Raw genomic sequence first — 57238 nt, 5'->3', positions numbered from 1 at the left:
CCTCGAATCAGTTTTGCCGACCGCTTCTGGATTTCACCGCCAATGACGTCGAACACCAGATCGACTTTGCCGACGTCCTCAAGGGCGTCGTTGTCGAGATCGACGAACTCCTGCGCGCCGAAGTCGAGCACAGTCTGACGGTCGGCGGACCGCCCGGAGCCGATCACATACGCGCCGGCCTCTCGCGCGAGTTGCGTCACCATCGACCCGACTGCGCCGGCCGCGCCGTGTGCGAGGACGCTCTGCCCCGCCTGGAGGCGGCCGTGCTGAAATAGTCCTTGCCATGCCGTCAGGCCCGAGACCGGAAGGCTTGCACCCATTGTGAAGTCGACGTCGCCCGGTAGCGGCGCGAGGTTGCGCGCCTCGATCGCCACATACTCGGCCAGCGTGCCGTCGCGATACCAGTCCGCTAGACCGAACACCCGCTGTCCCACCGATAGCCCTGTAGTGCCATATCCGAGAGCGGTGACCACTCCGGCCAGCTCGTGCCCCGGGATCGACGGTGTTCGGTCACGATCGAGGCGATCGGTCCAGGTCGAGGGCCACGCCAGCTCAGTCGGGACAAATCTCGACGCATAAACCTGAACGACGACGTCGTTTATCGCTGCCTGCGGCTCGGGCCTGTCCACCAGCTTCATCCCGGCCGTTCCCGCGGCTTGGTCCGTTACAACGATGGCCTTCATGGGAATACTCCTTGTCTCTTGGTGGAACTGCTGCAGAGCGCGCGGACGCGCCGACTATCCAAGAACTGCCAAGGCAGTTCGGTCGCTTAGTACGAACGAATAGATGCGCCGCGCCTGCTCATAAAACAGCACCAAGATTGCGAATTTTGGCTGTACCAAGCGCGACGGCTGCCCTCTGCGAGCTCAATGCGTTACCGCACCGCTGAAAAATCCGGGCAGTCGACAGAATCCATTTTGCACAGTCGGGGACAGAATTCAGATTGCGAGGGCCGCCAGTCGTCATGCCCACTGTTGGCCCAAAGCCGACATGCCATGATTACCCGGCGATGTCGTGTTTTAGGGAGCAGAGCCGACACAGCGGACTTATGAGTACGCGTCCTGGCTCAATCTGACGTCTTCGCGCTTCAGCGCGTCGTCGGCGGAGCGCCGAGATTGCCTGCCAAAATCGCCTTGCCGGCATCCTCGTACTGGGTGTCGCGGGCCTGGATCTGCTGCGCGATCGCGTGCATGTCGCGAAACCGCCGCTCGAACGGGTTCTTGGCGAACACCGCGGTTGCCCCCGCCATGTGATAGGCGATGTCGACCACCGCGGCCGACTGGTGGATGGTCCAGGTCGAGGCGATGCGGATCGCGACGCGATGCGCCTCGGTGATCGGATCGCCGCGGACGAGATCGCTCCAGACGTCGCGGGCCGTCGTGTACAGATAGGCGCGCGCGGCGCGCAGGCTCGCCTCGGTGCGGCCGATCTGGCCCTGCACGGCGTTGTTGTCGCGCATCGCCTTGAGGCCTTGCGGGGTCTTGCCGCGGGCAAGCTCGGTCGCTGCGTCCAGCATGGCGCGCGCGACGCCGAGCGAGGTGGCGGCAAAGCCCATGCTGAACACCATGTTGGTGGAGAGCTTGTAGAGCGGCCCCGGCTCGCGGCACGCGGCGGGATCGTCGCGCAGCGCGGCGAACTGCTCCGGAATGAAGAGGTTGTCGACCGAGTAGGAATCGGTGCCGGTGCCTTTCAGACCGATCACGTCCCAGACGTCATACATTGTCGCTGACGACATCGGGAACAGGATGGTGCGGATCTCCGGCGAACCGTCGGCCTTCTTGCGCGGTGAGCCGTCGGCCTCGACGACGCGGACATGGGCGCCGAGCCAACTCGCCTGCCGCGAGCCCGAGGCGAAATCCCAGCGCGCGCTGGCGCGATAGCCTCCGGGCTCCGCACGGACCTCATGGGCGATCGCGCCCCAGGCCAGGATGCCGGGCGCGGTGTTGAAGATCTCGTGGGCCGCGTCGGGCTCGAGATAGGCCGCGGTCATGGCGCAGACGCTGCACTGGCCGAGGCACCAGGCGGTCGATGCATCGGCCTTGGCGATCTCCTCCTGCATCTGCATGAAGGCGTCCAGTGTCGCCTCGGCGCCGCCAAAACGCTTCGGCAGCAGCGCGCGATACAGCCCGTTCTCGACCAGTGCCGCGGTGACGGATGGCGTCAGTCGCCGTGTCCGTTCGATCTCGTCGGCTTCACTCGTGATCAGCGGCGCCAGCGCGCGCGCCCGCTCGACAAGGTCGAATCCCTGCGGCTTGTTCATGCGTGTCCTCGGCGCCTTCTGTCATTCTTGTTGGGCAGGCCGGGCGATGGTGGCTCATCCGGCAGGAGAGGGCAAGGGAAGGCAAGGCGGGACGGCGCCGATGCAGATCAGCTATCCATCGGCTGTGTGTGCGAGAGTGCGACGAACGCATCCGCGCTCAGGCGGCGGCGCGGCCGAGATCGAGCGACGGCTGGCGCTTGGTGGAAAAGCTCAGCGCCACGGCCACCGCTGCAAGGCCGATCGCAAAGGAACCGGCGTGCAGCCACGTATAGCCGTGGAACGTGTCGAACACGTAACCGCCGGCCCACGGCCCGAGCGCCATGCCGAGGCTCGCGAAGGCCGACACCGCGCCGAACACCGTGCCCATGATGCGCGCGCCGAAGAACTCGCGCACCAGCACGGCGTAGAGCGGCATCACCCCGCCATAGGCGAGCCCGAACACGACAGACAGCGCGTAGAACTCGCCGAGCTGCGCCACCGCGAGATAGGTCGCGATCGACAGCGCCTGCACCAGGAGGCCGCCGACCAGCACCGGCTTGGCGCCGAGCCGGTCGGCGAGCACGCCGAGCAGCAGCCGGCCGCCGAGCCCGGAGAAGCCGGCGAGGCTGTAGACCGTGACCGCGGTGAGCGGCGCGATGCCGCACACCATGGCGTAGGACACCATGTGGAAGATCGGGCCCGAATGCGCCGCGCAGCAGGCGAAATGCGCCAGCGCCAGCGTGATGAATTGCGGCGTACGCAGCGCCTGCGCCGCGGTCCATTCGGTTTGCGGCGCGTTCGCGGCGGTCGGGATTGCGACGTCCGTTCCCTGCGGCGCCGGGCGCACCAGGAACGACGCGGGGATCAACAGCGCCCATGCGGCGATGCCGATCACGAGCATCGCGAAGCGCCAGTCATAGGCCGTGATCAGCCAGCTTGCCGACAGCGCGACGGTCAACGGCGACACGCCCATGCCGGCCGACACCAGCGCGACCGCGAGGCTGCGATGCTTGTCGATCCAGGCGCTGGCGAGCGCCATCATCGGCGCATAGAAGCTGCCGGCCGCGATTCCGATCAGCACGCCAAAGCAGAGCTGGAATTGCCACAGGCTTTGCGCCTGGCTCGCCGTCACTAAGCCAAGCCCTAGCAACAGGCTGCCCGCCAGCACCACGATGCGGGTACCGAAGCGGTCGGACAGCGCGCCCCAGGCGAACGCCGCAAAACCCATGCAGAGGAAATCCAGCGTCGCCGCCGCCGAGATGCCGGCGCGCGACCAGCCCATCGCATCCGAGATCGGCTGCAGGAACACCGCGAGCGACAGCATGGTGCCGAAGCCGACGCAGGTCATCAGCGCGCCCGCGCCGACGACGACCCAGCCATAATCCAACCGAGCGGCCTTGCTCATGCGTTTCCCCGGCGCTGTTGTTTGTTGTGGTGCGCGCAGGGAGGATGCTGGCCTATCTGAGGTCCAGGGGCAACATGACGGGCAACATGCCTCTCATTCCGGGATCAGCGGATTGGGCCTTGCATGCGCAAGATGTCGCAGCGACGCGCAGCTAGAGCCTTTTCCGTTCCGATAGAATCGGAACGGGGCTCTAGATTCTTGCTTTGACGCGTTTTCTTCACGCGAACCGGGAGCCACTTCGCTCGAAAACGCTCTAGCCGCACTGCCAGGCGCGTCCGATCGGCGTCCAGGTCCAGCACGGGCCAAAACTGCCGCCATTGTAGCGGCCGCGGTAGAATCCGGGGCGGCCGAAATAGTACCAGTCCCCGCCATACCAATATTGCGGCGAATAGTCCGGGTAGCCGCGGGCGGCGCCGCGCGGGCCGAACACCGGAATGGTTTGGTTCGGCGGCTGCCGGTAGCCGGGCAGGAAGCCATAGCCATGCCAGCGCGTGCTGCCGTGCCGCTTCTTCGAGGAGGCGGCGGAGCTCAGGTCCGGCTGCAGCAGTGCGAGGATGACGATAAGGAGGGACAGGATGCGCAACATGATCGCAGTCTAGTCGGAGCGCGATGCAGTGGCGATTCAAATCATGGTGCGTTTTGTTGCTGGGACAAGAATGGGCAACAGTCGCGCCGCTAGCGCCGCCTCAGCTGTCCACCTTGAGCGCGGCGATGAAGGCTTCCTGCGGGATGTCGACCTTGCCGAACTGCCGCATCTTCTTCTTGCCTTCCTTCTGCTTCTCCAGAAGCTTGCGCTTGCGCGTAATGTCGCCGCCGTAGCACTTCGCGGTGACGTCCTTGCGCAGCGCGCGGACGGTTTCGCGCGCGATCACCTTGCCGCCGATCGCCGCCTGGATCGGGATCTGGAACATGTGCGGCGGAATCAGCTCCTTCATCTTCTCGACCATGGCGCGGCCGCGGCCTTCGGCGCGGGTGCGATGCACCAGCATCGACAGCGCGTCGACGGGCTCGGCGTTGACCAGGATCTGCATCTTGACCAGGTCGGCCGGCTTGTAGTCGGTCAGATGATAGTCGAACGAGGCGTAGCCCTTGGAGACCGACTTCAGGCGGTCGTAGAAGTCGAACACCACCTCGTTGAGCGGCAGGTCGTATTTCACCATCGCGCGGGAGCCGACATAAGTGAGCTCCTTCTGCGAGCCGCGGCGGTCCTGGCACAGCTTCAAGACGCTGCCGAGATATTCGTCGGGCGTGAGGATCGTCGCCTCGATCCACGGCTCCTCGATCTCGGCGATCTTGACCACGTCGGGCATGTCGACCGGATTGTGGATCTCGAGCTCGGTGCCGTCGGTCAGCTTCATCTTGTAGATCACGCTCGGCGCGGTCGCGATCAGATTGAGGTCGAATTCGCGCGACAGCCGCTCCTGGATGATTTCCAGATGCAGCAGGCCGAGGAAGCCGCAGCGGAAGCCGAAGCCGAGCGCGGCGGAGGTTTCCATCTCGTAGGAGAAGCTTGCGTCGTTGAGCCGCAGCTTGCCCATCGCCGCACGCAGCGTTTCGAAGTCGTTGGCATCGACCGGGAACAGGCCGCAGAACACGACCGGAATCGCCGGCTTGAAGCCCGGCAGCATCTCGCTGATCGGCTTCTTGTCATCGGTGATGGTGTCGCCGACGCGGGTGTCGGCGACTTCCTTGATCGCCGCGGTGATGAAGCCGATCTCGCCGGGGCCGAGCTCCTCGACCTGCTCCATCTTCGGCGTGAAGAATCCGACGCGCTCGATGTCGTAGGCGGCGCCGGTGCCCATCATGCGGATGCGGCTCCCCTTCTTCATCACGCCGTCGACGACGCGGATCAGGACGACCACGCCGAGATAGACGTCGTACCAGCTGTCGACCAGCAGCGCCTTCAGGGTCGCGTCGCGGTCGCCCTTCGGCGGCGGCAGGCGGGTGACGATCGCCTCCAGCACGTCGGGCACGCCGACGCCGGTCTTGGCCGAGATCATCACCGCGTCGGACGCATCGATGCCGATCACGTCCTCGATCTGCTGCTTGACCTTCTCGGGCTCGGCCGCCGGCAGGTCGACCTTGTTGAGGACCGGCACGATCTCGTGATTGTTGTCGAGCGCCTGATAGACATTGGCGAGCGTCTGCGCCTCGACGCCCTGGCTGGCGTCGACCACGAGCAGGGAACCCTCGCAGGCCGCCAGCGACCGCGAGACCTCGTAGGCGAAGTCGACATGGCCGGGCGTGTCCATCAGGTTGAAGATGTAATCCTTGCCGTCCTTGGCGCGGTAGTTCAGCCGGACGGTCTGCGCCTTGATGGTGATGCCGCGCTCGCGCTCGATATCCATCGAATCGAGCACCTGCTCCTTGCCCGCCATTTCACGATCCGACAGGCCGCCCGTCATCTGGATCAGGCGGTCGGCAAGGGTCGATTTGCCATGGTCGATATGGGCGACGATGGAGAAGTTGCGGATGTTCGAAATCGGGGCAGTTGTCATGGGCGCGGGATAGCATCCGCACCCCCGCGCGGGCAACCAAATTGCGGTATTTTGCAGCGGTGTGACGGCGAATCACGGCGCCGTTTCCGGCAGGGTTGCCGTGACCGATTCCCCGGCATGTTCCTGCCAGGTCGGGCGGCCCGAAAATCGTCTTTCGCGTTGCCGACACCGGGCGGGCGAGCATGCACGGTTACGCCGCCGCCATCGACCTCAACCTGAAAGTCAGGGATGACCGGCTGTGGGCCGGCACGGCAAGACCATCCCCTACGAGAACCGGATGCTGCGCGAGATCGTCGACATCTTCGTGCGTCACGGCTTCATCTGGGGCGGCAAATGGTGTCACTACGATACCATGCATTTCGAGTACCGGCCGGACTTCCCGGAAAGTGAATCCGCTTGCTGGAGGCGTTCTCACGCCAAGCTGATTTCACTGGCCACAAAAACGCGCTAAAGCGCGCTGAAATGCGGATGAGCACTCATCGCGCTTCCGCTTCCATTCGGGCATGATCCTTCCGGGAAACCGCTTTCCACTTTTCCGGGGCATGCCTCAGGCACAGGCCATGTCGACCGCCTCCACGCTCCCCGCCGCCCGGCGCACCAACCGCAAGCTGACGATCCGGCGGATCGCCGCCTGGATCGCCTCGCGCGCCACCGATCCCAGCACCAGCCTGTGGTTCGTGATCGGCTTTGCGCTGGTTCATGCGGTGCTGTGGACGCTGATCCTGGTCAAGCTCAAGGCCGCACAGGACATCCATATGGATGTTGCGGAAGCCTATGCCTGGGGCCAGCGCTTCCTGCTTGGCTATGGCAAGCATCCGCCGCTGTCGGGCTGGATCGCCGGGGTCTGGTTCAGGATTTTTCCCGTCACCAACTGGTCGACCTATGCGCTTGCGATGACGACGGTCAGCTTCGCGCTGGTGGTGTGCTGGCTGATCGCGCTGCGCGTCGTCGATCGCCGCCGCGCGTTCTTCACGGTGGTGATGCTCGCGCTCTACCCGATCTTCAATTTCAAGGGCTTCAAATACAATGCCGATCTCGCGCAGCTGGTGCCGCTGCCGCTGCTGGTGCTGGCCTATCTGAACGCGTTCGAGAAGCGCAGCTTCAAATCGGGTCTCTGGCTCGGCTTTGCCGGCATGCTGGCGCTGATGACCAAGTACTGGGTGGTGACGATGATCGGCGCCGTCGGGCTGGCCGCGCTGATCCATCCGCAACGGACGCAATTCCTGCGCTCGCTGGCGCCATGGGTTGCGATCGGCACGATGGCGGTGGCGATGATCCCGCATCTGGTGTGGCTGGAGGAGGTGGACTTCGTGCCGTTCACCTATGCCGGTGACGTCTACGCACTGTCGAGCCGCGCACTCAATGTCCAGCTCGTGATCGGCTATGTCGTGCACAATGTCGGGCTGCTCGCGATTCCCGTCGTGCTGGGCCTTGTGGCGCTGCTGCTGGGCTCGGTGCCGTGGCGGCCGTCGGACGTGCTGGCGCGGATCTGGTCGCGCGGACCCAATCCCGCCGTCAACCTTCCGCAGGCGCTCAACGTCTGGATCATCCAGCTGATCGTCGCGATCGGGCCGCCGCTCGGCGCGCTGGCGTTCACCGTCTATATCAAGACCGATTGGGGCATCCCGCTGTTCTTCCTGGTGCCGCTTGCGCTGGTCGCGATTCCCTCGCTTCGCTTCCCGCGCATGGCGCTGTTCTCGATCACCGCGATCTGGTTCGTGGCCACGATCGTCACGCTGATCGCCGCGCCCAGCATCGCCACGCAGGAGATCGCGTCCAACCATATCGGCGGCTCGACCTACGCCGCGCGCTCCGAGCTCGCGCGCGAACTCACCCAGACCTGGCAGGACAGATTCCATTCACGCTGGGCCGTGGTCGTCGCGCGGTCCGATATCGGCGAGCCGATGACGTTCTACAGTCCGGATCATCCGGCATCGCTGGTGCCGGGCGAAGCCTGGTCGTCGGGGCTGACGTCGCTCGACGAAGCCAAGCGTCTCGGCTTCATCGGCGTCTGCGACACCACCGATCCGGTGTTCCTGAAGCCCTGCGAGGCGTGGATGGCGGAGCACGCCAAGGACGCCGAGCCGCTGGTGATGACCACCATGCGCTTCTTCAACGGCCATCCCGGTCCGTCGACGGTGTGGAAGGTCTATCTGGTGCCGCCGGCGAAGTAGCTGTCGCTCCCTCGCCCCGCGCTTGCGGGGAGAGGGTTGGGGTGAGGGGCTCTCGCCGCGATGGCGATCTATCGATAGGCCTGTACCCCCTCACCCGGATCGCATCGTTCGATGCGATCCGACCTCTCCCCGCAAGCGGGGCGAGGTGAGAGGTGACTGCCTTACGTGCCTTCCTCGTTGAACTTGCTGGCGACGAGCTCGGCGATGGCGTCGAGCGCCTGCTGCGCTTCGTCGCCCTTTGCCGAGACCACGACCGTGGTGCCTGGCCCGGCGGCGAGCATCATCAAGCCCATGATCGAGGTGCCGCCGACGGTCTCGGTGCCGCGGGTGACCCAGATCTCGGCGTTGAAGCGCTCGACCAGCTGGACGAACTTGGCCGATGCCCGCGCATGCAGGCCGCGCTTGTTGACGATCAGGAGTTCACGGGAAATGGCGCCCGCTGGCACGCCCGGGCCGACCTGATTTCCGCCCGGGGCCTCGTCGCTCATTTGCCTGCGAGAACGCGGCTGGCGATGGTGACGTATTTGCGGCCGGCTTCCTGGGCCATCGCGATCGCGTCGGGCAGCGAACGCTCCTCGCGAACCTTGGCAAGCTTGACCAGCATGGGAAGGTTGATGCCTGCGAGCACTTCCACCTTCGGGCGGCTCATGCAGGAGATCGCAAGGTTGGACGGTGTGCCGCCAAACATGTCGGTGAGGATCGCAACGCCGTCGCCGCTATCGACGCGGTTCACCGCCTCGATGATGTCGCTTCGACAGAGATCGGAATCGTCCTCGGCCCCGATCGTAATCGCTTCAATTTGTTTCTGCGGACCCATGACGTGTTCGAGCGCCGCTCTGAACTCGTCGGCAAGGCGCCCATGGGTCACCAGCACTAGACCAATCATCGGAAACTCCTCGCGGGCGCCCTTTGGTGCACCGCACGAACGCGCCACTTTGACCATCCAGAGGCCCTGCGCAAGAGGGCATCTTGGCTAGTCTCCCGGTTCCTGGCGGTAGAGAGGGGAGGCTGCGCCGGCAAAATCCGACGCGATAGTGGATGTGATATGGTTACCAATTTCCTTCCCACAATTGGCCGCAAGATTACGGGAACATGAACTTTCAGGTTGTCGTCAGCGCGGCGACAACCAGCGGCAGGGGTTGGAAGCCAGTGCCGACGGGAATTCGCGGTAACAAAACACCATTAAGGCGAATCGTGAGCGTCTCCGGCGGCGGCAGCCGCTCGGCGTCGTCAGCGGCGAGGTCGACGATCAAGCCGACCACGGCTTCACTTGCGAACGGACAATGGCGGATTCCGAGGCCTCGGATCTCGATCAGGCCAGCCAATTGCTGGACCGGACGAACCCACAATTGTTCGCCGGCTGTGTCGAGATGGACACGGTCATCCCCCACCAAAATGGCCGGCGGAAGCGCTCCGGTGCGCCCGGCGAGAATCAGGTCGAAGGCGAGACGCGACTTGCCGGCGCCCGACGGGCCGCGGATCAGCACCGCACGCTCGCCGACCAGAACGGCGGATGCGTGCACGCTTGAATTGTCGCTCATAGTGTCGGCAGCCTGACCACGAAGCGTGCGCCGGCGATGGTGGGTTTGCCGTCTGCGTCCGCAGGGCCAGCGCGGTTCTCAGCCCAGATGCGTCCGCCATGTGCTTCGATGATCTGCTTGGAGATCGAAAGCCCAAGGCCGGAGTTCTGGCCAAAGCCCTGGTGCGGCCGGTCGGTGTAGAAGCGCTCGAAGATCCGCTCCAGCGCGTCCTCGCCGATGCCGGGCCCGTCATCGTCGACCACGATCTCGACCTCGCCGCGGCTGCGGCGGCAGACGATGCGCACCTTGTCGCCCGGCTTGGAGAATGATTGCGCGTTCGACAGCAGGTTCGAGATCACCTGGCCGAGCCGTGAATCATGGCCGGGCACCGACAGCGTATCGGTCGGTCCGCGGCCCTCGAAGCGGGCTTCGACGGCGACGTCGTGGCCGAGCCTGGTCTCGTTGGCGACGCCGGTCAGCGTCGTCAGCAGCCGCCGCAGATCGACCGGCGCCATGTCCTGGCGCTGCAATTCGGCATCGAGCCGGCTGGCGTCGGAGATGTCGGAGATCAGGCGGTCGAGCCGCCTGACGTCATGCTCGATCACGGCGAGCAGCCGCGCGCGGCTGTTGTCGTTGCGCGCCAAAGGCAGCGTCTCGACCGCGGAGCGCAGCGAGGTCAGCGGATTCTTCAGCTCATGGGCGACGTCGGCGGCGAACATCTCGATCGCCTCGATGCGGCTGTACAGCGCGTTGGTCATGTCGCGCAGCGCGCCGGAGAGATGGCCGATCTCGTCGCGGCGCCCGGTGAAGTCGGGAATCTCGACGCGGGTCTGGATGCGGTGACGGACGCGCTCGGCGCCGTCGGCGAGCCGCCGCACCGGGCCCGCGATCGTGCTCGCCAGCAACAGCGACAGCATGATCATGACGGCGGAGGCGACGCCGCCGATCTTGAGGATGGCGAGGCGCTCGGACATCACCAGCTGGTCGATGTCGTCGCCCTGGGTGGTCAGCATCAACGCGCCGCGCACGGCGCGGAAATGCTGCACCGGGACGGCAACCGACACGATGATCGCGCCGCGCTCGGTGACGCGCACGGCGCTGCCCTTCATGCCCTCGAGCGATTGCGCGACTTCGGAATAACCCTTGCCGCCTTCGGGACCGAGTTCGCGATAGATCGGCAGGTCGCCGCGGTTGAGCCAGGTCTTGATTGTCGCCTTGGTCTTCTCGTAGAGCGACGGCTTCTCCGACGGCGGCGGCAGCTCCATGCGCAGCACGTCGCCGCGCGCGAACAGATTGCGGCTGTCGAGGATCAGGCCGCCATCGCGGTCGAAGATGCGGGCCCGCGTCTTGGTCGGCGCGATCAGGCGGCGCAGGACCGGCGCGACCCGCTCGGGATTGATCGGGAAATCCGCCGATTCATCCGGCTGGCCATAACTTTCGCCGGGCTTGAGGTCGAGCAGGCGATCGGGATCGATCGTGACGGTATTGCCTTCGACGGTGGCCGAGGCCGCGATCGCCTCCGAGATGATCTCGGCATAGACTAGGAGGCTCTGGGTGCGGGCCTCGATCAGCCCGGCACGGAATTGCGAGAGATAGAGGATGCTGGCGACCAGCGCGACGAGGCCGGCAAGGTTGAGCGAGACGATGCGGCGCGTCAGGCTCGAGAACGACAGCGCGAAGAAGAACTGACCGGCGCGGCGCAGCCAGCCGAGCGGACGGCGCCAGCCCTTGTCCTGCGCGACGTCTTCGGCAACGGCGTCCTGATCGAGGAGCTGTGACGCGTCCTCGGTATTCAGGCCTTGCTCGAGCTGCGTTCGATCAAGCACTGGCAAAGCTGCCGGTTGGTATGGATGTCGTCCCGCGAAGCAATCGTTCGCCCGAGCTTACCCCAGCCGTGCGGAGCCTGTCAGTTAACAAGCCGCCCGGGAAGCGCAGATCAGGCTTCCTTGAAGCGATAGCCGACGCCGTACAGCGTCTCGATCATCTCGAAGTCGTCGTCGACCACCTTGAACTTCTTGCGCAGCCGCTTGATGTGGCTGTCGATGGTGCGGTCGTCGACATAGACCTGGTCGTCATAGGCCGCGTCCATCAGCGCATTGCGGCTCTTCACGACGCCGGGGCGGGTGGCGAGCGCCTGCAGGATCAGGAATTCGGTCACGGTGAGGGTCACCGGCTCGTTCTTCCAGGTGCAGGTGTGGCGCTCCGGATCCATCCGCAGCAGGCCGCGGTCCAGCGCGCGGGCGTCCGGCTCCTTCGGCGCGGCGGTCGGATCCTTCGGCTGACCGCGGCGGAGTACGGCCTTGACCCGTTCGACCAGCAGGCGCTGCGAGAACGGCTTGCGGATGAAATCGTCGGCGCCCATTTTCAGGCCGAACAATTCGTCGATCTCCTCATCCTTCGAGGTGAGGAAGATCACCGGCAGGTCGGACTTCTGGCGCAGCCGGCGCAGCGTTTCCATGCCGTCCATGCGCGGCATCTTGATATCGAGGATCGCGAGATCGGGCGGCGACGTGCGAAACCCATCCAGCGCCGACGCACCGTCCGTGTAGGTCATGATGCGATAGCCTTCGGCTTCGAGCGCGATCGAAACCGAAGTGAGAATGTTGCGGTCGTCGTCGACCAGGGCGATTGTGGGCATGTGCTGCTTTCACAATGAGAGTGGCTTAGACGGCGGGCACTCTGGCGACGCGCCGTAGAATTGGGCTTCGAACGCGGTCAACGAGCAATGCAAGCTGGGCTGAAGTGTGACCGAGTTCCGCAAAAATCCGCTTCTGCGACCCACGCGATGGGTCCCCATATAGCACCCTTAGACCATGAGAAAAGGCCCTTTTTTCATAGGGAACCCGCCCGATTCGCCCATAAATTGACCCGATAGGCCCATGCAACCGACCGCCGACTTCGATCCTGCCCACCTTGCCCGCTCGCTGCTCCGCCGCAGCCGCCAGGGCGCCCTCGCCACGTTGATGGCCGGCACCGGCGATCCCTATTGCTCGCTGGTCAATCTGGCCAGCCATCCCGACGGCTCGCCGATCCTGCTGATTTCCCGGCTGGCGCTGCATACCAAGAACGTCCTGGCCGACAGCCGGGTGTCGCTGATGCTGGACGAGCGCGCCGAGGGCGATCCGCTGGAGGGCGCCCGGATCATGCTGGCGGGCAAGGCGGAAGAGGTCGGGGAGGCCGGGCGGGAGCTCGTCCGAAGGCGCTATCTCGCTGCCCATCCGTCAGCGGAAGCCTTTGTGGAATTTAAGGATTTCTCGTTCTTCCGGATCAAGCCAAGCGGTGCCCATCTGGTCGCCGGGTTCGGCCGCATCGTGGACCTCAAACCCGCGCAATTCCTGACCGATCTCGGCGGAGCCGAGGCGCTGCTCGAAGCCGAGCCCGGCGCGGTGGCGCATATGAACGAGGATCACCGCGAGGCCATGAACCTTTACGCGACGCGGCTGCTCGGCGCGGAAAGTGCCGACTGGCTCTGCACCGGCTGCGATCCTGACGGCATGGACATGCAGGCCGGCCGCGACACGTTGCGGCTGGATTTCCCCGAGCGCGTCACCACCGGCACCGAGTTGCGCAAGATGCTGGTGCGGCTCGCCGGCGAGGCGCGCGCCAACGGATAGCAAGGATAGGAGAAAGACCTGTCCGCACGGCGGCGCTGCGGCCGTGGCGAGGCATGGTGTCGCATGGCTGCGGCGGCGCGATTGCGCGGTCCGGATTTGACAGCGCGATCATTTCGCACGGGCGTGTCGTGTCATCGCCCGTTGGCTCGATCTGCATGCAAGAATGTCTGGCGCGGCTGCATCCGAAAATCAGCCGGATCGCGATGTCGACCGCGATGACGCGCGCGTGCGACCACGCTGATTGCGTTATCATCGATCGCGGGGTCATCGATCGCGGGGTCAGCGATCGCCTCGCCGCCGAACGCTACGCGTTGCGGAACGTTCACCGCAGTTGAGCGTTGTACCAATCGGGCTTCGACGAAGGCGTGTTGAGCGCAATCGAAACTGCTCATCAGCAGCTTCTCACTTGCAGCTCAATGCCGATCAGGTGGTGCCGCGTGCAACACGATGGTCATGCTCGGCTCTGCAGCGCTGCGTCAACGCGCGGCGGCTCATCTCAACGATACATCCTCAGCGCGAAATGCATACCCGGCATTCTCCGCGCCGTCCGCCTCGATCGGCGAACGCGCCGCCCGCCGGCTGGCACTTTTTGTGCATCGCAAAGCTCCGTGCGCGGCGGGAAAGGCGATGAAACGTCGCCCGACTGCCGGCAAAACAATGAGAAAACGAAAGCAAGACGAAAGGGTTTCGCGCTGCGGTATTTGCGCCAGATGATGGGCCTGCCTTGGAATCAGCCAAAAGCCGTTCGATTGGCTTGGCAAGCTTGGCGATCCCCACTATTAGGTCGCCGGACCGAAGCCGAGAGGCTATATTCTGATCACGGTCACCGCGGCGGGGCGCGATTGGCGACATTCGCGCGAACAAGGATACGCGGGTTCGAGGAGGTTCTTCGTGCAAGAGACGGGCGTACATAACGGTGCCTTCGGCGCCGACAAATTCGGCTTAAAAAATCTCAAGGGCGTGCATTGGAATTATGGCGCACCTCAGCTTTACGAGCATTCGCTGCGTAACGGCGAAGCGGTGCTGTCGGCCGATGGCGCGCTTTGCGCGGACACCGGTGTGTTCACCGGGCGCAGTCCGAAGGACAAGTTCACGGTCCGCGACGATCTCACCGACAAGAACATGTGGTGGGCCGGCAACCAGTCGATCACCTCGGAGCAGTTCGCCACGCTCCATGCCGACTTCCTCAAGCATGCCGAAGGCATGACGCTGTTCGCGCAGGATCTTTACGGCGGCGCCGATCCGAAGCATCGCATCAAGACCCGCGTCTTCACCGAGCTTGCCTGGCACTCGCTGTTCATCCGCACGCTGCTCATTCGTCCCGAAACATCTGAGCTCGCGAGCTTCGTGCCCGAACTGACGATCATCGACCTGCCGAGCTTCCGCGCCGATCCGAAGCGCCACGGCTGCAAGTCGGAGAACGTCGTCGCGATCGATTTCGCCCGCAAGATCGTCCTGATCGGCGGCTCGCAATATGCCGGCGAGATGAAGAAGAGCGTGTTCACCACGCTGAACTATTACCTGCCCGAGAAGGGCGTGATGCCGATGCACTGCTCGGCCAATGTCGGCTCCGACGGCGACACCGCGATCTTCTTCGGCCTGTCCGGCACCGGCAAGACCACGCTCTCGGCCGATCCCAAGCGCACGCTGATCGGCGATGACGAGCATGGCTGGAGCGAGGACGGCGTCTTCAATTTCGAAGGCGGCTGCTACGCCAAGTGCATCAAGCTGTCGGGCGAAGCCGAGCCGGAAATCTACGCCGCCAGCAAGCGCTTCGGCGCGGTGCTGGAAAACGTCGTGCTCGGCGCCAATGATCGCGTGCCCGATTTCGACGACGGCTCGAAGACCGAGAACACTCGCTCGGCCTATCCGCTCGATTTCATCCCGAACGCTTCGCGCACCGGCTGCGCGCCGCATCCGAAGAACGTCGTGATGCTCGCGGCCGACGCCTTCGGCGTGATGCCGCCGATCGCCAAGCTGACGCCGGCGCAGGCGATGTATCACTTCCTGTCCGGCTACACCGCGAAGGTCGCCGGCACCGAGCGCGGCCTCGGCAACGAGCCGCAGCCGGAATTCTCCACCTGCTTCGGTTCGCCGTTCCTGCCGCGCGATCCGTCGGTCTACGGCAACATGCTGCGCGAGCTGATCGCCAAGCACAATGTCGATTGCTGGCTGGTTAACACCGGCTGGACCGGCGGCAAGTACGGCACCGGCCGCCGCATGCCGATCAAGGTGACCCGCGCGCTGCTCACCGCGGCGCTGAACGGCTCGCTCCGCAACGCCGACTTCCGCACCGACAAGTATTTCGGCTTCGCGGTGCCGACCTCGCTGCCGGGCGTCGAGCCGCACATCCTCGATCCGATCAAGACCTGGGCCGACAAGGTCGAGTTCGACAAGACCGCGCGTGCGCTGGTCGGCATGTTCCAGAAGAACTTCGCCAAGTTCGAAGCGCAGGTCGACGCCGAAGTCCGCGCCGCCGCACCGGAAGTGAAGCTGGCGGCGGAGTAAGCCGCGCAAGCGATACGCGATTTGAAAAGGCGGCCCTCGTGGCCGCCTTTTTTGTTTTGATGTCTGGCGAGCGCGCGCGACTGCTAATTCCGTCACCCTGAGGAGCGCATCGCGCGCGTCTCGAAACGTCGACGGCCACGGCCGGGCCGTGCATCCTTCGAGGCTCGCTCCGCTCGCACCTCAGGATGACGGGACGGGGCGGAGCGCGCACTTTTCGATCCGTCACCCTGAGGAGGCCGCGCAGCGGCCGTCTCGAAGGGTCGACGGCCCGCCTGCGGCCGTCCATCCTTCGAGACGCGCTTCGCGCTCCTCAGGATGACGGGTTAGAGTAGAGCACGCTCCACTACTCCCCCATCTCCGGCAGCACCGCGTTGCTCGGCGTCTGCCGGTCGGTGATCTGCAGGCCGAACAGGCTGCCGATCAATTCGACCGCGACACGCGCGGTGCGGCCGCGCTCGTCGAGGAAGGGATTGAGCTCGACGATGTCGAGCGAGCGCACCAGCCCGGAATCGTGCAGAAGCTCCATGATGAGATGGGCTTCCCGATAGGTCGCGCCGCCGGGCACCGTGGTGCCGACGCCGGGCGCCACCGCCGGATCGAGGAAGTCGACATCGAACGAGACATGCAGCACGCCGTTCTTCGCCCTGACGCGTTCGATGACGCGGCGCGTGAGCACGGCGACGCCGAACTCGTCGATCTGGCGCATGTCCGCGATCGACACATTACGCTGCCGCAGCAGCTTGCGCTCCAGCGGATCGACCGAGCGCGTGCCGATCAGGTCGAGCTGATCAGGCGGGATCGAGGCGCGCGGCAGTCCGCCGAGCAGATCGTCGAGACCGGGCTCGCCGCACAGGAACGCGGCCGACATGCCGTGCATGTTGCCGGTGATGGTGGTGGCCGGCGTGTTGTAGTCAGCATGCGCGTCGACCCACAACGCAAACAGCGGCCGGCCCTTTTCCTGCCAGTAGCGCGCGACGCCGTTGATCGACCCCATCGACAGCGAGTGATCGCCGCCCATGAAGATCGGGATCGCGCCGGAATGCGCCAGCCAATAGGCGCGCTCGGAGAGCGCGCGGGTCCACGTCTTCACCTCGTCATAGAACCTGGTGTTGGCCGGCACCGGGCCGTCGGCGACAACGGCGGGGATCGCAAGGTTGCCGTGATCATCGACCTGGAAGTCGAGCTGCTCGAGCAGGCGCGCGATGCCCGCGGTGCGCAGCGCATCCGGTCCCATCAGCGGGCCGGCCTGCGATGCACCGATCTCGATGGGAACGCCAAGCAGGGCGATGCGCGAGGGCTTTGACGTGTCGGCTTCGGACATGCAGCAGTGCTCCCAAAGGTGTGGAACAGAAGCGACGTGCCAATGTTCCCTCAACCCTTGAAATAGGCAATGCGGTCGTAACAGACCAATGTGGATATTTGGCTACGCCTTGAAATAAGCGATCTGCGTCGTGGTCGCGAGCAGCCGGCCGGACGGCGACCACAATTCGCCGTGCTGGTCGCCGTAGCTCTTGTGGAAGCTCTTGGCGTCGGCGGTGGCGAGCACGCGGGTGGTATCCTCCGCATCCAGGTCGGCCGCGTCGGCGTGGAAATAGGTCGTCAGCGACACGGTGCCGAACGGCACCAGCTCGTGCCTTGCGTGGAAGACGCGGCCGAAGAACGCGTCCGACATCGACATCAGCGACAGCGCATCGAGCTTGCGCGGCACACGGTCGGCGATCCAGAGCTTTGAATACGGGCTCGACGGCTGTTTCGCGCCGCCGCCGCCGGCGAACTTCGGCTCGCCCTCGGCGAAACGGAAATCGTACTGGTTGGCCCAGGTCATCTTGAGTTTCGGAAAGGACCGCAGCTCGTCGAACGGCACGGCGCCCGGAAACCCGGCCGGTTGGTGCGACCAGGACGGGCGGCGCTCGGCGAACACGGCGGTTGCCAGCGTCGCGACCTCGCCGCCGCCCTGCGTCATCTCGACCGACCAGTGCTGGCTCGAGCGGTTGGCCTTGACCAGGCGGACATCGAGGTCGAACGCGCCCTCGGCGACCGGCGCGCAGTAGTTGACCGTCAGCGCCAGCGGATCGCCCGCGCGCTGCGGGTGCTGCATCAGCGCGCGCAGGATGGTCGCGGCGGTGCAGCCGCCGAACGGGCCGACGAACGCCCAGTAATCCGGGCTGGTCCGTCCCTGCCAGCGGCTGTCGCCGGCGGTCACGGCGGTGGCTTCATCGAAAAGGTGCGGGGTCTTGGTGAGCATGCAGGTCTTTCAATATCGACTGGCGCTTCCGTATCGCCATACGCAATGACGAGCAATGACGTTCGTCATGCAATATCGCGAGCATTGCGCTGATTTCAATGACGTCGGGCGTAATCGATTTCCGCGTCCCGGGATTATCCCTTCGCCTCGCGCTGGTTGCCGAGCTGCGGCGAGGCACCCGGATGCATCGGCACGTGCCAGATGTCCTCGGCATATTCGCGGATGGTGCGGTCGGAGGAGAACCAGGCCATGCGCGCCACATTGAGGATCGAGGCGCGGGTCCAGGCCGGCGCCACCATCCAGCGGGCGTCGATGCCGCGCTGCGCGTCGTAGTAGGAATCGAAATCGGCCGAGACCATGTAGTGGTCGAGGTAGCGCAGCGCGTGCCCGATCGAGGCGAAGCGTGCGGGATCGCCGGGCGAGAACTCGCCGCTCTCGATGGCGCGGATCGCGCGCTCCAGCCGTGGCGATTTGCGGATCGCGTCGCTGGCGTCCAATCCCTGCTTGCGGCGGACCATGACGTCGCCGGCCTCGAGGCCGAAGATCGCGATGTTCTCCTCGCCGACATTGTCGCGGATCTCGATATTGGCGCCGTCGAGCGTGCCGATCGTCAGTGCACCGTTCAGCGCGAGCTTCATGTTGCCGGTGCCGGACGCCTCCATGCCGGCGGTCGAGATCTGCTCGGAGAGATCGGCGGCCGGAATGATCACCTCGGCGAGGCTGACATTGTAGTCGGCGAGAAAGGCGACCTTCAGCCTGCCGCGGAGCGAAGCGTCGTTGTTGACGACCTCGGCGACGTCGTTGATCAGCTTGATGATCAGCTTGGCGTAGCGGTAGCTCGCCGCCGCCTTGCCGGCGAAGATTTTCACGCGCGGCACCCAGTCGCGCCGCGGATCGTCCTTCATCGCGTGATACAGCGCGATCGTCTCCAGGATGTTGAGCAGCTGCCGCTTGTATTCGTGGATGCGCTTGATCTGCACGTCGAACAGCGCCGAGGGATCGACCTGGATGCCGTTGCGCTCGCGGATCAACCGCGCCAGCGCCAGCTTGTTGTGATGCTTGACGTCGCGGAAGCGCTTCTGGAATTCCAGGTCGCTCGAATGGGTCTCGAGGCGCTCGAGCAGCGAGAAGTCGTCGAGCACGGCCTCGCCGCAGGTTTCGCGCAGCAGCGCGGTCAGCCGCGGGTTGGCCAGCATCAGCCAGCGGCGGAAGGTGATGCCGTTGGTCTTGTTGGTGATGCGTGACGGATAGAGATGATGCAGGTCGTGGAACACGGTCTCCTTCATCAGGTCGGAATGCATCGCGGAGACGCCGTTGATGCGGTGCGAGCCGACGAAGGCGAGCTGGCCCATCCGCACGCGGCGGCCGCTGCGCTCGTCGATCAGCGAGACCGAGGCGCGATATTCGATGTCGCCGGGGAAGCGTTCCTCGGCGAGCGCGAGATGGGCCACATTGATGCGGTAGATGATCTCGAGATGCCGCGGCAGCAGCCGCTCGAACAGTTCGACCGGCCAGGTCTCGAGCGCCTCCGGCAGCAGCGTGTGGTTGGTGTAGGACAGGGTCGCGACCGTGATCTTCCAGGCCTCGTCCCAGCGGAAATTGTGCAGGTCGACCAGGATGCGCATCAACTCGGTGACCGCAAGGCTCGGATGGGTATCGTTGAGCTGCACGGCCGCCTTCTGCGCAAGGTTGCGCAGGCCGCCGTCGGAGGCGAGATGCCGCTTGACGAGATCCTGCAACGAGGCCGAGACGAAGAAATATTCCTGGCGCAGCCGGAGCTCGCGGCCTGCCGCGCTCTCGTCGTTCGGATAGAGGAATTTGCAGATTGCTTCCGCGCGCGCCTGCTCGGCGCTGGCCGAGACGTAGTCGCCGGTGTTGAAGACGTCGAGCTCGAGCGGATCGGGTGCATGCGCCGACCACAGGCGAAGCGCGTTGACGTGCTGGCCGCGCCAGCCGACGATCGGCGTGTCGTAGGCCATGGCCTCGACGGTTTCCGCCGGATGCCAGGTGGCGCGGTCGCGGCCGCGCTCGTCGATGTGCTCGACGTGGCCGCCGAAGTGAACGTTGTAGACCACCTCCGGCCGCTGGAATTCCCAGGGGTTGCCGAAGGCGAGCCATTCATCGGGATATTCCTGCTGCCAGCCATGGTTCATGATCTGGCGGAACAGGCCGAAATCGTAGCGGATGCCGTAGCCGGTCGCGGGGATCGCCAGCGTCGCCATGCTCTCCATGAAGCAGGCCGCAAGCCGCCCGAGGCCGCCATTGCCGAGCGCCGCATCCGGCTCGCATTTGCGCAGGTCCGAGAGATCGACGCCGAGGTCGCCGAGCGCCGCCTCGAACAGCGGCAGCAGTCCCATATTGTTGAGCGCGTCGGTGAACAGGCGCCCGATCAGGAACTCGAGCGAGAGATAATAGACGCGCTTGGCGCCGGCGTCGTAGCTCTGCTTCTCGGCCGTCAGCCAGTGGTGCACGATGCGGTCGCGCAGCGTCAGCGCCGCGGCCTTGTACCAGTCGCGTCTGGTCGCAACGGTGGCGTCCTTGCCGATCGCAAGCCGGAGCTTGGCCAGGATCGCGCTCTTGATCTCGGTCAGCGCCAGCTCGTCGATCGGCTGGTTCAATGCCGGGTAGTTTGTCTGTTCCTGCAACGCGCCCAATCCCTGCCGTTCAAACCGGAACATGATGCGATGACCGGCATCATGACCCCATCTCATTGGTGGAGCATGGTTCCCCCGGGAAATCCCGGTTCCGCGGCCTTCCGATCACGCTCCAGCGCAATGATACCCGCCTTGCATGGCAATCGAAACCGTCAGGGACGATGCCATACACAGCGCTGCCGTGATTTTATGCAAGGACCGGGCCGCTTCGGGAACCTTCCGGACCAGCCGTCATGGGTGCTACGATGGCGCTGCAGAAGCCGGGATTTCGCGACAATTGACCGGAGGATGCGTGATGAGACTCTTGATCGAAATCGCGGCCGCGGCGTTGCTCGTGGTGTGCATCACGGCGACCAGCGCAGCCGATGCCGCGGGCAGACCGGCCCGCAGCGCCGACGGCCTGAGTTGCGGCTTCAGCGCGGCGCAGAACGCATCGCCCGCCGCGCGCTGCGCCGCCATCAAGCGGCAATGCGGCGGCAAGTTCTTCGCGAATGCCTGCGGCGACAAGCTGCTCTCGGCAGCGAATTGAGCGGCCGCGCAACGCGCTTTCACGCTCAATCGGGACACCGTGGTGATACGGATTTCCAAGCCTTAACGGAGCCTTTACAAACACAGCTGTCGCTCGTGGGGCGGGCACGTTTTTCAGCTCCGACGCATTTCATTCCGAAGCCATTTTCAACGGGCCGCTGACCTGGTCAGCGGCCCGAATTGCTTTTGGGGGCGCTGTGTCAGCTTTTTCATGAGGCGAGGGCAGTCACCGCAATTCGTCGCCCCGGCGAAGGCCGGGGCCCACAACCACAGCCGTCAGAGAAGATGCGACAGGTCGCCCCACTCCGGATTGTCTTTCTCGATCAGGCGAATCTTCCAGTCGCGGCGCCATTCCTTCAGCGCTTTTTCCCGTGCGATCGCTTCCTGCGGTGTGGCGTAGACCTCCACATAAACCAGTCGCGTGACGCCGTATTTCTTGACGAACTGTGAGCCGTGTCCAGAGCGGTGAAGCGTAAGCCGATTGCAAAGATCGTTGCTGACGCCGACGTAGAGTGTCCCATGGCGGCGGCTCGCGAGAATGTAGACGTAATAGACTGCGGCATTCATTTCGGGGCACCGATCACGTGAGATGTCCGATAGCGGTGGTTATGGGCCCCGGCCTTCGCCGGGGCGACGTCTACTGATGGCATCAGAACGAATTAAGAACACTTTAGCAAGTCTTTGATATATCATTGTGATTCGGCGGCTGCGCCGACACAATATCTATGGTCTTTCAGTCTCTGCGAGGACTACATGTCCACCATCGCCTTCGATCAATTCGCCCTGACCCGGATTGCCGATTTCGCGCGGTCGCTGTCGCGGCTGCACCAGGCCTCGCGCCGCCAGCCGATCGACGACGACCAGCTCGATCGCGAGTTCAACGCGGTCTGCATGTCAATCTGGGGCTACACCACGGATGATTTCAGCGACGAGCTGTTCTCGGACGAGGATCACGCCTGGCTCGACTCGCTCGATGAAGCGCATGCGCGGATCTTCGCCGGCGAGCAGGGTTATGATCTTGTCGACGATCACGGCATGCTGACGGACTGGTGGGGCTATTGCTGGATGATCCTCGCCGAGAAGCGCGGCATCCTCAATCCGGAGAACCGCGCGGCCGCGCGGGCCGCGATCGAGGAGAAATACATGGCCGCGCCGAACGTGATCGGCGTGATCGTGGCGCGCTGATAGTTGTCGCGATGTCATTCCGGGGCGATGCGACGCATCGAACCCGGAATCTCGAGATTCCGGGTCTGGTGCTTACGCACCATCCCGGAATGACGGGCTGACGCCCGTCAGTTCACTTCGGCGCGCCTTGCCGGCTTTGCGGCGTTGCCCTTCGGCGCAACAGACGACGGCGGCGACGGCGCGACATCGCTTCTGGTTTCCGGCGGCGGCGCGTCGCCGGCGATCTCGGCGCTGACAGGGGCGACCTTCATTTCGCCGAGCCGCGCGCGGACCGCCGAGGTCAATCCGGGATAGGAGGCGACCGGCGTGAAGTCGAACGACTGCTCGTTGCCGACGCGGATGCCGGTGTAGGCGACGAGGCCGTCGGTGGTCGCGATCACGTCGCCGGCGCGCAGCGAGGCATCGAGCGCGAGGTCGACCGGCGCGAGCCCCGCCGGGTCGCGGCCGTTGCAGGTGCAGTCGGCGCGCAACGCCTTGCGATAGGCGAAGGCGTTCTCGCTGTCCGCGTAGCGCTCGCCCGTGCTCGACGCGGAGCTGTCGATATGGCTGCCGTAATAGACCTTGGTCGCGCTCGCCGGACAGAACGCCTGGCAAAGCTGCGCCGGCGTGGCGTTGCCGCGCATCGTCAGCGGAAAATACTTGCCGTCGCAGCTGCGCACGCAATACGCCGGTCCGGAACCGGCCACCCGCGGCGCCGAGATGGGCGCAGACGGCTGCCGCTCAGCCTGCTGGTTGAGGCCGAACGGATCGGCGAAGAAATTGGCCTGCGGCGGCGCCTGCCGGCTCTGCTGCTTCTGGGAACCGCCGAAGAAGAAGTCGAACAGCCCTTCGGCCGATACAGGCGCGGGCACCACCAGGACGGAACCCGCAAAGGCTGCGGCGCCCAGCATCACGCGGCGCCGCATGCGCCGATCACTCAACTCTGTACGCAACGCCAACTCCACCCGACGCGCCACGGCGACAAGCTGCCCCGGCGGCTTCACCCTAGTGCGCGATGGTAAACGAGCGATTGATTTGGGGTGACGGCGTCACACGAAGGCGAGGTCGCGCGAACCGCCCCTTCCACCTCGCCCCGCTTGCGGGGAGAGGGAGGGAATAAACTCAGTCCTTCAGGAACTCGCCGGCCTTGTACAGCGCGCGGAATTGGAGCCCGGCTTCGGCGAACGTCTCGGTGGCGCCTTCCTCGCGGTCGACCATGGTGAAGACCAGGGCGATCTCGCCGCCGGCCTCGCGCACGGCTTCCACCGCCTTCAGCGCCGAGCCGCCCGTCGTGGTGACGTCCTCGACGATGACGATGCGCTTGCCCGCAAGGCTCTCGCCCTTCGCCAGCCCTTCGACGGACAGCTTCGCGCCGTGCTCCTTCGGCTTCTTGCGCACGAAGAACGCCGCGATCGGGTGGCCCTTCAGCCAGGACAGTTGCGCGATGGCGCCGGCGAGCGGCACCGCGCCCATCTCGAGCCCGCCGACGAAATCAAGCTTGTCGTCCTTCAGCGCTTCATAGGTGAGCTCGGCGAGCAGCGCCGCGCCCTCGGGATCGAGCATCGTCGGCTTCAGGTTGAAATAGAAGTCGCTCTTGCGGCCCGACGCCAGCGTGATCTCGCCGCGGCCGAACGAGCGCTTGCGGATGATCTCGGCGAGGCGGGCGCGGGAGGCTGATTTGGACAAAGACTTTTTCCCTTGAGGGTTTGAGGCGGGCGGCAATCTATCCACGCTTACCGGCACATTCCAGCGTGGAAATCGGGCCGTCAACAGTGCCCAAGCCGCGATTTCCGCGGGCGTGCTTTCCGGAAAGCGCGGTTGTGCGGCCGTTCCGTTCCCCGTAAGCAGGCGCCAAACACTCGGCCAAACACTTGCCCAAACACTTGCACGGGAAGCGGAAATGACCATCGAGCTGCACACCTGGAACACCCCCAACGGCCGCAAGATCTCCGTGGCGCTGGAGGAAATGGGGCTGCCCTACCAGGTGATCCCGGTGAACATCAGCAAGGGCGAACAGATGGCGCCCGCCTTCCTCGCGATCAGCCCGAACAACAAGATCCCGGCGATCGTCGATCCGGATGGGCCGGGCGGCAAGCCGGTCAGCATTTTCGAGTCCGGCGCGATCCTGCTCTATCTCGGCGAGAAGACCGGCAAGTTCCTGCCGAAGCCGCTCTCCGAGCGGATCCCGGTCTATGAGTGGCTGATGTGGCAGATGGGCGGCTTCGGCCCGATGCCGGGCCAGGTACACCATTTCATCGCGCTGGAGAACGAGCAGGACCGCGCCTACGGCCTGAAGCGCTACATGGCCGAGACGCGGCGGCTCTACGGCGTGCTCGACCGCCGGCTTCAGGGGCGCGAATTCGTCGCCGGCGATCTCTCGGTCGCCGATTTCGCCATCCTCGGCTGGGCCTGGCGCCATCCGCGCCACAAGGTCGAGCTGGCCGACTTCCCCAACGTCAAGCGCTGGTACGAGACGCTGATGGCCCGCCCGGCGACGAAGCGGGGAATGGAGGCAAAGCTGGATTGAGGGGCAGTCCGCGCCTTCTTCCTTCCCCCCTTGTGGGAGAAGGTGGCGCGAAGCGCCGGATGAGGGGTTGTCTCCGCGAGTGAATTCGTGGAGAGAGACCCCTCACCCGGCTTCGATGCGAAGCATCGAAGCCACCCTCTCCCACAGGGGGAGAGGGTACTCGCTAGGCCCGCCGCGCCTCGAGCGCCATCTTCATCGCCAGCCCTGCGAGCACCGTGCCCATCAGCCAGCGCTGCACCAGGAGCCAGGTCGGGCGGGTGCCGAGGAACACCGCGATCGAACCGGCGGCGAGCGCGATCATCGCGTTGACGCTGACGCTGATCACGATCTGGATCGAGCCGAGCGCGAGCGACTGCGTCAGCACGCTGCCGCCGGCGGGATCGATGAACTGCGGCAGCAGCGCCAGATAGAGCATCGCGATCTTCGGGTTGAGCAGATTGGTGACGAAGCCCATCGCGAACAGCTTGCGCGGGCCGTCGACCTTCAGCGCCTTGACCTGGAACGGCGAGCGGCCGCCGGGCCTCACGGCCTGCCATGCCAGCCACAGCAAATAGCCCGCGCCGGCAAAGCGCAGCGCGTCATAGGCGTAGGGAATCGCAAACAGCAGTGCGGTGATGCCGAACGCCGCGCACAGCATGTAGAACACGAAGCCGAGCGCCACGCCGCCGAGCGAGACGATGCCGGCCGCCGGCCCCTGCGTGATCGAACGCGAGATCAGGTAGATCATGTTCGGCCCCGGCGTCAGCACCATGCCAAGGCAGATGAGCGCAAAGCCGAGCAAAGCGGATGTGTGGGGCATGACGGGTCTCGCGAGGGATGCGCACGCTTCTAGCGTGCCGTCCGCCGCGCGGCCATCGCGGAATTGCTCTCGGAGCAATGTGGCGGGGCGGTGGTGCGCTCCCTCGCCCCGCTCTCTTGTCCGCCGAAGCCCGCCTTCGGGCGAAGGCGGATGCGAGGTCGAGACGAGCGAAGCTCGCTCTGAGAGGGTTGGGGTGAGGGGTTCTCTCAACGTGCAAGGACCGAGGTGAGACCTGTCCCCCCTCACCCGGATCGCAAGAGCGATCCGACCTCTCCCCGCAAGCGGGGCGAGGCGGATTCTAATGCGCCTCGTCCCAATTGTTCGCGGCGCGGGCGTCGACCTGCAGCGGCAGCGACAGGATCACCGCCGGGAAAGGCGCGTCCTGCATCACCTTCTGCACCACCGGCAGCGTCGCCGCGACCTCGTCGTCGGGCACCTCGAAGATCAGTTCGTCATGCACCTGGAGCAGCATCTGCGCCGAGAGTTTTTTCTCGGTGAGCGCGTCCTCGACGCGGATCATGGCGCGGCGGATGATGTCGGCCGCGGTGCCCTGCAAACGCGCATTGATCGCGGCGCGTTCGTTGAAGGCGCGCACCGAGGCGTTGGAGGCCTTGATGTCGGGGTAGTAGCACTTGCGCCCGAACAGCGTCGTCACATAGCCGTTGCGACGGCAGAAATCCTTGGTCTCGTCCATATAGGCGCGGATGCCCGGGAAGCGCTCGAAGTATTTCTTGATGTAGGCCGAGGCCTCCTCGCGGGCGATGCCGAGCTGGTTGGCGAGGCCGAACGCCGAGATGCCGTAGATGATGCCGAAATTGATCGCCTTGGCGCGGCGGCGCACCTCGCTCGGCATGTCCTTGATCGGCACGCCGAACATTTCGGAGGCGGTCATGGCGTGAATGTCGAGCCCGTCGCGGAATGCCTGACGCAGCACCGGCACGTCGGCGATCTCGGCGAGTAGCCGCAACTCGATCTGGGAATAGTCGGCCGACACCAGCTTGTGGCCCGGTGTCGCGATGAAGGCGCGGCGGATCTTGCGGCCGTCCTCGGTACGAACAGGGATGTTCTGCAGGTTCGGCTCGTTCGACGACAGCCGGCCCGTGGTGGTCGCGGCCAGCGCGTAGGTGGTGTGGACGCGATGGGTCTGCGGATTGACATAGGTCGGCAGCGCGTCGGTGTAGGTCGATTTCAGCTTCGAGACCTGGCGCCACTCCAGGATCTTCTTCGGGAATTCGTGGCCTTGCTCGGCGAGCTCGTCGAGCACCTGCGCGGTGGTCGACCACGCGCCGGTCTTGGTCTTGCTGCCGCCGGGCAATCCCATCTTGCCGAAGATGATGTCGCCGATCTGCTTCGGGCTGCCGACATTGACCGGCTCGCCGGCGATCTCCTGGATCTCGGCCTCGACGCGCGCAGCGGTCTGGGCGAAATCGCCCGACAGCCGCGACAGCACCTGGCGATCGATCGAGATGCCGCGGCGCTCCATCCGCGCCAGCACCGAGACCAGCGGCCGCTCCAGCGTCTCGTACACCGTCGTCATCCGCTCGGCGACGAGACGCGGCTTCAGCACCCGCCACAGCCGCAGGATCACGTCGGCACTTTCGGCCGCATATTCGCTGGCCTTGTCGATCGTGACCTGATCGAAGGTCAGCTTGCCCTTGCCGCTGCCGACGAGGCCGCCGTAATTGACGACGGCGTGGCCGAACCAGCGCTCGGCGAGCGCCTCCAGCGCATGCGAGCCGCGGCCGGCATCGAGCGCGTAGCTCATGAGCTGCGCATCGTCGATGTTGCGCAGGGTGATTCCGTGCTGCGCCAGCATCACCGAGGTGAACTTGACGTTGAAGCCGACCTTCTGGATTCCAACGGACTCCAGCAGCGGCCTCAGCGCCGCCAGCGCCTCGGCGGTCTTGATCTGGCCCGGTGCGAGGCCGGCATCGAACAGGCCCGCGCCACCGCCGGCCTGCCGGTGGCTGAGCGGGACGTAACACGCATCGTTTGGCGCCAGCGCCAGTGCAAGGCCCGCGAGCTCGCCCTGCATCGGGTCGATCGATTCCGACATCGCCTCGATCGCGACATAGCCGGTGTCGGGCACGCGGGCGATGAAGGCGTTGAGCTGATCGAGACTGCCGATCGCCTGATACGCCTTGCGGTCGAAGCCAATTTTCCGGATCGCCTCGCCGCGGGCCTCGGCCAGCGTTGCCGGCGTGCCCTTCAGGTTCGAATTCTTGTCGTCGCGCGCGCCGGTCGGCTTGGCTTTCGGCAGCGGCGCCGCGGCCGATGCCGGAGCGTCTCCGGGCACAGGCGTCACATCCGACGGCGGCAATGGCGAGAACACGCTCGCGCCGCTCTTGTTGCCGGGATCGGCATCGACATTGGCCGGGTCGATCTGCGCGTAGTCGGCGACGCGCCGGGTGAGGGTGGTGAACTCCATCGCCTTGAGGAAGGCGATCAGCCGGCGCGAGTCGGGCTCGTTCACGGCGAGGTCGTCGAGCGGCACTTCGAGCTCGACCTTGTCGTCGAGCAGCACGAGCTGGCGCGAGATCCGCGCCTTCTCGGCGTTCTCGAGCAGCGCCTCGCGCCGCTTCGGCTGCTTGATCTCGCCGGCACGGAACAGCAGCTGATCGAGATCGCCATATTCGATGATCAGCTGCGCGGCGGTCTTGATGCCGATGCCGGGCACGCCGGGCACGTTGTCGGTGGAGTCGCCGGCCAGCGCCTGCACCTCGACCACCTTCTCCGGCGGCACGCCGAACTTCTCGATCACCTCGTCGCGGCCGATGCGGCGATCCTTCATCGTGTCGTACATCACGACCTTGTCGTTGACGAGCTGCATCAGATCCTTGTCCGATGACACGATCGTCGTGGTCGCGCCGCGCTCGCTGGCGAGCCGCGCATAGGTCGCGATCAGATCGTCGGCCTCGAAGCCGACCTGCTCGAGGCAGGGCAGTTCGAAGGCGCGCACCGCCTCGCGGATCAGCGCGAATTGCGGGATCAGATCGTCGGGCGCCGGCGGCCGGTGCGCCTTGTAGTCGGGGTAGAGCTTGTTGCGGAACGTGATCTCCGACTTGTCGAATACGATCGCCAGATGCGTCGGCCGGTTGTCCTCGGGCATGTCGCGGAGCAGCTTCCACAGCATGTTGCAGAAGCCGAGCACGGCGTTGACCTGCAGCCCGTCGGATTTGCGGTTCAGCGGCGGCAGCGCGTGGTAGGCGCGGAAGATGTAGGACGAGCCGTCGACCAGGAAGACATGGTCGCCCTTCGCCGTGGCCTTGGCGGCAACGGGCTTGGGGTCGGTCTTCGATGCGGGCTTGGCGGGGGCTTTGGAGGCTGTTTTCGGCATGGCCGAAACTTAGGGATTTTTGCGCGGATTGACAGCCTTTGCTGTGTGGATTCTGGGTGTGTCGCACAGCCAAATCGATAAATTCGAGGATGATGCAGGGCGTAGTCCCGTCATCCTGAGGTGCGAGCGCAGCGAGCCTCGAAGGATCGACGGCCACCAGCCGGGGCCGTGCATCCTTCGAGACGCCGCTGCGCGGCTCCTCAGGATGACGGGGACGGCACCGGAATGACTACGCCTTGTCGCCGGTCGGCGAGAACAGGTAGCCGCCGCCGCGGATGGTCCGGATCACCGACGGCTTGGTCGGGTCGAACTCGATCTTGCGGCGGATGCGCATGATGCGCAGATCGACGGCGCGGTCGAAGGCCTCCGCGTCGCGCGCATTGGCGAGTTCCAAGAGCCGCTCGCGCGACAGCACCCGCTTCGGGTTGGCCGCGAACACCTTCAGCAGGCCGAATTCGGACGCCGTCAACGGATGCTCGTTGCCCTCGTCGTCGCGCAGCGCCTGGGCCTCGAGATCGAGCCATTTGGTGCCGAACCGCACCAGCTGCTCCTTTTCGGCCTTCGCGCTCGCCGGTTCCGGCGCTGCCGCTTTCGCCGGCCCGCTCCGCCGCAGCACCGAGCGGATGCGAGCCATCAGCTCGCGCAATTCGCAGGGCTTGGCCACGTAATCGTCGGCGCCGAGCTCCAGCCCGACCACCCGGTCGATCGGGCTGGCAGTAGCTGTCAGCATGATGACGGGGACGTTGATCTTGCTCTTGAGGTCGCGAATGATCGACAGCCCGTCTTCCTCGGGCATGTTGAGGTCCAGCACCACGAGATCGGGCGTGCAGCCCTCGATCTCCTTGCGCAGGCTCTTGCCGCCATCGCACAGCGTCACGCCGAAGCCGTGCATCTTGAGGTAATCGCCGACCATTTCGCGGGCCGGTGCCTCATCGTCCACGATGAAGATATGCGGGTTCTGGCTCATGATGTCTCTGTCGCCGGCAGTGTAACCGTAAAGGTCGACCCCTGTCCGGGGCCCGGGCTCTGCGCGGTCACATGGCCGCCATGCATGTCGATGATGCGCTTGACAATGGAAAGGCCGAGCCCGGTCGAGCTCTCGCCCGCGGTCGGCTTGGCCGACAGCCGCTGGAACCGGCCGAACAGCCGGCCGAGATCCTCGGGGCTGAGGCCGGGGCCCTGGTCGGCAATCCGGATCACGGTGTCGTCGCCCTCATGGCTGACCGTGACCGTGATCTTGCCGCCGATCGGCGAGTACTTGATGGCGTTGCTGACGAGGTTGTCGATCGCCTCGCGGATGCGGTCGGCGTCGCACATCGTGACGAATTGCTGCGGCCCCGAGACCGAGATGCTCTGCTGCTTGTTGACCGCCGAAGGCAAATTCGCCTCGGTGACCTCGTTGACGAGGGCCGCGACGTCGACCGGCTCGCGGCGGATGGTGATGTCGAACGCATCGGCCATCGCGTCCGAGATCAGATGGTCGACCATCGAGGTCAGCCGCTTGGTCGCGTCCCTGATGTGCTCGACCTGCGACGTGACGTTTTCCTTCGGCGAGCCGGCGCCGATCAGCTCGGTCAGCATCTCGGTGCGGCCGAGGATCACGCCGAGCGGATTCTTCAGATCGTGAGCGACGGTGCCGAGGATTTCGTTCTTGAAGCCGTTGGCGCGCTGCAGCCGCAGCCATTGCGCCGAGAGCCGCCGGTTGGCCTGCATCAGCGCGCGGGTGCGCTGCGCGACGCGGTCCTCGAGCTGGGTGTTGGCCTCGTGCAGCTGCTGGTAGAGGATCACATTGTCGAACGCGATCGACAGCCGGCTCGAGAATATCTCGACCAGCGCACGGTCGGTGTCGGAGAGCTGGCGCTCGGCCTGCAGCAGCACCACGACCTCGCGGCCGCTGCCGGTGCGCGAATAGAGCACGCTGCGGTGGTCGGCGAACTCGTTCTTGCGGCGCTGGAATGCTTCCTCCACCATGTGCCGCAGGTCCGGATCGAGTGCCTTTGACGAGGTGGTGCCGATGAAGCGGCTGTAGCAGCCTGAGCAGGCCAGCACCGAGAAATCGGCCGCCGCCGAATTGCCGTCGTCGCGAAGCACCAGAATGCCGGCGCAGTCGACGTTGAGCAGCGAGGCGAGCTGGGTCAGCACGCCCTCGGCCAGCCGCTGCATCGATTTGAAATCGTACAGCGTCGAGGCCGCGTCGATGATGATCTCGAGCCCGCGCCGCGTCTGCACCATGCGCTCGAGCTGCTGGTAGCTGCGCAGCGCGGCGGTCAGCGACGTGAACAGCTTGTCGGCGGTGAGCTCGGTCTTCGCCTTGTAGTCGTTGATGTCGTATTGCACGATGACGCGCCGCTCCGGCGCCTGGCCGGGCTGGCCGGTGCGCAGGATGATGCGCACGGTCTCGTTCTTGATCTCGTTGCGGATGAACTCGACGAGCTCGAGGCCGGCGACGTCGGTCTCCATGATAACGTCGAGCAGCACGGCCGCGATGTCGGGGTTGTCCCGCATCAGCGTGCGGCCTTCGGCCGCAGAGTAAGCCGAGAGGATCTCCAGCGTCGAACCGTTCAGGTTGTAATCGCTCAGCGCGAAACGGGTGCCTTCATGGACGGCGTGATCGTCGTCGATAACGGCGATCTTCCATTTGCGGGCCGACGAGTCCTCCGGCGGGCTCTCGGTATCGTCGATCAGTTGGAGGACATCGTCCTGTTCGGCCATTGACTGGTTCCGTCGGCTGCTGCGTCAGCGATCGTGGGCTCGCCCTTGGCAGCCCCCTTGGCGATCCTGGGCATGATAATGCGAAAAGTGGTGCCTTGTCCTACCCTTGACTCCAGCATCATGCGTCCACCGAGCTGCTGGGTGACGAGGTTATAGACGATGTGGAGGCCAAGGCCCGTACCACCTTCGTTGCGGCGCGTCGTAAAGAACGGGTCGAACGCCTGCCGCTGCACGTCCGGCGTCATGCCCGCCCCGTCGTCTGCGAAGATGATCTCCACATCGTCAGCGCCGCGCCCGCGCGCCGAGATGGTGATGGTGCCGGAGCGGCCATCGGCAAAGGCATGATTGACGGCGTTGAGGAAAAGATTGGTTAAGATCTGCCCATAGGCGCCGGGATAGCCGTCGATCAAGAGCCCCTCGGGCACATCGACCGAGAGCGCGATCGCGGCCTTCTTCAGCACCGGCCGCAGGCTCGCCACGATCTGGTCGGTGGATTCGCTCAAGGCGAACTGGCGGCGTTCGGCATGCGAGCGGTCGACGGCAACCTGCTTGAACGACTGGATCAGCTCGCCGGCGCGCGTCAGGTTCGAGACCAGTTGCTGCGATGCGTCACGCGAGGCGCGGACGAACTCGTCGAGCCTGGAGCGGCGCAGCGGCTCGGTCTTCAGATCGTTCTCGAACATCTCGCTGCGGCGGGCAAAGCTCGACGCCACCGTCAGGCTGATGCCGATCGGATTGTTGACTTCGTGGGCGACGCCGGCAACGAGGCCGCCGAGCGCGGCGAGGCGTTCGGCATCGATCAGGTTCTGCTGCGCGGTGTTGAGCTCGAGCAGCGCGCTTTCGGCCTCCTCCTTGGCGGTGCGCAGCTCGTCCTCGGTCTTGCGCTTGGCGATCGCGTTTTCGCGGAACACTTCGACCGCGCGCGCCATGGCGCCGACCTCGTCCTTGGCCGACGTGCCCTGCACCGGCCGGTCGAGGTCACCCGAGGTGATGGTGCGCATCGCGGCCATGATCTGCGCCAGCGGCAGCCGGATCGACAGCGCGATCATGACGCCGGCCGACATGATGACGCCGAGGAAGATCACGGCAATCGACAGCACCCGGCGCGAGATCGAGGTCAGCGTCTTGTCGAACGTCTCCTGCGCCTTCTGCTCGCGCTGGCGCATCTTCACCGAGAGATCGTCGATCGCGCCGATCGCATCGGCCTGGCTGGCGTCGATCGAGTTGCGCAGCAGATCGGTGCGGTTGGTGAGCTGCTCGCTGAGCTTGCCGAGCCCGTCGCGCAGCTCGGCGGTCTTGACCTTGAGCCGCGCCAGCGCCATGCGCTGCAGATCGTTCTCGGCCAGATCGGTCATGACGGGAATCGTCCGCTCGATCGTATCGATGTTGCGGCGGGCTTCCTCGGCCGACGAGGAGGCAAGCGAGAGGTAGTAGGCGTTGGCGGCGACCAGCAGCGAGGTGAACGCCTCGCGCGACTTGCCGAGCGCGGGCCAGATCAGCGCATCGCGATGGCCGGTCGCGCCCTCGATGATCGAATAGAGCCCGGCCATGTCCTTGGTCGGCGACAGCACCTGCTCGTCATAGGTCTTGGCGATCCTGGTCTGCACGGTGCGCAGTTCGCCGAAGCCGTCGAGGAAACGGCTGGTGACCCGCTCCAGCTGCTCGACCGAGCCTGACAGCATCGGGTCGGTCGAGGCCCGGTTGGTCAGCGTGCCGAGCACGGCCTCGCGGAGCAGCAGGATTTCCGCGAACAGGTCCGGGCTCGGCTGATTGATGTAGCGATGGATCAGGTTCTGCAGACGGCTGGTCTCGCTTTCGAGCTTGGCCAGGATCTTGTCGGATTCCCGCACCTGGCGGACATCCTCCCAGGCCGAGCCGAGCACCTTCGAGCCGTTCCAGATCAGCACCGCCAGCACGATCACGACCGCCGAGTTGAGCAGGGCGATCGAAAGGATGCGCCAGCGGATCGGGACCGCACGCAGCAACTGGACGATGCGGAAACGGCCCTGCGGCCCGAAGGCCGCCCGCCGTCTCACAGTCCCGTCCTGCTCTGGTGCGTCCAAGATCCGGTTACTCCATGTTGCGGATGCGTTCGATCAGCGCTGATATCGCAGGATCGCGCTCGGCCCTGGCGTAGATGCCGGCCATTGCGGCTTCGAACGGCTTGCGGTCGATGTCGGTCACGATCTTGACGCCGGCCAGCTCCGCCTGCTTGCGCGAACGCTCCTCGAGCTCGCGCCATCTCTCGCGCATGTAGGCGCTGGAGCGTTGCGCGGCCTCGCGGAAGATCGTCTGCTCCTCCGGCGAAAGGCTGGCCCAGGCCTTTTGCGACATCAGCAGCACGTCCGGACTGAAAGTGTGCCGGGTCAGCGTGTAGTAGCCGGCATATTTGTAGTGACCGGTGGTGACGAAGGACGCCCAGTTGTTCTCGGCGCCGTCGATCAGCCCGGTGGCGAATCCGGTCAGCACCTGGCCGTAGGGCATCTGGACCGGCTGGGCGCCGAGCGCGCGCACCATGTCCGACATCCGTTCGGATTGCTGCACGCGCACCCGCAGTCCCTTGAGGTCGTCGAGCGAACGCACCGGGCGCACGCTGTTATAGATCGAGCGGGCGCCGGAATCGTAGAAGGCCAGCCCGACGAAGCCGTGATCCCCGAGACTGTTCAGGATCTCGCTGCCGATCGGTCCATCCAGCACGGTTTGCAGGTGTTCGGGCGATCGAAACAGGAACGGCATTGCCAGCACGTTGACCGACGGCACCATTGTCCCGATCAGCGCGACATTGGTCCGGTTCAAATCGATGGCGCCGGCCCGGGTCTGCTCCAGCGTCTCCTTCTCCTCACCGAGCTGGCGGGAATGGAAGACCACGATGCGGTGCCGGCCGGCGGTGCGTTCAGCGATCAGGCGGTCCATGTAATTCAGCGCCTGGACGGTCGGATAGTCCTCATTCTGGGTATCGGCGGTCCGGAATTCGCGCGCGAAAGCGCTCGCCGGGACCGCTGCCCATGACAGCGCGACGGCAAGCATCGTTATCCGCGAAAGGCCGGCGCGGCGGTACACAGGCTACTATTCCCCTTGTGAATTGTGTCCTGGGCGGGAAGAAAAGGTTCAACGCATTTTTAGCAGAATGGCGCTGGTTCGCCATCGGCCAAACGTTAAATCCGCGGTGCAACCTGCGGTGTCGGTTGAATCTGCGGTTGTAGCGCCTTATGAGGGCGTGTTGGCATCCGGGAACGGCTCGTCGTGAAGTTCGCTTTGAAGCTCCTGTACCTCGTCGTCGCGGCTCTTCTGCTTGTGTCGCCGGCGCGGGCGGCCACCGAGATCATGTGGTGGCACGCGATGTCGGGCGAGCTCGGCAAGCAGCTCGAGAAGCTTGCCGCCGATTTCAACGCCTCGCAATCCGACTACCGGATCGTGCCCGCCTACAAGGGCAACTATACCGAGACCGTCACCGCGGCGATCTTCGCCTTCCGATCGCGCAGCCAGCCGGCGATCGTTCAGGTCAACGAGATCGCGACCGCAACCATGATGGCGGCCCGCGGCGCGATTTATCCGGTGTTCGAGCTGATGCGCGATCAATCCGAGGCATTCGCGCCGTCGGCCTATCTGCCCGCGGTGGCCGGCTACTATGCCGATGTCGACGGCAACATGCTGTCGTTCCCGTTCAATGCCTCGACGCCGATCCTCTACTACAATAAGGATATGTTCCGGTCCGCCGGGCTCGATCCGAGTGTGCCGCCGAGGACCTGGCCGGAGCTCGGCGTCGCGGCCAAGCGGCTGCGCGCGGCGGGCGCGATGTGCGGCCTGACCACGTCGTGGCCGTCCTGGATCAATGTCGAGAATTTCTCCGCCTTCCACAATCTGCCGATCGCGACCAAGGCCAACGGGTTTTCCGGGCTCGACGCCCAGCTGATCTTCAACAATCCGCTGGTGGTTCGCCACATCGCGCAGCTCGCGCAGTGGCAGGCCGACAAGACCTTCGACTACAGCGGCCGCGGGCAGGCGGCCGAGCCGCGCTTCCAGAAAGGGGAGTGCGGCATCTTCATCGGCTCGTCGGGCACGCGCGCCGACATCAAGGCCAATTCCAAATTCGAGGTCGGCTACGGCATGATGCCGTACGAACCCGACGTGCAGGGCGCGCCGCAGAACTCGATCATCGGCGGCGCGACGCTGTGGGTGCTGCGCGACCGGCCGCGCTCCGAATATGCCGGCGTGGCGAAGTTCTTCGCCTATCTGTCGCGGCCGGAGGTGCAGGCCACCTGGCACCAGAACACGGGCTACCTGCCGATCACCCGCGCCGCATTCGATCTGACTCGCGCGCAGGGTTTCTACGATCGCAATCCCGGCGCCTCGATCTCGATCGAGGAGGTGACGCTGAAGCCGCCGACCGACAATTCGAAGGGCATCCGCCTCGGCTCGTTCGTCCTGATCCGCGACGTGATCGAGGAGGAGCTCGAGCAGGTGTTCGCCGGCAAGCGATCGGCGCAAGCCGCGATGGACAACGCCGTCGAGCGCGGCAACCGCCTCTTGCGCCAGTTCGAGCGCGCCAATCCGGATAGGTGAGGGGCATCCAAGCTGCTCAAACTGTTTCTCCGTCATCCTGAGAGTCTGACTCATAAGTCACCCAACCTTACCAGCAGCGGCAAGTCTGCGGGTCAGGAGCCTGATGTGTGCAATCAGCAGCCAGGCAGCTTCGGTTGCCACCGTCGCCTCGAAGTCCTTGGCGAGGCGGCGGCATCTGCCGAACCAAGCGAATGTGCGTTCAACCACCCACCGCCTCGGCAGAAGCTGGAAGCCTTTGACGCCTTGAGGCCGCTCGACGATCTCGACAGTCCATGGACCGCAGTCTGAGAGCGCGTCGAGGAGTTGATTTCCGCGGTAGATCCGGTCGGCAAAGACGTGGCGCAGCCGGGGGAAGTTCATCCGCACGTTCTTCAGCAGCGGTACGGCGCCATGGCAGTCCTGAACGTTGGCCGGATGAACATGAACCCCGAGGAGGAGGCCATTGGTATCCGTCACGATATGCCGCTTGCGGCCGTAGATGCGCTTGCCTGCATCGTAGCCGCGCGGTCCGCCAGCTTGGGTGGTCGGCGCACTTTGACTGTCGATCACGGCTGCCGTCGGCTTCGGTGTCCGTCCAAGCTTTTTTCGCGCCCGTCGGACAAGCACGCTGACAATCCTCTGCCACCGGCCTGTATCCCGCCATCTATAAAAATAGCCCTGCACCGTCGAATAGGGCGGGAACTCCTGCGGCAACGCCCGCCACTGGCAGCCGGTCGAAACGATATAGAGGATCGCTTCGATCACACGACGCAGCTCCGTCTTACGCGGCCGGCCGCGCCGGTTCGCTCGCGGCAACAGGCGTCTGATCAGCGCCCACTCCGCATCGGTCATATCGCTTGCATAACGCAGATCGTCCCGCCGATATTGCTCCCGAGTGATCTTGGTCCAGGGCATCGTGCTCTCCCTCGAATCTCTGCAAATCCGATGGAATCACACCCCACTGAGATCACTCACTCATTTTTCAGTCAGGCTCTGAGGAGCCGCGAAGCGGCGTCTCGAAGGATCGACGGCCACCAGTCGGGCCGATTCATCCTTCGAGGCTCGCTCCGCTCGCACCTCAGGATGACGGGGATAGATTCCGCTAAGAGATTCCTTGAAATGATATCCCTTCCTCTCCTCACCGACTACGACAGCTACCGTGCCTGGCGCAGCGACACGTCGCGCTGGCTGCCGGTCGCGCGCGATATTGCTGATGGCCACGGGCTGTCGTGCGTCGCGCCGCATGTGTTCTCGACCGGCACCAATCTGGTTGTCGGGCTGGACGATGGCCTGATCCTCAAACTCTTCCCGCCGTTTCTGCGTCCGCAATTCGTGTCCGAGCGCGGCGCGCTTGCCGAGTTGCGCGGACGGCTCGGCATTCCGATTCCCGATCTTGTCGTGCAGGGCGAGCGTGACGGCTGGCCCTATCTCGTCATCACCCGCCTGTCCGGCACCGTCGGCTCGGAAGTGTGGCCATCGCTGTCGGAAGCCGAGCGCGAGCGCGTGCTCGCCGAGATCGGGGCCGTGATCGCCGAGGTGCAGCGCGTGCCGCCCGGCAGCCTGCGCGCGATCGAGCCGCACTGGGAGGCCTTCATGCGCGGGCAGATCGCGCAGTGCCGGGCGCGGCATGAGCGGCTCGGCCTGCCGGCGAAATTGCTCGCCTCGCTCGATGATCTGCTGCGTGACGCCACTGAGTTGATCCCGATGAACGCGCCGCCGGTGATCCTGACCGGCGAATACATCCCGGAGAACTTTCTGCTCGGGCGCCGGGCCGACGGCTGGCACGTCGCCGGCCTGTTCGACTTCGGCGACGTCCGGACCGGATGGGGCGAGTACGACCTGCTCGGCCCCAGCGCCTTCATGGCCGCCGGGCATCCGCGCCGGGTGCGCAGCCTGTTCGATGGTTTCGGCATCTCGCGCACTGATGTGACGTTCACCCTGAAGCGGCGGCTGATGGCACTCTTGATGCTGCACTCTGCCAGCGATCCGCTCCGGCACATCTGCATCGACGGCTGGCCGGACCGGGTCGACGACTTCGTGCAATTGCAGGAACTGATCTGGCCGGATTAGCGCTCTTCAGCGCGCGACATCCATTGCGGCCACAAAGCGAGCAGGAGTCATTTCATGCTCATTTATTGAGCATATAGCCCGTCTTTGTATGCAATGGGCGATCTGAGAGCTTGCCCGACCGGGATACCGGCCGACGTTTTACCTCGCTTCGGCAAGGCATTAGCAGGACATAAGGTTTCGTTAAGGGTTGGCACAATCCTTGCGATCTGAGTTCCAAGGCCGTTTCCCAAGGGCGTTGGAGCATCACATGAAGCGTCGCGAATTCCTCAAATCGGTGTCCGGGCTGGCCGCGGGGGCGCTGGCGCCGACCGCGCCCGCGATCTGGTCGCCGGCCAAGGCCGATGCGCGCTCGGAGACGCTGCTCATCGTCTCCGAAGGCGGCCCCAACAATCTCGATATCCACGGCGTCGGCACCAACGTGCCGGGCTACGAGGTGTCATGGAATTGCTACGACCGGCTGATCAGCCACGAGATGAAGAGCGGTCCGGGCGGCGTGCCCTATTACGACCGCGACAAGTTCAAGCCCGAGCTCGCCGAGGACTTCAACATCGGCGACATGTCGGTCACCTTCAAGCTGCGCAAGAACGCCAAATTCCACGACGGCACGCCTGTCACGGCGAAGGACGTCAAATGGTCGCTCGACCGTGCGGTCAGCGTCGGCGGCTTTCCGACCTTCCAGATGAGCGCGGGCTCGCTGACCAAGCCCGAGCAGTTCGTGGTCGTCGATGACACCACGGTGCGCGTCGACTTCCTGAAGAAGGACAAGCTGACGATCCCCGACCTCGCTGTCATCGTGCCCTGCGTGGTCAACTCCGAGCTGGTGAAGAAGAACGCCAGCGAGAAGGATCCGTGGGGCCTCGAATTCACCAAGCAGCAGACCGCGGGCTCCGGCGCCTACAAGGTGACAAAATGGACCGCCGGCACCGAAGTCGTCATGGAACGCAACGACGACTGGGTCTGCGGCCCGCTGCCGAAGATCAAGCGCGTGATCTGGCGCATGGTGCCTCAGGCCGGCAACCGTCGTGCGCTGCTCGAGCGCGGCGATGCCGACATCTCCTACGAGCTGCCGTTCAAGGACTTCCAGGAGATGAAGGCGAACGGCAAGCTCAACGTGGTCTCGCTGCCGTTCTCCAACGGCATCCAGTATATCGGCATGAACGTGACCAAGCCGCCGTTCGACAATCCCAAGGTACGGCAGGCGATGGCCTACGCGATGCCGTACCAGAAGATCATGGATGCGGTGCTGTTCGGTCTCGCCAACCCGATGTTCGGCGCGGCAAAGGACAAGCCGACCGAGGTCGCCTGGCCGCAGCCGACCAAGTATTTCACTGACATGGAGAAGGCCAAGGCGCTGCTCACTGAAGCCGGCTACGCCAACGGTTTCGAGACCACGATCTCGTTCGACCTGAATTTCGCCGGGGTCAACGAGCCGCTCTGCGTGCTGGTGCAGGAGAGTCTGGCGCAGCTCGGCATCAAGACCACGATCAACAAGGTGCCCGGCGCCAATTGGCGCACCGAGCTCACCAAGAAGGAAATGCCGCTGTTCACCAACGTGTTCTCGGGCTGGCTCGATTATCCCGAGTACTTCTTCTACTGGTGCTATCACGGCAACAATTCGATCTTCAACACGATGAGCTACAAGTCATCAGAGATGGACAAGCTCATCGACGGCGCGCGCATCGCCGCCGCGAATGGCGACGCCGCGGCCTACGATGCCGACGTCAAGGGTTTCGTCGATCTCGCCTTCTCCGACATCCCGCACATCCCGCTCTATCAGCCCTTCGTCAACGTCGCGATGCAGAAGAACGTGACGGGCTACCAATACTGGTTCCACCGCCGCCTCGACTATCGCGCGATGGCGAAGGGGTGAGGCGCTCATGCTTGCGATGATCGGCAAGCGGCTGCTGTTCGCGATCCCGTCGCTGATCGGGGTCGTGATTGTGACGTTCCTTTTGACGCGCGCGCTGCCGGGCGATCCCGCGGCGTATTTTGCCGGCCCCGCGGCCACCAAGGAGGCGGTCGACCAGATCCGGAAGAAGCTCGGCTTCGACAAGCCGCTGATCGAGCAGTTCGTGCGCTACACCACCGATCTCGCCCACGGCGATCTCGGCTCATCGCTGACCACGGGCCAGCCGGTGGCAGCCGAACTGCGCAGCCGCCTGCCGGCGTCGGCCGAGCTCACTCTGCTCGGCCTTGTCGTCTCCATCGTGATCGCGATCCCGCTCGGCGTGCTGGCGGCGACGCGGCCGGGCTCCTGGATCGACCATCTCTGCCGCGTCACCACCACGGCCGGCGTGTCGCTGCCGGTGTTCTTCACCGGGCTCGTGCTGGTCTATCTGTTCTATTTCCGGCTCGGCTGGTCGCCGGCGCCGCTCGGGCGGCTCGACGTGTTCACTAGCGCGCCGCCGACGGTCACCGGCTTCTATCTCATCGACGGGCTGATCGCGCGAGACTTCGAGGCGTTTCGTTCCGCGCTCAGCCAATTGATCCTGCCGGCGGTGACGCTCGCGATCTTCTCGCTGGCGCCGATCGCGCGGATGACGCGCGCCTCGATGCTGGCGGTGCTGGCGTCCGACTTCGTCCGCACCGCGCGCGCCAGCGGCCTGTCGCCCGGCAAGGTGATCGTCACCTACGCCTTCCGCAACGCGATGCTGCCGGTCATCACCACGCTCAGCATGGTGTTCTCGTTCCTGCTGGGCGCCAATGTGCTGGTGGAAAAGGTGTTCGCCTGGCCCGGCATCGGCTCCTACGCGGTCGAGGCGCTGATCGCGTCCGACTTCGCGCCGGTGCAGGGCTTCGTGCTGACCATGGCGGTCATGTACGTGCTGCTCAATCTGGTGATCGACATCCTCTACGGCGTGATCGATCCCCGCGTCAGGCTGGAGGGCTAGTGTTGTGTTTTCGACAGTCCATTCCGTCATTCCGGGGCGCGACGAAGTCGCGAACCGGGAATCCAGAGATTGTGGATCGAGATTCCGGGTTCTCGCTTCGCGAGCCCCGGAATGACACTTGGTGAATCATATGTCAGAGACACAACACTAGCGCCATGAGCACCGTAGCTCCAACCGTCGAACCCGCAGGGCCCGCCCGCACGTCGGGGCTTGCCGCGGCGTTGGAACAGACCCGCTACGTCTTGAGCGAAAACAAGGTCACCGGCTTCGCCTTCGCGCTGCTGGTGCTGATCCTGTTTGCCGCGTTGTTCGGGCCCTACGTGGTGCCGTACGACCCGCTCGCCTCCGACACCGCGGCAGCATTGAAGCCGCCGTCCGCCGCGCACTGGTTCGGCACCGACCAGCTCGGCCGCGACATCTTCAGCCGCGTCATCGTGGCGACACGGCTCGACACCTTCATCGCGGTCGCCTCCGTGGTGCTGGTGTTCCTGATGGGCGGGCTGGCCGGCATCGCCGCCGGCTATTTCGGCGGCTGGACAGACCGCATCGTCGGCCGCATCGCCGACACCATCATGGCGTTTCCGCTGTTCGTGCTGGCGATGGGCATCGTCGCGGCGCTCGGCAACACCGTGCAGAACATCATCATCGCGACCGCGATCGTGAACTTCCCGCTCTACGCCCGCGTCGCACGCGCGGAGGCCAACGTCCGCCGCAATGCCGGCTTCGTGCAGGCGGCGCGGCTGTCCGGCAACGGCGAGTACCGCATTCTGCTCGGGCACATCCTGCCCAACATCATGCCGATCATGATCGTGCAGATGTCGCTGACCATGGGCTATGCGATCCTCAACGCCGCGGGCCTGTCCTTCATCGGGCTCGGCGTCCGGCCGCCGACCGCGGAGTGGGGCATCATGGTCGCCGAGGGCGCAGGCTTCATGGTGTCGGGCGAGTGGTGGATCGCGCTGTTCCCGGGCCTGGCGCTGATGATCGCGGTGTTCTGCTTCAACCTGCTCGGCGACGGCCTGCGCGACATCGTCGACCCGCAGCGGAGGACGTGATGATGTGGACCTGGCTAACGCATGCGCGCTTTCTTCGCCTCTCCCCGCGTGCGGGGAGAGGCCGGGCCGCGTTAGCGGACCGGGTGAGGGGGGCTCTCCGCGCACTCCTCAGCCAGTTGTACGTGCCGATAGATGCCCCTCACCCCAACCCTCTCCCCGCAAGAGCGGGGCGAGGGGGCGCACTGGACAGGCGGAGAACATGATGCCTGTCCCGGTCCGGTGCCGTGCTACCGCTCCGCTCCTTTGCATGGGGTTGTTTTGCGGATTTTTGGATGACGCACCCTGTGAGGAGAGGTGCGCATGACCGCCCAGCCGCTGCTCGACGTCAGCGACCTCACGGTCGAGTTCACCACCCGCCGCGGCATCGTCAAGGCGGTGCAGCACGTCAACATATCGGTCGGCAAGGGTGAGACTGTCGGCATCGTCGGCGAGTCCGGCTCCGGCAAGTCGGTAACCTCCTATGCCGTGATGCGCATCCTCGATCGCGCCGGCCGGATCGCCGAGGGCTCGGTGATGTTCTCCGGCATCGACGTCAAGTCTGCCTCGGAGAGCCAGATGCGCGATCTGCGCGGCCGCGAAGTCTCGATGATCTTCCAGAATCCGCGCGCGGCGCTCAATCCGATCCGCAAGGTCGGGCACCAGATCGAGGACGTGCTGCGCCAGCATGTGCAGCAGGCGCAGGTCACTGATCGCGGCGAGAAGGCGATCGAGGCGCTGGAGCAGGTCAAGATCGCGCGCGCACGCGAGCGCTATCATGCCTATCCGTTCGAGCTGTCCGGCGGCATGTGCCAGCGCGTCGTCATCGCGCTGGCGCTGGCCTGCAATCCGCAGCTTCTGATCGCCGACGAGCCGACCACCGGGCTCGACGTCACCACCCAGAAGGCAGTGATGGACCTGATCGTCGAGCTGACCCGGCGCCGGGCGATGTCGACGATCCTGATCACGCATGATCTCGGCCTCGCCGCCGCCTATTGCGACCGCGTCGTGGTGATGGAGAAGGGCCGCGTGGTCGAGACCGCCGTCTCGGCCGACATTTTCGCCGCGCCCCGGCATGCCTACACCCGGAAGCTGATGCGCGCGACGCCGCGGCTCGGGGTGTCGCTCCGGGATCTGTTGCCGGAGGAGGATTCGCTTGCCTCTCCCCGCGTGCGGGGAGAGGCCGACACGCTCGGGAGCGCACTCGCGCGCCAGAGCGTGGCGGGTGAGGGGGACCCTCCACGGGCCGTGCCTGCGGATGCGGCCCCTCACCCCGACCCTCTCCCCGTAAAGAACGGGGAGAGGGGGCGGATGGAGCCCCTCCTATCAGTCGAAAAGCTCGTCAAGGAATACCCGCGCCAGGGCGCGGGCGGGATGCTGGCAAAGTTGTTCGGGCGCAAGCCGCCGGTCGAGGAGGACATCTTCCGCGCGGTCGACGGCATCAGTTTCTCGATCGACCATGGCGAGAGCGTCGGGCTGGTCGGCGAATCCGGCTGCGGCAAGTCGACGACGTCGATGATGGTGATGCGGCTGCTGGACCAGACCTCCGGCCGCATCATGTTCGATGGCCAGGACATCGGCGGCATCGCGCCGCAGTCCTTCGCGCGGCTGCCTCGGCGTAGCCAGATCCAGATGGTGTTCCAGGATCCGACCGACAGCCTCAATCCGCGCTTCACCGCGGCGCGCGCCATCGCGGATCCGATCATGCAGCTCGGCGACATCCGCGGGCGCGACGCGCTCCGCACCCGCTGCGAGGAGCTCGCGCGGCTGGTCGGCCTGCCGGTCAATCTGTTGGACCGCTTCCCGCACCAGCTCTCCGGCGGCCAGAAGGCCCGCGTCGGCATCGCACGCGCCATCGCGCTGCACCCGAAGCTCGTCATCCTCGACGAGCCGACCGCGGCACTTGATGTCTCGGTGCAGGCGGTGGTGCTCAATTTGCTGCAGGACCTCAAGCAGTCGATGGGCATGAGCTATTTGTTCGTGTCGCACGACCTCAATGTCGTGCGCCTGCTGTGCGATCGCGTCATCGTGATGCGCGCCGGTCGCATCGTGGAGCAGGGCACATCCGAACACGTCTTGGGCAATCCGCAGGATGCCTATACAAGGGAGCTGCTGACGGCGATCCCGCATCCGCCGCTGCCGGTGTCTTGACGCATGATCCGGAAAAGTGGGGGCCGGTTTTCCTCGCGACAAACGCGGAATGCGTTTGCGCGGAGATCATGCGCAAAATCGTTATTGGAGCGAAATGACCGATCATCTCGACGACTATATGAACGCCGTCGCCCGCGCGATGGCGTTGCCGCTGGAGGACGCCTGGCGTCCGGCGGTGCGCGCCAATCTCGACGTCTCGCTGCGGCTGGCGCGGCTGGTCGATGACTTCCCGCTGCCGGACGACGTCGTGTCGGCCGCCGTCTATTCGACTTGAGATCAGCGATGTCCGAAACTCCCGCTTCCATGTCGGCCGCCGAGATCGCGCAGGCGGTATCGAGCCGCAAGATCACGGCTCTTGCCGCGACCGAGGCTGCGCTGGCGCGGATCGCAGCGCATGACAAGGTCCTCAATGCCTTCACCGACGTCACCGCCGATCGCGCGCGTGCCGGGGCCAGCGCGGTCGATGCCGCGATCGCCGCCGGTCAACCGGTCGGCCCGCTCGCCGGCGTCCCCTTCGCGGTCAAGAACCTCTTCGACGTGCAGGGTCTTCCGACCCGCGCCGGCTCGAAGATCAACCGCGACCTGCCGCCGTCGTCGCGCGACGCGACGCTGATCGAGCGGATGGAGGCGGCTGGTGCGGTGCTGGTCGGCGCGCTCAACATGGGCGAATACGCCTACGACTTCACCGGCGAGAATGTGCATGACGGCCCGTCGCGCAACCCGCATGATCCGGCGCGGATGACCGGCGGCTCCTCCGGCGGCTCGGGCAGCGCCGTCGGCGGCGCGCTGGTGCCGATCGCGCTCGGCTCCGATACCAACGGCTCGATCCGCGTGCCGTCGTCATTCTGCGGCACGTTCGGTTTGAAGCCGACCTACGGCCGGCTGTCGCGCGCGCGGTCCTATCCGTTCGTCGCCAGCCTCGATCATCTCGGCCCGCTGGCGCGCAGCGTGAAGGACCTCGCGCTCGCCTACGACGCCATGCAGGGACCAGACGCCGATGATCCGGCCTGCATCGTGCAGTCGGTCGAGCCGACCGTGCCGTTGCTTGCCAACGATATTGGCGGGCTGCGGGTTGCGATCGCCGGCGGCTATTTCCAGCGGAACCTGTTTCCGGAGGCGGCAGAGGCGGTCGCGCGCGTCGCGAAGGCGCTCGGTGCCGCGCGGATCGTGGAGCTTCCCGAAGCTGCGCGCGCTCGCGCCGCGGCCTACATCATCACCACGACCGAGGGTGCCGCGCTGCATCTCGATCGCCTGCGCAAGCGTCCCAACGATTTCGATCCGGCGGTGCGCGACCGTCTCATTGCGGGCGCGATGATCCCGGCGGTCTATGTCGACAAGGCGCAGAAATTCCGCCGCTGGTACCGCGCGAGGGTGCTGGAGCTGTTCCAGTCGGTCGACGTGATCCTGGCGCCGGCGACGCCGTGCACCGCGCCGAAGATCGGTCAGGCCAGTTTCACGCTCGACGGCGTCGAGCTTCCGGTGCGCGCCAATATCGGCATCCACACCCAGCCGATCTCCTTCATCGGCCTGCCGGTGGTCGCCGTGCCGGTGCCGCTTGAACCGATGCCGATCGGCGTGCAGATCATCGCGGCGCCCTGGCGCGAGGACGTCGCGCTGCGGGTCGCCTACGCGCTGGAACAGATGGGCGTTGTGGCCGCGCCGGCGCCGAGAGGACTCTGATATGGAAATCGATCTTCCTGATGTGGTCGCCGAGGTCACGGCGCAGTTTGAGCGCTACGAGAAGGCGCTGGTCTCGAACGACGTCGCGGTGCTCGACGAGCTGTTCCGCGACGACCGCCGCACGCTGCGTTACGGCATTGGCGAGAACCTCTATGGTTATGCCGAGATCATGGCGTTTCGCGCCGGGCGCTCGCCGGTCGGGCTGATGCGCAAGATCGAGCGGACCGTGATCACGACCTATGGCCGTGACACCGCGATCGCCTCGACGCTGTTCTACCGGGACAGCGCGCCGGGTAGAGTGGGGCGGCAGATGCAGACGTGGATTCGTTTCCCCGAGGGCTGGAGAATCGTCGCCGCCCATGTCAGCGTCATCGACGAACCCAAGGGTGCTTGAAGGGCGCTTCAGGATGAGCCTGGAAGATCTGCCGCAGGGCGCAGAATCCGAGATGACGGTGCGCCGCATCGATCGGCCGTCGTCGCTGGTCGACAAGGTCACCCGTGCCGAAGAGCTGCGGCTGCAACTCGCCGACGAGATCGTGCGCGGCACGCTGCCGCCGGGCGCTGGGCTCGATGAGACCGACCTTGCGCGGCGCTTCAACGTCTCGCGCACCCCGGTGCGCGAAGCGCTGCGGCAGCTTGCCGCCAGCGGCCTGATCGATGCCCGCGCGCATCGCGGCGCCGTGGTGGCGCGGCCCTCGCTTGAACGGCTCACCGGCATGTTCGAGGCGATGGCCGAGCTGGAAGCGATCTGCGCCGGCCTTGCCGCCGAGCGGATGACGGCGGCGGAGCGCCATGCGCTGGAAGCGATCCACGAGGAATTGCGGGTGCTGAGCTATACCGGCAATCCCGAGCGCTTCCACGAGGTCAATGAGCGCTTCCACAACTCGATCTATGCCGGGTCGCAGAACGCCTATATCGCCGAGATCACCTTGGCGACGCGGGTGCGCGTGCAGCCGTTCCGCCGCGCCCAGTTCCGCAACCTGGGGCGTTTGGCAAAGTCCCACGCCGAGCACGACCGCGTCGTCGTCGCCATCATGCGCGGCGACAAGACAGGCGCCGCCGCGGCGATGCGCGCCCATATCGAGCAGGTGCGCGGGGAATACGAGACCTACGCGGTGTCGGTGTAGCTTCTTCTTACCTCGTCCCCAGAGAGCGGGCGAGGGAGCGCACTTCCGCTGCAGCTACGCTTTCGCTCTCTCCGCCATGAACGCGCGCCAGCCGCCATAGGATGAAATATCCTTCGCGCCCTGGATCGCGGCGGGTTCGACGATGAAGCCCTTGGCCTGCCGGCCGTCGGCGAGCCTGATCGTACCGATCGACAGCGGCGGCGGGATCGCGGCGACGAATGTTCCGAACGCTGCCGGTGACATCGCCCACAGTTCGAGCTTGATCGATGCGCCGGCACCGGCCTCGATGCGCAGCATGCCGGGCTTCGGCGGCGTGGTGTCGAGTGCGTAGAGCCTGTAGTCCGGTGCGGTGACCGCCTCTTCCAGCAGGTGCGCATCGAGCGTCGTCAGCTCGTGGTTCAGTGCCATGCCGGAGAGGTGTGCGCCGACCACCGCGATCGTGATGTCGTCGGAGCCGGCCTGCGTCGGTGTGGCGGTGAGCGGCGGCTGCGGAAGTGAATTGGCGCCGAGGGTAAGTCCGGTGTCGGCGTGAAACACGCGGCCGATGCCGGCAAGCTCGGCGTCGCGGCCGGCGGGGGCGAGCAGCGTGATGCCGAACGGCGCGCCGTCGGGCCGCATCGCGGCCGGCAGCGCCAGGCCGCACATATCGAGCAGGTTGACGAAATTGGTGTAGGTGCCGAGCCGCGAGTTCAGCTCGATCGGATTGGCGAGCACGTCAGCGGTGGAATAGACGGTCGGGGCGGTCGGCAGCACGATAGCATCGAGTTGCGCAAGGCTGCGCTCGGCGACGCGGCGCAACGCCTCGAGGCGATACAGCGCAGAAAAAGTGTCCGCGGCAGTTGGACGCGATCCGCCGACGGTGATCTCGCGCGTCACCGGATGGACCGCCTCGGGCGACGACGCCAGCAGGTCGCGGATCACGAGATAGCGTTCCGCCACCCACGGGCCCTCATAGAGCAGCCGCGCGGTCTCGTAGAACGGTGCGAGGTCGAACGCGACGAGATCGGCGCCAAGCGCCTGCCAGCGCTTGCACGCCTCGCCATAGGCCTTCTCGGCCTCATGATCGCCGAAGAATTTCAGCTGGCCGGTTTGGGGAATGCCGAGCTTCAGCTTCGCCGGAAAGCTTGCCAGCGGGGCCAGCGGTCGGTCGCGCGAGTACGGATCGGCGTCATCCGGCCCGGACATGACGGCGAGCGCGGCCAGCGCGTCGTCGACGGTGAGCGAGAAGATCGAGACGCAGTCGAGCGTGCGGCAGGCCGGCACGACGCCGGTGGTCGAGATCAGCCCGAGGCTCGGCTTGAGCCCGACGATGTTGTTGAGCATCGCCGGGACGCGGCCGCTGCCCGCGGTGTCGGTGCCAAGCGACAGCGGCACCAGGCCAGCGGATACCGCGACGGCGGAGCCCGAGCTCGATCCGCCCGGCACCAGATCGCCGCGCACCGGGTTCCTGGGAATGCCGTAGGGGCGAGCGCAGGCCGACCAGGCCGGTGGCGAACTGGTCGAGATTGGTCTTGCCGATGATGACGGCGCCGGCCGCGCGCAGTTTCGCGACCACGGTGGAATCCTGCTCAGGCAGATAGGAGAACGCCGGGCAGGCGGCGGTGGTCGGCAGGCCCGCGACGTCGATATTGTCCTTCACCGCGACCGGCACGCCGTAAAGCGGCAACGTCGGATCGGCGAGCCGCTCGGCCTCGGCAAGCGCATCCTTCTCGTCGCGCAGGCTGATGAAGATGGCGGGGTCGTTGTGCTCGCGGATGCGCTGGTAGCTGCGCGCCACGGTTTGGGCCGGCGTCATGGTCCCGGCGCGGTGCGCGGCGACGATCGCGGCGACAGTTTCAGTCACGTGCTTGGCCTCATCTCGTGAGCGGGAGGCGTCGGATGCCATCCGCAAGGGAATTGCAGCCTGGTCGAAGCAAGCAATGTGCCATTGTGTACAATTCACCCGCGTCCGTTGCGAGGCGGATTATTGCACAATATCAGTTGCTTGAAACGCTCGTCGGGAGCGAGCGCAGGCTGGCCTGAGAGCCTGTCTGCCCAATTTAGAGGCAAATCTGGTCAGGCCGAAGTCTCGTCGCGAGGTCAGGTGAAGCAGGCAAGGATCTGCAGCAGCTGTTCGCGATTTTCCTTGCCGATCTTCTCGGCGACATGCCGCTCATGCTCGGCGGCGAGCCGCTTGAACTGCGCCAGCGCGGTCTTGCCGCGCGCGGTCAGATGCAGCGCATGGGAGCGGCGGTCGGTCGCGGAGGGGACGCGGCTGACGAATTCGCGGTCTTCCAGGCTGTCGAGCAGATGCACCAGCCGCGCGCGCTCGATCCCGAGCCGCTTTGCCACCGCCATCTGGCTGAGGCCAGGATTGGCCCCGATCACGGTCATCACCGAATACTGGGTTGGACGGATATCGACCGTCGCCAGCGTCTTGATGAAGTCCTGAAAGATCCAGAGCTGGAAGCGCCGCACCGCATAGCCGGCGTGACCGACCAGCGCGTCGAGGCCGATGTCGTCGCCGGCCGCCCCGCCATTTGCTCCATGCGACCGGGGGCGGCGGATTGCCGCTGCCGTTCCTGCCGCCTTGCGCGATGTCTTTTGCTGGCCTGCCATGAGCCCAGGCTAGCGTGCCCAAGGCGAGAGGGAAAGATTGTTGTTGACGACAACAATTGATGTCCGCAACATTATGACCAAAGAGCCCGGCCGGGACCGCGGCGCCGCACCATGTTGCGGCGCGATCCCGATAAGACACGGGTGACAAGACTTGGGTGACAAGACTTGGGCGAGGAGGAAACCATGACGATGGCCGCCGCCGGCGGAGACAATCCGAGCAGCCTGTTCGCGACGCCCGCGATCGTTGCGGTCAGCCGCAACGACGGCAGCATCCTGGTCCGCTCCACCACGCCGCTGAAGCAGGGCGCCCGCTGTGTCGGCGACTGGCTGGAGCATTGGGCGCGGCAGGCGCCGGATCGCATCTTTCTCGGCGAGCGCGCCAATGCCGATGCGCCCTGGAGCACCGTCAGCTATCGCGACGCGCTCGGCATCGTGCGGCGGGCCGCATCGTGGGTGCTAGCGCAAGGGCTGAGCACGGAACGTCCGCTCGTCATCCTCTCCGACAACGGCATCGATCACGCGTTGTTCGCGCTCGCCGCGCAGCATGTCGGCGTGCCCTCGGCCGCGATCTCGCCGGCCTATTCCTTGATGTCGAAAGACTTCGACAAGCTGAAGAGCATGATCGAGCTGCTCGACCCCGGCGCGATCTACGTAGCAAGCACAAGGCCGTTCGCGGCGGCGCTTGCCGCAATCAAGCCGCTGCATCGCGCAACCATCGTCAGCGGCAATCCGGACGACGCCGACGCATTGTCGTTCCGTACCGTCGCTGCCACGCCGGAAGCGCCCGGGGTCGCCAAGGCGTTCGCGGCGGTGACGGCGGACACGATCGCAAAATTCCTGTTCACCTCGGGCTCGACGGGCACGCCGAAGGCCGTGATCAACACCCAGCGCATGCTGACCTCGAGCCAGCAAGCCAAGGCGCAGACCTGGACGTTCCTGGAGCAAGCGGGCGAGGAACTGGTGATCCTGGACTGGCTGCCGTGGAGCCACACGTTCGGCGCCAACCACAACTTCAACCTGGTGCTGCGCAACGGCGGCACGCTCTATATCGACGGCGGCAAGCCGGCGCCCGGGCTGTTCGCGACCTCGCTGGCCAACCTGCGCAGCGTGGTGCCGACGGTCTATTTCAACGTGCCGCGCGGCTTCGACATGCTGATCGCGGCGCTGCGCACCGACGACGAACTGCGCAGAAAATTCTTCGAGGGCACCAAATTCGCCTTCTATGCCGGCGCGGCGCTGCCGCAGAATCTGTGGGACGCGTTGGAGGAATTGTCGCTGCGGACGGTCGGTCGCCGGCTGCCGATGGTGTCGGCCTGGGGCTCGACCGAGACCTCGCCGCTGGCGACCGATTGCCACTTCCTGGCCAAACGCTCCGGCAATATCGGCGTGCCGATCCCCGGCACCGAACTCAAGCTGGTGCCGTCGGGCGACAAGCTGGAGGTGCGCGTGCGCGGGCCCAACGTCACGCCGGGCTACTGGAAGGCGCCCGAGCTCACCGCTGAGGCCTTCGATGACGAGGGCTTCTACAAGATCGGCGACGCCGTCACCTTCGCCGATTCCGCACGGCCCGATCTCGGCCTGTTCTTCGACGGCCGCGTGGCGGAGGATTTCAAGCTCAATTCCGGCACCTGGGTCAGCGTCGGCACCTTGCGCGTCGCCGGCATCGCGGCGCTGGCGCCGCTCGCGCAGGACATCGTCGTCACCGGCCACGGCCGCGACGAGGTGCGCTTCCTGGTGTTTCCGAACCTCGCCGCCTGCCGTTCGTTGGCAGGGCTGCCCGAGAGCACCGATGCGCGGGAGGTGATCGGCCATCCGGCGGTCCGTTCCGCGATCGGGCGGGGGCTGGCGACGCTGAAGGCGCAAGGCGGCCATTCCTCCGGCCATGCCACCCGCGCGCTGCTGCTGGCCGAGCCTGCCTCGGTCGACGGCGGGGAGATCACCGACAAGGGCTACATCAACCAGCGCGCCGTGCTGACGCGCCGCGCCGCAGCAGTGGCGGTATTGGAGGACGATGCGTCGGGTGAGGCGATCGTCTGCGCGGGCTTGTGAGCGATTTGTGCTTCTGACGCGCGAGCAGCGCGCCGCGTACACTGCCGTCGTCCCTGCGGAAGCATGGACCCATATTCCGCTGCCGATATTGTGAACAAAGTTCGTCGTTCCGCCGACATGCGATAATCAGCATTTGTGGTTATGGGTCCCGGCTCGGAGGCCGGGACGACACCGCGTTTGTGGCACGGATCATCCAAGTTTCAGCCGTCCAACCCGCCAGGTCCCCGCTGCTTCCACTTGCCGCGCTGCACGTGGCTGCCTTTTTAGTTGCCAGAGCAACTAAGCTGTGCGAGTTTCCGCACCCATAGGGACAGGGCCCGGTCAACGGCCACGCGTTTGGGAGGAGAATGTTGCGCAGCACGGCGCGAACGGCACGCATGGAAGATCGGGCGAATACCGTGGGGGCGCAGCGCGCCGCCCGTGGCCTGGCTTCGCCTTCAGGTCGTGCTTTGCCCGGTCACGGCGCCGAGATTCTCGTGCAGCCGGCGCAGCAGCTCGATCAGCACCTCGCGCTCGTCCTTCTTCAGGCAGGCCAGCAGCCGCCGCTCGCGCTCCAGCGCCGCGACGATGACCTTGTCGTGGACGGCGCGGCCGCGCGCGGTCAGCGTGATCGAATGGGTGCGGCCGTCGTCCGGCGCGGTACGGATGGTCAGCAGGCCGCGCTTCTGCAGTGCCGCGAGGTTGCGGCTGACCGGCCCCTTGTCGAAGCCGATCACCTGGCATATCCGGGAGGCGGGAATGCCGGGCTCGATCGCCAGTTGCGAAATAATCCGCCACTCGGTGACGTTGACGCCGAAATTCTTCTGGTAAAACGCGGTGGCGCTGTTCGACAGCTTGTTGCCGATGAAGGTGATGAACGCCGGCACATAGCGATCAAGGTCCAGCAGCGGGCCGTCACTGGCGTCTGCGGGATCGGCCGGTCTCGGCCGGCGGGGCTTTCGGGGGAGGGGCTGGCTGCTCATCTCTCAAATCATCGCTGCGAAACTGTCCGGGAGCAATAGATATGCGGCCCGTGTTGACAAGATCAAACCTCGGGAGGTCCCGATGACTGCAACAGAAGCTGCGTCCGTCCCGCATCTCGACGTCGATCCGTTCGCGCTCGAGTTCTTCGCCGATCCATTCCCGACCCACGAGCGGCTGCGCGAGGCCGGGCCGGTGGTCTATCTCGACAAGTGGAATGTCTATGGCGTGGCGCGCTACGCCGAGGTCCATGCGGTGCTGAACGACCCCGCGACCTTCTGCTCCAGCCGCGGCGTCGGCCTCAGCGACTTTTCCAGGGAGAAGCCGTGGCGGCCGGCGAGCCTGATCCTGGAGGCCGACCCGCCCGCCCATACCCGGACCCGCGCCGTGCTGAGCACGGTGTTGTCGGCGACCGTGATGAAGCAGCTTCGCGGGCAATTTGCCGCCGCCGCGGAGGCCCGCCTCGATGCGCTGCTGGAGAAGCGCAGGTTCGACGCGATCGCGGACCTTGCGGAAGCCTATCCGTTGTCGATCTTCCCGGATGCACTCGGCCTGAGGCCGGAGGGCCGCGAGCATCTGCTGCCCTACGCCAGTCTGGTGTTCAATGCCTTCGGCCCGCCGAACGAGCTCCGCAAGGAGGCGATCGAGCGCTCGGCGCCGCATCAGGCCTATGTTGCCGAGCAATGCCAGCGCGACAATCTCACCCCGGGCGGCATCGGCGCCTGCATTCACGCCCATGTCGATACCGGAGCCATTACCGCGACCGAAGCGCCGCTGCTGGTGCGCTCGCTGCTGTCGGCCGGTCTCGACACGACCGTCAACGGCATCGGCGCCGCCGTCTACTGCCTCGCCCGCTTCCCCGACCAGTTCCAGAGGTTGCGCGGCGATCCGACGCTGGCGCGCAACGCCTTCGAGGAAGCCGTGCGGTTCGAAAGTCCGGTCCAGACTTTCTTCCGCACCACGACGCGCGACGTCGGGCTCAGTGGGGCCAGCATTCCTGAAGGCGAGAAGGTGCTGATGTTCCTGGCTGCGGCCAATCGTGATCCGCGCCGCTGGGAGCAGCCCGACAGCTACGACATCACCCGTCGTACGTCGGGCCACGTCGGCTACGGTTCGGGCATCCATATGTGTGTCGGCCAGCTCGTCGCCCGTCTCGAAGGCGAGGTGATGATGGCGGCGCTGGCGCGTCGTGTCGCCAGGATCGACATATCAGGCGAGCCGAAGCGCCTTTTCAACAACACGCTGCGCGGGCTCAGCAGCCTGCCGGTCGAGATCACGCCGGCCTGACGAAACATCGGAGCTGGCTGAGGAGCGAGGCAAGGGAGGAGACTATGAGGGGCTTCGGGGTTGGGCGATCTAGGATTGGACTCGCGCTGGCATTGGCCTGCGTCGCGGGCAGCGCACGCGCGGAGATTTCCGGCGACGTGGTCCGCGTCGGCGTGCTCAACGACATTTCCGGCATCTTCCAGGACACCAACGGCATGGGTTCGGTGGAAGCCGCGCGCATGGCCGCGGAAGATTTTGGCGGTGGCGGCAAGGGCATCAAGGTCGAGATCGTCTATGCCGATCACCAGAACAAGGCCGACGTGGGATCTGCGATCGCGCGCAAATGGCTCGATGTCGAAGGCGTCGATGCCATCGTCGACGTGCCGAACTCGGCGGTCGGGCTCGCTATCAACACCATCCTGCGCGATTCAAGGATGACGTTCCTGGCGTCGTCGACCGCGAGCTCCGATCTCACCGGTAAGGCCTGCTCGCCGAACACCATTCAATGGGTCAACGACGCCTGGGCCACCGGCAACACCACCGCGGCCGCGATGATGCAGCGTGGCGGCAAGGACTGGTACTTTGTGACCGTCGACTATGCGCTCGGCAAAGGCATTGAGGCCGAGGCGACGAACTACATCGAGAAGCACGGCGGCAAGGTGTTGGGCTCGAGCAAGCATCCGCTCGGCACCTCGGACTTCGCCTCCTTCCTGCTCCAGGCGCAGAGCTCGAAAGCAAAAGTGATCGGGCTCGCCAATGCCGGCGGCGACACCATCAACGCGGTGAAGCAGGCGGCCGAGTTCGGCATCCAGCAGGGCGGCCAGACCATGGTGGCGTTCCTGCTGTTCGTGAACGACATCCACGGCATGGGCCTGAAGGTCGCGCAGGGCCTGCAGCTGCTGGAAGCCTTCTACTGGGACATGAACGACGACACCCGCGCGTTCGCAAAGCGCTTCGCCGCGCGTCCCGGCATGAACGGCAAGATGCCGAGCGGCAACCAGGCCGGCGTCTATGCCTCGACGCTCGCCTACCTCAACGCAGTCGCCGCCACCGGCAGCGACGACGCCAAGGCGGTGGTGCCGCAGATGAAGACCTTCAAGGGCAAGGACAGACTGTTCGGCGACACCACGATCCGCCAGGACGGCCGCGTCATCCATCCGATGTATCTGTTCGAGGTGAAGAAGCCGGAGGAGTCGAAGTACCCCTACGACTATTACAAGCTGATCGCGACCATCCCGGCCGACCAGGCGTTCCGCCCGCTGGCCGATGGCGGCTGCTCACTGGTGAAGTGAGGTTGCTGCCGCGAATGCTGCTGCGCCCCCTCTCCCCTTGTGGGAGAGGGCTGGGGTGAGGGGTATCTCTCCACGCGGCGTACGGACCGGAGAGACCGCAACCCCTCACCCGGATCGCATTGCGCTTCGCTTCATGCGTTCCGGCCTCTCCCACAAGGGGAGAGGCCGACTAAGTTTGTGGCGCGCTGTTGGCGACTAACTACGCAGCCTTCGCCGCTCCGTCACCGGCCTTCACCCGCCCCAGCATCTCGGCCGCTGTCATGACATGCGCGGTGGAGAATGCGAGGATCGTCAGCGTGGCGCGGTGTACTTCCTCGGCGGACAGCGCGCCCTGACCGACATCCGGATAGTCGAACGTGCCGGTCGCGTCCGACAGGAAGACGACCTTGTAATTGTGGAACATGGCGTCGCGCGCGGTGGCGTGGCAGCAGTTCTCGGTCGTGGTCCCCGAGATGATCACCGTGGTGATGCCCCATTCGCGCAGGATGAGGTCGAGATCGGTGGCGAAGAACGCGCTGTAGCGGTGCTTCTTGATGACGTGCTCGCCGGGGGCGGGCGCGAGGTCGTTGAAGATCTCGACGCCATCGGTGCCGTCGACCAGCGACGACCGGTCGGCGATCGGCGAATAGAGATCGTCATAGAGCCCCATGTCGCTGCCGTCGCGGCGATGCACATGCGCGGTGTAAATGACGCGGATGCCCTTGTCGCGGCAGGCCTTCAGGGTCTGCGCCAGCCGCGGCACCATGGCAGCGGCCTGGGCCGAACGCAGCTTGGCGCCCTCGGCGACGAAATCGTTCTGCATGTCGACCACGATCATGACGGTTCGCGCCGGATCGATGGTTTCGCATTGGTAGCCCATATGGTGCCTCCTCTCCTGGTGGGAGATATTTTCTACACCGGCTGCGGCGGCCGTTCTTGGCTGCGCCGGCCAGTCGCTGGTCTCTGCTTGCCAGAAGGGAGGGCTGGACGCAGAATGTCCCGCTGCCGGGTTGGGCGGGAGCAAGGTCCGATGCAGACCCCAGATCACACAGTCGTCGCGCAAACGCTTGTCGCGCCGGGTGACAGTTTCGACCGCTGGCATCACGTCACCTGCCGCGAATTCTCGCTGACCGAATGCCGCCGCGTCGCCGACGAGGCGTTCCAGGCGTCGATCTCGATTCGCCATCTCGGCCCGCTTGCCATCAACGACATCTGGTCGTCGACGCCGGCCGCCGACCGCATCCGGGTGATGCGCAGCGCGAGCGACGTCCGCAGGGATCCGCGCGACTATTTCATGCTGTGGCTCACGCTGCGCGGCGAGGTCAGCTTCGCCCAGGGCGGCCGCGACGTGCACATGCGCCGGGGCGATCTGATGCTGCATGACCAGGCGCAGCCGTTCACGCTCGAATTCGCCCCGAGCGCGCGCGCGATCATGGTGTCGATCCCGCGGCCGCTGCTGCTCGCGCGCCTGCCGGATGCGCAGCGCCTGACGGCGCGGCGGGTCGGCAACGCGTCGAAAGTGGGAGCGCTGGCGGGATCGCTGATCCGCCGGCTGACGCGGCTCGACGACGCGGCCGGACCCGCGGCGATACGGCTTGGCGCGGCAGCGCTCGATATTTTCGCAACCACGCTGCAGACCGAGCTGACGGACGACGGGCTCCAGCGCGGCGACGAAAGG

General features: G+C 65.5%; 48 protein-coding genes and 1 pseudogene (2 of these 49 cut by a window edge). 22 read left to right on the top strand and 27 right to left on the bottom strand.

The features are described from left to right. From ACVIHF_RS31835 to lepA, 5 genes are all read right to left on the bottom strand, one after another. Positions 1-683, bottom strand: the 5' portion of a protein-coding gene (locus ACVIHF_RS31835; RefSeq protein WP_253606354.1) for an NADP-dependent oxidoreductase. Its footprint begins 235 nt before the window's first position; the window shows 683 of its 918 coding nt (coding positions 1-683); the start codon lies at positions 681-683; its stop codon lies beyond the left edge, outside the window. A 404-nt stretch (positions 684-1087) separates the two neighbouring features. Next, positions 1088-2260 (bottom strand): acyl-CoA dehydrogenase family protein, encoded by a 1173-nt coding sequence (locus ACVIHF_RS31830; protein WP_253606356.1) that lies wholly within the window; start codon positions 2258-2260, stop codon positions 1088-1090. Between the two features lie 157 nt (positions 2261-2417). Continuing rightward, complete coding sequence (locus ACVIHF_RS31825) at positions 2418-3644, bottom strand: MFS transporter (protein WP_456793101.1); 1227 nt, start codon at positions 3642-3644, stop codon at positions 2418-2420. Between the two features lie 253 nt (positions 3645-3897). Next, positions 3898-4230 carry a hypothetical protein gene (locus ACVIHF_RS31820; protein ID WP_172648920.1) on the bottom strand — a complete coding sequence of 111 codons (333 nt, stop codon included), beginning with the start codon at positions 4228-4230 and terminating at the stop codon, positions 3898-3900. Positions 4231-4330: 100 nt separating this feature from the next. Beyond that, the gene (lepA, locus tag ACVIHF_RS31815) at positions 4331-6142 is read right to left on the bottom strand and encodes a translation elongation factor 4 (RefSeq protein WP_057019506.1); all 1812 of its coding nucleotides are present in this window, start codon (positions 6140-6142) and stop codon (positions 4331-4333) included. A 277-nt stretch (positions 6143-6419) separates the two neighbouring features. Here lepA and ACVIHF_RS31810 point away from each other — a divergent pair, with 277 nt between their 5' ends. After that, positions 6420-6593 carry a M15 family metallopeptidase gene (locus ACVIHF_RS31810; protein WP_456793100.1) on the top strand — a complete coding sequence of 58 codons (174 nt, stop codon included), beginning with the start codon at positions 6420-6422 and terminating at the stop codon, positions 6591-6593. 109 nt (positions 6594-6702) lie between these two features. After that, positions 6703-8316 (top strand): glycosyltransferase family 39 protein, encoded by a 1614-nt coding sequence (locus ACVIHF_RS31805; RefSeq protein WP_456793099.1) that lies wholly within the window; start codon positions 6703-6705, stop codon positions 8314-8316. 161 nt (positions 8317-8477) lie between these two features. Here the strand turns inward: ACVIHF_RS31805 and ACVIHF_RS31800 are convergent, their stop codons facing one another. The 5 genes from ACVIHF_RS31800 to ACVIHF_RS31780 all read right to left on the bottom strand — a co-directional run bounded on the left by ACVIHF_RS31800 (position 8478) and on the right by ACVIHF_RS31780 (position 12474). Continuing rightward, the gene (locus ACVIHF_RS31800; protein ID WP_028335869.1) at positions 8478-8804 is read right to left on the bottom strand and encodes an HPr family phosphocarrier protein; all 327 of its coding nucleotides are present in this window, start codon (positions 8802-8804) and stop codon (positions 8478-8480) included. Continuing rightward, positions 8801-9202, bottom strand: coding sequence for a PTS sugar transporter subunit IIA (locus tag ACVIHF_RS31795; RefSeq protein ID WP_021076632.1), 402 nt, complete (start codon positions 9200-9202; stop codon positions 8801-8803). The genes ACVIHF_RS31800 and ACVIHF_RS31795 overlap by 4 nt, the downstream gene beginning before the upstream one ends. Positions 9203-9416: 214 nt before the next feature. Continuing rightward, a complete protein-coding gene (locus tag ACVIHF_RS31790) occupies positions 9417-9857 on the bottom strand; it encodes an HPr kinase/phosphorylase (RefSeq protein ID WP_225163650.1) in 441 nt (146 codons plus the stop codon). After that, on the bottom strand, positions 9854-11662 hold the full coding sequence (locus tag ACVIHF_RS31785) for a sensor histidine kinase (protein WP_309145006.1): 1809 nt from the start codon (positions 11660-11662) through the stop codon (positions 9854-9856). Before ACVIHF_RS31785 ends, ACVIHF_RS31790 begins: the two co-directional genes overlap by 4 nt. A gap of 110 nt (positions 11663-11772) precedes the next feature. Continuing rightward, positions 11773-12474: a response regulator transcription factor gene (locus ACVIHF_RS31780; RefSeq protein WP_016843287.1), complete on the bottom strand. Its 702-nt coding sequence runs from the start codon at positions 12472-12474 to the stop codon at positions 11773-11775. Positions 12475-12715: 241 nt separating this feature from the next. On the opposite strand from ACVIHF_RS31780, the gene ACVIHF_RS31775 reads away from it, so the two are divergent. From ACVIHF_RS31775 to ACVIHF_RS31765, 3 genes are all read left to right on the top strand, one after another. Continuing rightward, positions 12716-13450 (top strand): HugZ family pyridoxamine 5'-phosphate oxidase, encoded by a 735-nt coding sequence (locus tag ACVIHF_RS31775; RefSeq protein ID WP_456793098.1) that lies wholly within the window; start codon positions 12716-12718, stop codon positions 13448-13450. 53 nt (positions 13451-13503) lie between these two features. After that, on the top strand, positions 13504-13785 hold the full coding sequence (locus ACVIHF_RS31770; RefSeq protein ID WP_253606364.1) for a hypothetical protein: 282 nt from the start codon (positions 13504-13506) through the stop codon (positions 13783-13785). Between the two features lie 556 nt (positions 13786-14341). Next, the gene (locus tag ACVIHF_RS31765) at positions 14342-15958 is read left to right on the top strand and encodes a phosphoenolpyruvate carboxykinase (protein ID WP_456793097.1); all 1617 of its coding nucleotides are present in this window, start codon (positions 14342-14344) and stop codon (positions 15956-15958) included. A gap of 343 nt (positions 15959-16301) precedes the next feature. Here the strand turns inward: ACVIHF_RS31765 and rocF are convergent, their stop codons facing one another. From rocF to ACVIHF_RS31750, 3 genes are all read right to left on the bottom strand, one after another. Further along, a complete protein-coding gene (gene rocF, locus ACVIHF_RS31760) occupies positions 16302-17279 on the bottom strand; it encodes an arginase (RefSeq protein ID WP_076831116.1) in 978 nt (325 codons plus the stop codon). A 102-nt stretch (positions 17280-17381) separates the two neighbouring features. Further along, positions 17382-18203, bottom strand: a complete 822-nt coding sequence (locus ACVIHF_RS31755) for an acyl-CoA thioesterase (protein WP_168858357.1) — start codon at positions 18201-18203, stop codon at positions 17382-17384. Positions 18204-18337: 134 nt separating this feature from the next. Next, the gene (locus tag ACVIHF_RS31750) at positions 18338-20881 is read right to left on the bottom strand and encodes a glycogen/starch/alpha-glucan phosphorylase (protein ID WP_456793095.1); all 2544 of its coding nucleotides are present in this window, start codon (positions 20879-20881) and stop codon (positions 18338-18340) included. A gap of 112 nt (positions 20882-20993) precedes the next feature. Between ACVIHF_RS31750 and ACVIHF_RS31745 the strand changes: the two genes are divergently transcribed. Then, complete coding sequence (locus ACVIHF_RS31745; protein ID WP_456793094.1) at positions 20994-21386, top strand: hypothetical protein; 393 nt, start codon at positions 20994-20996, stop codon at positions 21384-21386. A 275-nt stretch (positions 21387-21661) separates the two neighbouring features. Here ACVIHF_RS31745 and ACVIHF_RS31740 read toward each other — a convergent pair whose 3' ends face one another. Then, on the bottom strand, positions 21662-21952 hold the full coding sequence (locus ACVIHF_RS31740) for a GIY-YIG nuclease family protein (RefSeq protein ID WP_028340469.1): 291 nt from the start codon (positions 21950-21952) through the stop codon (positions 21662-21664). A gap of 186 nt (positions 21953-22138) precedes the next feature. On the opposite strand from ACVIHF_RS31740, the gene ACVIHF_RS31735 reads away from it, so the two are divergent. After that, the gene (locus ACVIHF_RS31735; RefSeq protein WP_016843277.1) at positions 22139-22570 is read left to right on the top strand and encodes a hypothetical protein; all 432 of its coding nucleotides are present in this window, start codon (positions 22139-22141) and stop codon (positions 22568-22570) included. 107 nt (positions 22571-22677) lie between these two features. On the opposite strand, the gene ACVIHF_RS31730 is transcribed toward ACVIHF_RS31735, so the two are convergent. Together ACVIHF_RS31730 and pyrE are read right to left on the bottom strand one after the other, a co-directional pair. Beyond that, positions 22678-23475, bottom strand: coding sequence for a DUF2865 domain-containing protein (locus ACVIHF_RS31730; RefSeq protein WP_456793093.1), 798 nt, complete (start codon positions 23473-23475; stop codon positions 22678-22680). A 196-nt stretch (positions 23476-23671) separates the two neighbouring features. Continuing rightward, positions 23672-24235 (bottom strand): orotate phosphoribosyltransferase, encoded by a 564-nt coding sequence (pyrE, locus tag ACVIHF_RS31725; RefSeq protein ID WP_057019495.1) that lies wholly within the window; start codon positions 24233-24235, stop codon positions 23672-23674. Positions 24236-24449: 214 nt separating this feature from the next. Between pyrE and ACVIHF_RS31720 the strand changes: the two genes are divergently transcribed. After that, positions 24450-25076, top strand: a complete 627-nt coding sequence (locus ACVIHF_RS31720) for a glutathione S-transferase family protein (protein WP_456793092.1) — start codon at positions 24450-24452, stop codon at positions 25074-25076. A 163-nt stretch (positions 25077-25239) separates the two neighbouring features. On the opposite strand, the gene ACVIHF_RS31715 is transcribed toward ACVIHF_RS31720, so the two are convergent. From ACVIHF_RS31715 to ACVIHF_RS31690, 6 genes are all read right to left on the bottom strand, one after another. Then, positions 25240-25875 (bottom strand): LysE family translocator, encoded by a 636-nt coding sequence (locus ACVIHF_RS31715; protein ID WP_028333807.1) that lies wholly within the window; start codon positions 25873-25875, stop codon positions 25240-25242. A 298-nt stretch (positions 25876-26173) separates the two neighbouring features. Continuing rightward, a complete protein-coding gene (polA, locus tag ACVIHF_RS31710) occupies positions 26174-29212 on the bottom strand; it encodes a DNA polymerase I (RefSeq protein ID WP_456793091.1) in 3039 nt (1012 codons plus the stop codon). Positions 29213-29441: 229 nt separating this feature from the next. Continuing rightward, on the bottom strand, positions 29442-30179 hold the full coding sequence (locus ACVIHF_RS31705) for a response regulator (protein WP_028333805.1): 738 nt from the start codon (positions 30177-30179) through the stop codon (positions 29442-29444). Next, positions 30176-31924, bottom strand: a complete 1749-nt coding sequence (locus ACVIHF_RS31700; RefSeq protein ID WP_057019490.1) for an ATP-binding response regulator — start codon at positions 31922-31924, stop codon at positions 30176-30178. Before ACVIHF_RS31700 ends, ACVIHF_RS31705 begins: the two co-directional genes overlap by 4 nt. Beyond that, positions 31894-33960 carry a sensor histidine kinase gene (locus tag ACVIHF_RS31695; RefSeq protein ID WP_176936741.1) on the bottom strand — a complete coding sequence of 689 codons (2067 nt, stop codon included), beginning with the start codon at positions 33958-33960 and terminating at the stop codon, positions 31894-31896. The genes ACVIHF_RS31700 and ACVIHF_RS31695 overlap by 31 nt, the downstream gene beginning before the upstream one ends. 34 nt (positions 33961-33994) lie before the next feature. Then, on the bottom strand, positions 33995-34951 hold the full coding sequence (locus tag ACVIHF_RS31690) for a TRAP transporter substrate-binding protein (protein ID WP_456793090.1): 957 nt from the start codon (positions 34949-34951) through the stop codon (positions 33995-33997). 216 nt (positions 34952-35167) lie between these two features. On the opposite strand from ACVIHF_RS31690, the gene ugpB reads away from it, so the two are divergent. Continuing rightward, positions 35168-36487, top strand: a complete 1320-nt coding sequence (gene ugpB, locus ACVIHF_RS31685; RefSeq protein WP_456793089.1) for a sn-glycerol-3-phosphate ABC transporter substrate-binding protein UgpB — start codon at positions 35168-35170, stop codon at positions 36485-36487. Between the two features lie 57 nt (positions 36488-36544). Here the strand turns inward: ugpB and ACVIHF_RS31680 are convergent, their stop codons facing one another. Further along, positions 36545-37381, bottom strand: a complete 837-nt coding sequence (locus ACVIHF_RS31680) for an IS5 family transposase (protein ID WP_253605076.1) — start codon at positions 37379-37381, stop codon at positions 36545-36547. A gap of 204 nt (positions 37382-37585) precedes the next feature. On the opposite strand from ACVIHF_RS31680, the gene ACVIHF_RS31675 reads away from it, so the two are divergent. From ACVIHF_RS31675 to ACVIHF_RS31635, 9 genes are all read left to right on the top strand, one after another. Continuing rightward, positions 37586-38536 carry an aminoglycoside phosphotransferase family protein gene (locus ACVIHF_RS31675; RefSeq protein ID WP_456793088.1) on the top strand — a complete coding sequence of 317 codons (951 nt, stop codon included), beginning with the start codon at positions 37586-37588 and terminating at the stop codon, positions 38534-38536. Between the two features lie 247 nt (positions 38537-38783). Next, entirely contained in the window at positions 38784-40406 is a 1623-nt protein-coding gene (locus tag ACVIHF_RS31670; RefSeq protein ID WP_456793087.1) for an ABC transporter substrate-binding protein, read from the top strand. Positions 40407-40413: 7 nt separating this feature from the next. Continuing rightward, positions 40414-41427, top strand: coding sequence for an ABC transporter permease (locus ACVIHF_RS31665; protein ID WP_456793086.1), 1014 nt, complete (start codon positions 40414-40416; stop codon positions 41425-41427). A 155-nt stretch (positions 41428-41582) separates the two neighbouring features. Further along, positions 41583-42482: an ABC transporter permease gene (locus ACVIHF_RS31660; protein ID WP_057019486.1), complete on the top strand. Its 900-nt coding sequence runs from the start codon at positions 41583-41585 to the stop codon at positions 42480-42482. Positions 42483-42782: 300 nt separating this feature from the next. Beyond that, on the top strand, positions 42783-44609 hold the full coding sequence (locus ACVIHF_RS31655) for a dipeptide ABC transporter ATP-binding protein (protein ID WP_456793085.1): 1827 nt from the start codon (positions 42783-42785) through the stop codon (positions 44607-44609). A 94-nt stretch (positions 44610-44703) separates the two neighbouring features. Then, complete coding sequence (locus ACVIHF_RS31650) at positions 44704-44883, top strand: DUF4089 domain-containing protein (protein ID WP_018269566.1); 180 nt, start codon at positions 44704-44706, stop codon at positions 44881-44883. A gap of 8 nt (positions 44884-44891) precedes the next feature. Beyond that, positions 44892-46289, top strand: a complete 1398-nt coding sequence (locus tag ACVIHF_RS31645) for an AtzE family amidohydrolase (RefSeq protein WP_456793084.1) — start codon at positions 44892-44894, stop codon at positions 46287-46289. Between the two features lies 1 nt (position 46290). After that, entirely contained in the window at positions 46291-46683 is a 393-nt protein-coding gene (hpxZ, locus tag ACVIHF_RS31640; protein ID WP_310882356.1) for an oxalurate catabolism protein HpxZ, read from the top strand. A 13-nt stretch (positions 46684-46696) separates the two neighbouring features. Beyond that, complete coding sequence (locus tag ACVIHF_RS31635; protein WP_456793083.1) at positions 46697-47416, top strand: GntR family transcriptional regulator; 720 nt, start codon at positions 46697-46699, stop codon at positions 47414-47416. Positions 47417-47470: 54 nt separating this feature from the next. On the opposite strand, the pseudogene atzF reads toward ACVIHF_RS31635, so the two are convergent. Together atzF and ACVIHF_RS31625 are read right to left on the bottom strand one after the other, a co-directional pair. After that, positions 47471-49259: pseudogene (gene atzF, locus ACVIHF_RS31630) on the bottom strand (allophanate hydrolase). 236 nt (positions 49260-49495) lie between these two features. Further along, positions 49496-50014, bottom strand: coding sequence for a MarR family winged helix-turn-helix transcriptional regulator (locus ACVIHF_RS31625; protein ID WP_456793082.1), 519 nt, complete (start codon positions 50012-50014; stop codon positions 49496-49498). A gap of 183 nt (positions 50015-50197) precedes the next feature. Here ACVIHF_RS31625 and ACVIHF_RS31620 point away from each other — a divergent pair, with 183 nt between their 5' ends. Further along, on the top strand, positions 50198-52063 hold the full coding sequence (locus ACVIHF_RS31620; RefSeq protein WP_456793081.1) for a feruloyl-CoA synthase: 1866 nt from the start codon (positions 50198-50200) through the stop codon (positions 52061-52063). A 437-nt stretch (positions 52064-52500) separates the two neighbouring features. On the opposite strand, the gene ACVIHF_RS31615 is transcribed toward ACVIHF_RS31620, so the two are convergent. Next, entirely contained in the window at positions 52501-53025 is a 525-nt protein-coding gene (locus tag ACVIHF_RS31615; RefSeq protein WP_076831045.1) for a MarR family winged helix-turn-helix transcriptional regulator, read from the bottom strand. A gap of 82 nt (positions 53026-53107) precedes the next feature. Here ACVIHF_RS31615 and ACVIHF_RS31610 point away from each other — a divergent pair, with 82 nt between their 5' ends. Then, on the top strand, positions 53108-54310 hold the full coding sequence (locus ACVIHF_RS31610) for a cytochrome P450 (RefSeq protein WP_456793080.1): 1203 nt from the start codon (positions 53108-53110) through the stop codon (positions 54308-54310). Between the two features lie 44 nt (positions 54311-54354). Beyond that, positions 54355-55581 carry an ABC transporter substrate-binding protein gene (locus tag ACVIHF_RS31605; RefSeq protein WP_456793079.1) on the top strand — a complete coding sequence of 409 codons (1227 nt, stop codon included), beginning with the start codon at positions 54355-54357 and terminating at the stop codon, positions 55579-55581. 199 nt (positions 55582-55780) lie between these two features. Here the strand turns inward: ACVIHF_RS31605 and ACVIHF_RS31600 are convergent, their stop codons facing one another. Beyond that, entirely contained in the window at positions 55781-56440 is a 660-nt protein-coding gene (locus tag ACVIHF_RS31600; RefSeq protein WP_456793078.1) for an isochorismatase family protein, read from the bottom strand. A gap of 150 nt (positions 56441-56590) precedes the next feature. Here ACVIHF_RS31600 and ACVIHF_RS31595 point away from each other — a divergent pair, with 150 nt between their 5' ends. After that, on the top strand, positions 56591-57238 hold the 5' portion of the coding sequence (locus ACVIHF_RS31595; protein ID WP_310882351.1) for an AraC-like ligand-binding domain-containing protein. 303 nt of this gene lie beyond the right edge of the window; only the first 648 of its 951 coding nucleotides appear in the window; the start codon lies at positions 56591-56593; the stop codon falls past the right edge of the window.

The organism is Bradyrhizobium sp. USDA 4506 (genome assembly GCF_054058795.1).
The sequence above is the reverse complement of the archived record's forward strand: the minus strand, read 5'-3'. Positions and strand labels throughout refer to the sequence as shown.

Excerpts from the sequence above, each read along its gene's own strand:
- ACVIHF_RS31830 (WP_253606356.1), bottom strand. The coding sequence starts at position 2,260 with ATGAACAAGCCGCAGGGATTCGACCTTGTCGAGCGGGCGCGCGCGCTG.
- ACVIHF_RS31745 (WP_456793094.1), top strand. The coding sequence starts at position 20,994 with ATGGCAATCGAAACCGTCAGGGACGATGCCATACACAGCGCTGCCGTG.
- ACVIHF_RS31675 (WP_456793088.1), top strand. The coding sequence starts at position 37,586 with ATGATATCCCTTCCTCTCCTCACCGACTACGACAGCTACCGTGCCTGG.
- ACVIHF_RS31805 (WP_456793099.1), top strand. The coding sequence starts at position 6,703 with ATGTCGACCGCCTCCACGCTCCCCGCCGCCCGGCGCACCAACCGCAAG.
- ACVIHF_RS31825 (WP_456793101.1), bottom strand. The coding sequence starts at position 3,644 with ATGAGCAAGGCCGCTCGGTTGGATTATGGCTGGGTCGTCGTCGGCGCG.
- ACVIHF_RS31800 (WP_028335869.1), bottom strand. The coding sequence starts at position 8,804 with ATGAGCGACGAGGCCCCGGGCGGAAATCAGGTCGGCCCGGGCGTGCCA.
- ACVIHF_RS31600 (WP_456793078.1), bottom strand. The coding sequence starts at position 56,440 with ATGGGCTACCAATGCGAAACCATCGATCCGGCGCGAACCGTCATGATC.
- ACVIHF_RS31650 (WP_018269566.1), top strand. The coding sequence starts at position 44,704 with ATGACCGATCATCTCGACGACTATATGAACGCCGTCGCCCGCGCGATG.
- ACVIHF_RS31770 (WP_253606364.1), top strand. The coding sequence starts at position 13,504 with ATGGTGTCGCATGGCTGCGGCGGCGCGATTGCGCGGTCCGGATTTGAC.
- ACVIHF_RS31605 (WP_456793079.1), top strand. The coding sequence starts at position 54,355 with ATGAGGGGCTTCGGGGTTGGGCGATCTAGGATTGGACTCGCGCTGGCA.
- ACVIHF_RS31700 (WP_057019490.1), bottom strand. The coding sequence starts at position 31,924 with ATGGCCGAACAGGACGATGTCCTCCAACTGATCGACGATACCGAGAGC.
- polA (WP_456793091.1), bottom strand. The coding sequence starts at position 29,212 with ATGCCGAAAACAGCCTCCAAAGCCCCCGCCAAGCCCGCATCGAAGACC.
- ACVIHF_RS31660 (WP_057019486.1), top strand. The coding sequence starts at position 41,583 with ATGAGCACCGTAGCTCCAACCGTCGAACCCGCAGGGCCCGCCCGCACG.
- ACVIHF_RS31670 (WP_456793087.1), top strand. The coding sequence starts at position 38,784 with ATGAAGCGTCGCGAATTCCTCAAATCGGTGTCCGGGCTGGCCGCGGGG.
- ACVIHF_RS31780 (WP_016843287.1), bottom strand. The coding sequence starts at position 12,474 with ATGCCCACAATCGCCCTGGTCGACGACGACCGCAACATTCTCACTTCG.
- ACVIHF_RS31790 (WP_225163650.1), bottom strand. The coding sequence starts at position 9,857 with ATGAGCGACAATTCAAGCGTGCACGCATCCGCCGTTCTGGTCGGCGAG.
- ACVIHF_RS31625 (WP_456793082.1), bottom strand. The coding sequence starts at position 50,014 with ATGGCAGGCCAGCAAAAGACATCGCGCAAGGCGGCAGGAACGGCAGCG.
- ACVIHF_RS31705 (WP_028333805.1), bottom strand. The coding sequence starts at position 30,179 with ATGAGCCAGAACCCGCATATCTTCATCGTGGACGATGAGGCACCGGCC.
- ACVIHF_RS31655 (WP_456793085.1), top strand. The coding sequence starts at position 42,783 with ATGACCGCCCAGCCGCTGCTCGACGTCAGCGACCTCACGGTCGAGTTC.
- hpxZ (WP_310882356.1), top strand. The coding sequence starts at position 46,291 with ATGGAAATCGATCTTCCTGATGTGGTCGCCGAGGTCACGGCGCAGTTT.
- ACVIHF_RS31620 (WP_456793081.1), top strand. The coding sequence starts at position 50,198 with ATGACGATGGCCGCCGCCGGCGGAGACAATCCGAGCAGCCTGTTCGCG.
- ACVIHF_RS31635 (WP_456793083.1), top strand. The coding sequence starts at position 46,697 with ATGAGCCTGGAAGATCTGCCGCAGGGCGCAGAATCCGAGATGACGGTG.
- ACVIHF_RS31810 (WP_456793100.1), top strand. The coding sequence starts at position 6,420 with ATGCTGCGCGAGATCGTCGACATCTTCGTGCGTCACGGCTTCATCTGG.
- ACVIHF_RS31750 (WP_456793095.1), bottom strand. The coding sequence starts at position 20,881 with ATGTTCCGGTTTGAACGGCAGGGATTGGGCGCGTTGCAGGAACAGACA.
- ACVIHF_RS31665 (WP_456793086.1), top strand. The coding sequence starts at position 40,414 with ATGCTTGCGATGATCGGCAAGCGGCTGCTGTTCGCGATCCCGTCGCTG.
- lepA (WP_057019506.1), bottom strand. The coding sequence starts at position 6,142 with ATGACAACTGCCCCGATTTCGAACATCCGCAACTTCTCCATCGTCGCC.
- ACVIHF_RS31740 (WP_028340469.1), bottom strand. The coding sequence starts at position 21,952 with ATGAATGCCGCAGTCTATTACGTCTACATTCTCGCGAGCCGCCGCCAT.
- ACVIHF_RS31720 (WP_456793092.1), top strand. The coding sequence starts at position 24,450 with ATGACCATCGAGCTGCACACCTGGAACACCCCCAACGGCCGCAAGATC.
- ACVIHF_RS31645 (WP_456793084.1), top strand. The coding sequence starts at position 44,892 with ATGTCCGAAACTCCCGCTTCCATGTCGGCCGCCGAGATCGCGCAGGCG.
- rocF (WP_076831116.1), bottom strand. The coding sequence starts at position 17,279 with ATGTCCGAAGCCGACACGTCAAAGCCCTCGCGCATCGCCCTGCTTGGC.
- ACVIHF_RS31680 (WP_253605076.1), bottom strand. The coding sequence starts at position 37,381 with ATGCCCTGGACCAAGATCACTCGGGAGCAATATCGGCGGGACGATCTG.
- ACVIHF_RS31755 (WP_168858357.1), bottom strand. The coding sequence starts at position 18,203 with ATGCTCACCAAGACCCCGCACCTTTTCGATGAAGCCACCGCCGTGACC.
- ACVIHF_RS31795 (WP_021076632.1), bottom strand. The coding sequence starts at position 9,202 with ATGATTGGTCTAGTGCTGGTGACCCATGGGCGCCTTGCCGACGAGTTC.
- ACVIHF_RS31615 (WP_076831045.1), bottom strand. The coding sequence starts at position 53,025 with ATGAGCAGCCAGCCCCTCCCCCGAAAGCCCCGCCGGCCGAGACCGGCC.
- ACVIHF_RS31820 (WP_172648920.1), bottom strand. The coding sequence starts at position 4,230 with ATGTTGCGCATCCTGTCCCTCCTTATCGTCATCCTCGCACTGCTGCAG.
- ACVIHF_RS31730 (WP_456793093.1), bottom strand. The coding sequence starts at position 23,475 with ATGCGGCGCCGCGTGATGCTGGGCGCCGCAGCCTTTGCGGGTTCCGTC.
- ACVIHF_RS31690 (WP_456793090.1), bottom strand. The coding sequence starts at position 34,951 with ATGCTTGCCGTCGCGCTGTCATGGGCAGCGGTCCCGGCGAGCGCTTTC.
- ACVIHF_RS31735 (WP_016843277.1), top strand. The coding sequence starts at position 22,139 with ATGTCCACCATCGCCTTCGATCAATTCGCCCTGACCCGGATTGCCGAT.
- ACVIHF_RS31775 (WP_456793098.1), top strand. The coding sequence starts at position 12,716 with ATGCAACCGACCGCCGACTTCGATCCTGCCCACCTTGCCCGCTCGCTG.
- ACVIHF_RS31715 (WP_028333807.1), bottom strand. The coding sequence starts at position 25,875 with ATGCCCCACACATCCGCTTTGCTCGGCTTTGCGCTCATCTGCCTTGGC.
- ACVIHF_RS31610 (WP_456793080.1), top strand. The coding sequence starts at position 53,108 with ATGACTGCAACAGAAGCTGCGTCCGTCCCGCATCTCGACGTCGATCCG.